This window comes from Methylorubrum sp. B1-46 (assembly GCF_021117295.1).
GTDB lineage: Bacteria > Pseudomonadota > Alphaproteobacteria > Rhizobiales > Beijerinckiaceae > Methylobacterium.
In genome coordinates this window covers 2,574,090-2,631,760 of record NZ_CP088247.1, presented here as the reverse complement: position 1 = coordinate 2,631,760, position 57,671 = coordinate 2,574,090, and the positions used below count along the sequence as shown (strand labels likewise).

Below are 57,671 nucleotides of genomic sequence, written 5' to 3'. Positions count from 1 at the left end.
GTCGCCCGCGCCGGTCGTGATCGTGATCGCGCCGGTCGGGACCCTGTAGCCGCCCGAGAGCTGCAGTCTGTTGTTGCCACCGCCCAGGTTGATCGAGAGCGAGCCGGCCGCGACACTGGCCCGGCTCGTCACGCCGCCGACCGTGCGGGAATCCAGCAGGACATCGTTGCCGGACCCGCTGCTGATCGTGAAGGCGTTCGTGATCCCGTAGCTGCCGGTCAGGGTGATCTCGTTCTCGCCGTCGCCCGCATCGATCGCCATCGAACCGGCGGCGTAGCTGCCCTGCAGATCGAGGATGTCGTCGCCCGAGCCGGTCGTGATCGTGATCGCGCCGGTCGGGATGGTGTAGCCGCCCGAGAGGTGCAGGCTGTTGTTGCCGCCGCCCAGGTCGATCGAGAGCGAGCCGGCCGCGACACTGGCCCGGCTCGTCACGCCGCCGACAGTGCGGGAATCCCGCAGGGTGTCGACGCCCGCTCTTGCCCGAATCGTGAAGGCGTTCGTGATCCCGTAGATGCCGGTCAGGGTGATGTCATTCTTGCCCTCGCCCGCATCGATCGCCATCGAACCGGCGGTGTAGCTGCCCTGCAGGTCGAGGATGTCGTCGCCCGCGCCGCCGGTGATGCTCATCGCACCCGTGGACACGGTGATCGCGTCGGTGAACGTGATCGTATTGTTGCCGTTGCCGGCGAGCAGGCCGATGGAGCCGCCGCGCGTGAGCGCGCCTTCCGAGATCCGGCCGAGCGTGATGACCTCGTTGGGATCGTTCGGGTTGCTTCCGCTGACGGTGATGGTGCGCTCGCCGGTCATGAACGTGCCGTCGAGAAGGTAGGTGCCGCCCAGGCCGCTGCCCTGGATCGTGATGGTGCGGCCCACGAAGAGACCGAACAGTCTGACGGTGGCAGCGGCCTCGTTGGACGCCACGACCATATCGTTGCCGTCGGTGTCCTTCACCACCTTGAAGTCGGCCTTCAGGACGATGTCGCCCTTGGCCTTCACCACCGCGCCCGCCTCGACGGTGAGGTCGTCGCCGGCGGCAAGGGTGACGGAGCCCTCGGTCGAGAAGATCGTGACGCCGGATTGGACCAGCAGGAGGTCGTCGCCCCGGGTCGTGTCCTCGCCCGAGAACACGTTGATGGACTTCTTCGAGATCAGGTCGGTGCTGATCGTGACGGGGCTCGACGTGCGCACGTTGATCGCGCCGCCGGCCTGGATGCCGGTCTTGGCCCCCACGGTGACGCCGCCCACACGCAGGCCGCCGACGTTCCACAGCCAGACATCATTGCCGGCCGTGGCTTCGATGCCGCCATAGGTGTCGCCGGTCGCGGTCTTCAGCTTGGCGATGATGCGCTTCGTTGCCGTGCCGATGCTGCCCGAGGCGATGAGCTTGGCTTGGCCGGAGACGAGGTTCGAGCTGCCGCCGTTGCTGTCGTTGTAATCGGTCGATCCGTTGAGAATGCTGCCCGTCGCGGCCGTGAGGATGGCGACGCGGTTATCGGCGGCCGCGATGCTGGCAAGGTAGACGTCGCCGCTGGTCTCGACGACGTCGATGTTGCCGCGCGTGGCCGAAAGCGTGACGCGGCCGGTCGTGGTGCCGCCGACATTGCTGTCGAACTCGAAGGCGTCGGCGCCGGAGCCGATGCCGTCGCGCGCCGTGAGGACGATGGAGCGGCCGCTGACATTGGCCCGTCCGCTGCCGACGAGATCGGGCGCCGAGTCGATGTCGCGCGGGTTCGTCAGATCGCCGCCGTCGAGGATCGAGGCCTGCGCGCTCAGGATCACGTCGCCCGTCGTGGTGATTGCCACCACCCGAAGGTCGGTCGCCGTCTCCGTCAGAGCGATGGTCCCCGTGGCGCTCGCCCGGACGGTTCCGGTCAGCTTCACCTCGATGGCGTCGGCGCCCACATGGGGAGTGCTGGCGTTCGGACCGGCTTGGCCGATCGCGCCCGCCGCCCTCAGGGTAAGGTTGCGTGCCGAGATCTTGGTGTTGTCGTTCCCGACGCCGTCGAGGATGCTGCCCCGGTCGGCGGCGAGGAAGATGTCCTTCTCGGTGAAGGCGGATTCCAGCTTCAGATCGCCCGCGCGGGCGGTGATGTAGATGTTCTCGGCACTGCGGACCGCCAGCGTGCCCGTCAGTTCGACGCCGATTGCCTTCTCAGCACTGCCGACGGCACCCCGGCCGCCTTCGAGGATGGTGTCACCGCCACGGACATTCGTGTCGGCGGCGCCGCGGCCGTTGACGAGGCCGTTGTCGCCTTTGAGGCGGATTTCCTTGCCCGCCGTGGAGGTGACCAGGCCCACCGTGGCCGATGACGGCGTGGTGATGAAGATCTGACCGCCCGCGCTCACGTCGAGCGTCCCCGCGGTCTCCAGCACCACCGCCTTGCGCTTCTGGATCAGGAGCTGGGTGACGAGATTGAACGGATTCCCGGCGTCCTTGGCCGATTGGAACACGACGAGGTTGCGGCCGGTCTCGGCGGTCGGCGCGAGCTTGTTCGCGTCGAGATTGCCCGTGTCGAGGACGAGGGTCGCTTTGCCCGCCTTCGCGATCTCGTAATAGGTCGCGGCCCCGGTCGCGTTGGCGGTCGTCACGCCGAACGCGCCGGCAAGGCCGATCCGCAGGCCCTGCTTGAACCCGTCCGCCAGGAAGCTGGCGTCCGGGTCGGACAGGGCACGGTTGACGACGGTGACGCCGCCGGTGGCCGCCGTCGCCCGCACGCCGACCTCGACGCTGGCCGCGAGCCGGCCGTTCAGGCCGCCCGTGGTGTCGAAGAGCTGGCCGGCCTCGAGGCGGATCACCCCGCCCGCGATCGCCGCGATCCTGAACACATTGGTGGCGATTGCCGTGGTGTTCGTGGTGTTCCCGGCGATGAAGAGCGTGTCGCCGACGGTGTAGAGCGAGGTATCCCAGGTGCCGCTCGCGAGCGTCAGCACACCCTGGTTCGTCAAAGCGTCGTTGCTGAAGCTCAGCGCGACTTCGCTCGGAGCGGCCTTGAGGCGATCGACGGACATCGTCGCCGCAGCACGCGGGGCCTCGCCGCTCACCGCGACGCTGGCGCCGAAGGTGACGTTGCGAGCGATCCCTTCCTGGAAGGTCTTGCTGCCGGAGAAGGCGACGGTGATCACCGTGTCCGTGACGGACACGATCTTGAAGTAGGCCCGGGTTTCGGCGGTGGCGTTCTGCGTCAGACCGCCGATGAACAGCGTGGCATCGATGACGTTTCCGTCCTTGATGAAGGCGGTGAGGTCCCAGCGGTCGCCATCCACACGGGTGACGGTTCCGGTCGTGCCATTGTTGGCGAAGATGACGCTGGCGGTGATCGGCGCCTTCGTGAGGAACACGAGGTCGCTGCGCTCGGCGGCGGCCAGATCGACCTGCTGGTCGGTCGTCATCCGCGGCGCGTTCGGGCCGACCGCGATCAGGGTCGTGCCGCTGGTCGAGCCGACATTGTCGGCCGTGACGAGCTTGATCGAGCGGCCCTTGATGATCGGGCTCTGGATGTCGACGACGGTGCTGGGCACCTCCTTCAGCAGGCCCTGGCCGACCGCGCTCAGCAGTTCCTCTTCCGTCCAGCGCTTGATGCTGTCGTTGATCTCCTTGGCGGTCGCCCGATCGACGAAGAAGGCCGGATTGTCCTGCTTCTGGGCCGTCAGGGCATTCTCGCCGTAGGATCCCGGCAGGCTGTTGAAGAAGGCGTGGAGCGCCCGGTACTGCGCCGTGAGCGCCGCTCCGCGCGCATCCTGGGCCGCTTGGCGGGCGGAGGCGATGGCGGGCGAAGCGGTGGCCTGAGTTTCGACCGCAGCCTGGGCGCGGGCCGTGGCCGCCGCATCGATCAGAGCCTGCCCGGTGAGGCGCGGCGCGAAGGAAGTGTCGTAGATGCTCGAATCGAGCTGCTGGTTGCGGTAGCTCCAATAGGTTTCGTAGCGGGCCTTGTCCTGGTCGGACCGCGCTTCCACCCGCGATGCATCATAGGCGTTGCCGAGGCTGCCGAATTCGGCGTGAAGCCGCGCGTACTCCGCCTTGAGCGCGACCTCGGCCGCCACGACCTTCTTGGCGGTTTCCGCCTGCAGGAACATCTCGCCCAGCGTCTGGAACTTGGCCTGGTCGGCGAACTGCACCGCCAGGGCGATCCGCTCGGCGCCGGTGATCCGCACGATGCCGTCCGCGTCGGCACTCGCCTTGTAGCCGCTGTAGATCTGGTAGGCCGTGCCGAGCTTCGGCAGGTAACGGTCACCGAAGCCGGAATAGACCGCATGCAGCTGCGCGTACTCGGCCGCGCGGGCATCGCGCGTCGCCTGGATCTTGGCCTCGACGTAGTTGTCCTTGGCCGCGCCGCTCAGCGTCGCGCCTGTGGCATCGGTGCCGAACGTGCGAGTCAGATCGGCGATCTCGGCATTCGTCAGCTTGAGCACGCCGTTCACCAGCGAGCCACGCAGCTTCCAGTACAGATCGTACTGTGCCGCGAAGCTGCTCTGGTCACCGCCGACGGTGCCGGGGAAGCTGCCGAAGGTCAGAGCGAGGTTGCGGTAGTCGGTCGTCCGAGACGCCTCGACCTGCTGGATCTGATCGATGACATAGGCGGTGAGCGCGGTGCTTGCGAAGATGGCGTTCAGCCGGGCGGAATCGGTCGGCGCGGCGCTGGCGAAGATCGCGTTCAGCTTGGTGTACTCGGCCCCGCGTGCGGCCAGCGTTATCTGGATCTTGGCCGCGACATAGTCGTCCTTGGCCGTGCCGCTCAGCGCCGTGCCGGTGGCATCGGTGCCGTAGAGGCTGGTCAAGTCGGCGATCTCGGCGCTCGTCAGCGCGGGCACGCCGTTCACCAGCGAGCCGCGCAGCGTCAGGTAGAGCTTGTACTGGGCCGTGAAAGTGCCCTGGTCACCCTTGGCAACGCCGGAGAACAGAGCCGAGAGCCTCGCGAACTCGTCCGCGCGGGCCTCCTGCACCACCTTGATCTGAGCGTCGATGTAGCTGTCCTTGGCGGCTCCGGAGAGGCCGCTTCCGGTCGCGTCGCTGCTGAACTGCGCGCGCAACGCGTCGCGCTCGGCACTCGTCAGCGTCATCGCGCCGTTGACACGGCTCGCCTGCAGCACCTCGTAGCGGGCGTAGGCGGTCTCGTAGCTGGCGAGCGTCCTAAACGCCTCGTCCGCCAACCGCGCGCCGCGCGCCTCCGCCTCAATCGCGGTCTCGTAGAGCGCCCGGATCTCGGCCTCGCTCAGACGCGTGTTGCCGCGCTCGCTCTCGAGCTGGGCGATCTGGGCGGTGACGCGGGCGATCATCGCGTCGCCGGAGATCGGCGCCGCATGGGTCGCCGCCTGGATCTTGGCCAGGGAGGCCGCCGTCGCCGTGACGGTGGTGCTCGGGTCGAAGGCGCTGCCGCTCGGCTGCGTCCCGCGGATGGCCCAGTAGGTCCCGTAATCGCCGGCGAGATCGGCGTGATAGACGTCGCCGTATTGACCGTATTGCAGGTGAAGCGCGCGGTACTGCGCGGTGCGCCCCTGCTCGATCGTCGCGACGGCCTTGCTGACGTAGGTGGTCAGGGCGCTGCCGGTGAGCCCCTTACCCGTCGCCTCTTTCCCGTAGAGGTCTTGGTAGTACTGTAGCTCGCCAGTCTTGGCGCTGAGCTTCACTTCGAAATTCGCATCGTAGACGGCGGGAGTCGTCTGCTGGCTCCGGTAGGACCAATAGGCGTTGTAGTCGCGCTGCCGGCCGCCCTCGAAGGCGCTGAGCGTCTCCTTGAACTTACGGTTCGCGTCCTCGGTCGTGAGGGCGAGATCCTTCCAGACGCCGCCGATCAGGTCGGCCGCCTTGCGCTCGTCGCGCACGACCACGTTGTTCACGTTGAGCAGGCTGCCGCCGCGGACCTCCACGACGACGTCTCCGCCGGCGGTGAGGCTGTTGAGGCGCAGGTTGCCCGCGGTCTGGCGCACCGACACGTTGCCGCCGGCTAGGATATCGACCCGGTCGCGCTGCGTCTGACCGCCGGTGAGGTTCAGCGTTGCGCTGCCGGTCACGTCGCCGAAACCGATATCGCCGGAGGTGGCGACCAGCGTGATCACGCCGCCCCTGATCGCGCCTGCCTTGCCGCTCGCCACGACGATGCCGGGGGCGGAGACGAGCGTGACGTCGCCGCTGGCGGAGACGGTATCGATCTGCAGGGCCGGGAGGCCGGCGTTCTCGATGTAGACCGACCCCGCCGCCGAAGCGGTCAGGACGACCGGTGCGGAGTAGATCCGCTTGCCGTCCTTGTCCGTGGTGAACACGCCGTCGACCAGCAGCGCCTGGGCACCGGCCGTCGGGACGGCACCCGGACCTTTGGCATCACTTCCAAGGAGGGCGGTGCCGGTCCCGATGTTGCCCGACCGTGAGGTGAGGCTGACCGTGGCGGCCGAGATCGAAGCCGTCGCGTTCATCTGCTCGATCGAGCCGACGGCGTCGATCGTCACCTTACCCGAGGCGTTGACGATGCCGCCCTTGATCAGAACCTTGCCGGCACCCGTCGAGGTGATGCTGATGTCACCGCGGTCGGCGCCGTAGAACGAGATCTGGATCGGGCGGTCGGCCTTGACGTTAGCCGTGGCCGTCGTCTCACGGAGCTGCTCCCGCGACCACTCAGTGTAGTACGTCTTCTTTCCGTACCACGTGCTCTCTTGCCAGGAATCCGTGATCTTCGCAGCGCTGTAGTCGCCGAGAGCGATGGGCGATGGGTTCTTGATCGAGGGATCCGACGGATTGGGAATCGTCGGGAAGGTATAGGCGGCGTTGTTGTTGATATCGAGGTAGTAGAACGTCCCCGACTCGAGCATCCGCACGTCGCCGTTGGCAACCTCCTTGAAGCCCTGGATCTTGGCCGGATCCTTCGCAAGAGCATCGATGCCTGCCCAGGACGAGGTGCCCGTCACGGTCGTCTCGTACTTGGTCGAGCTCTGGCCGACCGCGTAGGCGTAGCGCCATCCCTCCTTGGGCGTGTAGGTCGCGATACGGCCGTCATCGGTCCGATCCGGCCGATCCGCGTCCGTCGAGGGGTCCCTCTTCTCATCGTTGTAGACCGTGCGGACTTTGGTCGAGACGGCGTTCTGCCCGGCGCTGTTCTTCGTCGATTCATAGATCGTGCTGCGATAGCGAACGGTGTCACTCGCGTAGGACAGGTCGTTCAGGACCACGCTGCCGGCGCCGCGGCTGCTGTTGTCGAGCTTCTCGATGACGACGTCGTACTTCGATTGGTTCTCGACGGTGATGTTCGAATAGCCGGCAAGGGCCTCGATCCGGCCGGTGTCGATGCCGGTGTTGAGGATGTTGCCGGTGATGGAAACGGACCCGCCGTAGGTCACGAGCTCGTGGACGATGAGCTGCTCGTTGATCGTATCGAGCTCGACCGAGAACAGTCCCTCCTTCGAGAGGCTGGCGATCGTCATGTACGGCCCGGTCTTGTTCGCCAGGGCCTTCTCGATCTCGCGGATCGCCGCCTGATCGACAACGATTTTGTACTCCGAAACACCGCTACGGATCAGGCCGTTGACGTTGACGAATTGTGCGTTGATCGAAATCTGGTTCGCCTGAAGATTCGGATCGCTGGATTTTACCGATAGCTTCGCGACAATGGCGTCGACGCTCGATGGCTTGAAGCCATTGTCCACGAAGGCACCCTTCACCTGCGAATAGGGCGTGCCTCCGACTTCATAGACGGACTTGTCGCTGACCGAGCCCGGTCCGCCGATCGTTGCCGAACCGCTGGCCTTGGACAGATTTTGCTTGACGATGATGCGCGCGCCCGGATCGACGAAGAGGTCGCCTTTGCTGATCGCGGTGAGAATGGCATTTGGCGCGCTGATTGCGCCGGCGATGATCAGTGAACCGGCCGGGATCTTGTGGCCGTTCAGGCCGGTCTCGACCCCCTTGTTGTTGGTGATGTTGATGACGCTGTCGGGCGCGTTGCTGAAGCTGCCGCCCGAAGCGATCCTTGAGAATGCGACAATGCTCGCCGTGTAGCCGTCCTTCGCCGCACTCTGGGCATTGATCTCGTTGATCTTAGCCCTCGGGTCGGTCGCGAGGGAGACCTTGATGCCGTTATAGGTCAGGCCACCCGAGGATTCCGGCATGGTGATGCCGCCGATCCGCAGTGAGGCGGTCGAGTTGTTCTCGATCTCGACCTTGCCCGACTCCTTCGCCTCGAAGGCGCCGCTGCCGCTGAGGTCGTCCGCGAAGACGGCGATGCGCCCGGCGCCCGCCGTGAAGGCGCCGACGGTGATGACCTGGACCTGCTGGCGCACGGCGCCGACGCCAGCAATGGTCTTGCCGTCGCTTTCAAAGAAGATCTCGGCAAGCCCCTGAGCCTTCAGAATGCCCGCGATGCGCAGGATCTCGCTGTTGTAGAAGGCCTGCAGGGCGGTATCACGCTGGTAGTCCCGCTTCTTGGCCATCGCATCGTTCAGGGCCTCGATCAGGCCCGAGCGGAGCAGCTCGGTGCCCATCGCGATGGTGATCGGCAGCCTGGGCGCCGTGAGGAGCGCCGTCGCGCCTCCCGTGTCCTGGCTCAGGGTGAAGGTCTTCGGCGTCGTGCCGTCCGTCACGAAGTTGCCGTCCGCGCCGATGGCCTGGCCGCCGAGATAGATCGTGCCGGTGAGGATGGTTTTGCCGGGGGTGCCGCCGGTGACGTAGGTATGGCCGTTCGCGGTGTAGGTGGTGGGCGTACCGGCCTGGTTGCGCAGCCCATCCAGAACGATCTTGATGTCGCTGATGATGCCGGTGCGGACCGTGCCGTCCATGACGACGCGGCCGATCGACGATGTTTTGGCGTCACCCGCCTGCACCGATTGCGGGTTGCCGCCCAGCAGGCTGTCGACGGCTCCGGCAAGCGCCGTGGTCCAGCTCGTCCCCTTCGCCTTGGCGTCGGCGCCGGCCATGCCGAACCAATTGGTGTTGAACACGGCGTCGCCGCCGGTCTCCAGCAGCGTGCCGGACCGGACCGTGATGGTGTTGGCCTGCTTGAGGTTGATGTTGGCGCTGATCGACTGGATCGGGATCGCGCTGCCGGCGAAGGTATCCGTACGCGCGGAGAGATCGTAGGGGTCGTCGCGCAGGTCCGCCTGCTTGCCGGCGGCCAGGGTCAGGTTGCCGTAGACCTTGGCTTTGACGTCCGCGCCGATCGTGACCGCATTGTTCGGCCGCAGCGTGATGTCGGTGCCGCCGGTGGCGACGGTGGCGCCGCCGTTGGTCTCGGTGTTGGCGCTGATCGCCGCCGCCACCCGCGTGTTGGCGTTGGCGGTGAGATTGCCGAGCGTCAGAATCTGAGCCTTGTCGCCGACGGTGATCGTGGCCTCCAATCCGGCGCCGTTCCGGCCGGAGAGCGTGGCCGTCGCCCCCGCGCCCGAGAGCGCGCCGCCGGTCTTCAGCACGACCTTGTCGGTGACGTTGACGTCGTTGAGCGCCGAGAGCGTGACGTTGCCGTAGGCGCTGACGAAACCCGTGGTCTCGAGCTTGGCTTCGTTGCCGATCGTCACGGCCGTGGACAGGCCGAGTTCGGTCCGGCTGAGCGCACCGGCGCCGGTGATGAAGCCGCCCGTGCTGCCGTCGATATTCGCGCTCGACAGGAGCGGCTTCAGCACGGCGTTCCGCGCATTGGCCGTGATGTCGTAGGCGAGGATCTCGGCCTTTTCACCGATCGCAGCCGTCGCGTCATGGGTGACGGTGTTGGTGGACAGGGCGCCGCTACCGGCAAGAGCACCGTAGCTGTTGGTGATGATCTGCCCGTTGGTCGTGGTGGTGTGGTCGGCGTTCAGAAAGAACAGGCCGCTGCCCGAGCGGCCGGTGATCAGATCGACCTTGGCCCCTTCGCCCAGCGTCGCGGTGGTGCTGCCGCCCGTGACCGTGGTGGTGACGGCGGCAGTGCCCGAGGCGAAACCGTAGGAGCCGGCGGTGGCGGCCGCCAGGTTGTCGTCGGTCCCCGTGGCCGTGAGCGAGAGCGATCCAGCGCGGATCGTGTTCACGGTGGTGACATTCGCAGCGGTCTGCGTAGCGGATTCCGCGAGCGAGACCGTCGCACCCGCCGCGACGAGACCGGCGCTGGCGCTGTTGGCGTTCGCGCGTTGCTGCGTCGCGCTCGTTGCGGCGAGCGACACTGCCCGCGCCACGTTCAGCACCGTTCCAGTGCCGAAGGTGGCGGTGATCTTGCTGGAATTGGTCGCCTTGGTCACCGTCGATTCGATGCCGATCAACCCGCCGACCGCGCCGGTCGCCTCGGCTTGCGCCGTCGGGCTCGTGCCGCGGGCAAGGCTTGCCAGCACCGTCACCGTGTTGGCGGTCAGCCCGGTCTTCTCGGTCGAGGCCGAGACGGTCGCGGCCACGTTGGTGAGCGCGGTCGAGGCACCGACCGCGGCGGTGCCGGCATTGATGCCGGTCGCCTTGGCATAGGCGGACGGCGTCGCGGTCGCCGTGACGACGACATCGTCGGCCGCGATCGTGCTGTTCTCGAGTTTGGCCTCGACCGTCGGTTTCACATCGACCTTGGCGACGGAGCCGCCGGCCGCGAGCGCCAGCAAGCCGCCGGCCACGGAGATCCCGAGCACCTGCGAATCGACCGAGGTCGTATCGCTGGCCTGAACGGAGACGTCGCCCGCGGCGGTGACCTTGCTGTCGAAGATGCCGGCGCTTGTCTTGCTGGTGACGGTGTCGCCGGTGCCGGCGCCGCCGCCGGCGATGGCCACGCCGAAGGGCGAGGCGTTCGCGGCCATGGCCCCCGCGCGGGAGCGGCTCGTCAGGCTCGCATTCTCGCTCGCGGTGACGTTGACCGCGCCGCTGACCGCGAGGCCGTTCGCGCCGCCGAGATTCCGGATGGCGGCCGTGACGCTGTTGGCGATCACGTTGTCCGCCGCCGCGACGGCGAGGGAGAAGGACGCGCCGCCGAAGAAGCCGAAGGCGGCCGCGACCGACGCCGCGCCGGTCTCGACGGAGAGGGCGGAGCTGTCGCGCGCGGCGACCGTCACGGCACCCGCCTTGATCTTGTCGCCCGCTCCGTCACCGTCGATCGAGGCGGTGATCGTTGCGCCGATCCGGTTATGGGCACCGGCGCCCGCGCCGGCAGCGCTGAGGGCGATGGCACCACCGGAGAGGGCGACCGAGCCGGCCGCGACGTTGGCCCGGATCGTTTGGCCGGAATCGGCCGTGACGGAGAGTGGGCCGCCCGCCTCGATCGTGGTGTCCTTAGACAGGGCCTCGACGACCATATCGGCCGACTTGGTCGTCTTGTCCCGGCCGTCGACCTTCTGCGTGATCGCGCTGCCGATGAGGTTGACGGCCACACCGGTGCCGATGCTGGCCCCGACCGCGGTGCCGCCGATGCTGGCGCCGGCCGCAAGCGCCGCGACCTCGGCCTCGATCCGGCTGTTGTTGGCGGCCGTGACCGCGACCGCGCCGGCCGGGTTTTCGACCGTCTTCAGTCGGGCATTGGTGACCTGCGCGCGGGTCGTGCCGCCGATCATGTTGGTCGCGACGGCACCGCCGCCTGCCACCGAGACGGCCACGCCACCGCCGGAGAGCGCCACGGCGGCCGCGGCGACGCGGGCGCGGATGCTCGCGCCTTCAACGGCGCTCGTGGCGGGGTCGTCGGCCGGGACCTGTGCCGAGACCCGGATCGCGCCCGTGCGCGTCGTCACGGAGGCACCGTCGATCCCGGCGGTGACGGCGTTGTTGATCACGTTCAGGGCCGTGGCGACACTGATCGAGGGCGCGACGCCGACAGCGCCGCCGGCGGCCGCGACGGCGGCTGCGCCGACATCGACGCTGATGGCGGACCGATTGGTGGCGAGCACGGTCACGTCGGCGGCGCTCACGCTCGTCGCGGCGCCGGTGATCGCCGCGTTCGTGGCGAAGCTGATCGCGTTGCCCGAATAGCTGCCGGAGCCGGCGACGCCCACGGCCACCGCGGCCCCCGTGACCACGACCGAGGCGGCCGCGACGGTCGCGTCGACGGTGCCGGCCGAGGTCGCCGTCACCGAGACGGTGCCCTGCGCGTCCGCCACCGTGTCGGCGATGAGCGCCTCCACCTTGGCGCCGCCATCGGAAACGAGGGACGGCTGGTCGAGCCGCTTTCCGTCGGCATCGACGGTCTTCCACTTGCCGATGATGTTCTGCGCGCCGGAGAGACCGATCGCCACCGGAACGCTGGCGATCCCCGCGCCGCCGCCACCGGCAGACAGGGCGACCACCGTGGCCTTGATATCCTGACGGCTCGTCGCGGCCACGCGCAGGCCCGCGCCGCTCGTCACCTTGTTGAGCGCCGTCTGCTCCTTGGCCTTCTCGATCGCCGCGCGGGTGCTCGTGGTGATGATGTTGAGTGCGCCGGCGCCGCCGCCGGCGACCTGCACATTGGCGATGCCGGCCCCGCCGACGCTGACGGAGGCCGCGGTCGCGATCGCCTCGATCGTGCCGCCGCTCTCGGCCTCGACCGAGAGGTCGCCGGAGGTCGTGGTGATGCCGGTATCCGCGTTGCGGATCGCTGCCTCGATCACGTTGCCGATGATGTTGTTGGCCTGCGAGACCGAGACGGTGACCCCGACGCTCGCCACGCCCGCGCCGCTGCCGGCGATGCCGGACGAACCGACGACGGCCGTGATCGCGGAGGTATCCTTCGCCGAGAGCGCGATCTGCGACGCGCGGACACCGGAAGCGCCGTCACCGTCGATGAAGGCACGGGTCGCGACACCGATGAGGTTGGTCGAGCCGACACCGGCCCCCGCGACGCTGACGCCCGCCGCGCCGCCGCCCTGGATCGACGCCGAGACCGCCGCGACGGCCGACCGGATCGTCTGGTTCGAGGTGGCGGTCACGTCGAGCGCGCTGTCCGAATCGACGCTCGAATTTCTGAGATAGGCCTGGATCGGCGCAGTGCTCTGGAGCGCGACATCGCGCTTGTCGCCCGTGCGCGTGATGTCCCAGTTGCCGATCCGGTTCTCGGCACCGCCGACGCCGACCGAGACGCCGACACCGGCCGCACCGCCGCCACCGGCCGCCGCCGCCGCCGCGGTGATCAGGGCCTGGATGTCGGAGGTGGATTCCGCCGTGACCGCCGACTGGCCGCCGCGCACCGTCAGTTTGCTGTCGGCGACGAAGGCGTCGGTCCCCATCGTGATGACGTTCAGCGCGCCCGCGCCGCCGCCGCTCACCGAAACGCCCGCCGCGCCGCCGCCGCCGATCGAGACGGCCGCCGCTGCCGAAGCCGCCCGGATGCGCGCGGCATTGCGCGCGCCGACCGCGACACCACCGTTGCGCGTGGTCAGTCCGCTATCGACATTCGCGATCGAGGCCTGGACTCCGCCCGCGATGCTGTTGATCGCCAGGGCGAAGCCGACCGCCACGCCGACGCCGGCCGCACCGCCGCCCGCGCCGGAGAGCGAGGCGGCTCCCGTGACCGCCGAGATCTCGGCCGTGTTCGCGGCGGAGACCGTGACGCTGCCGGCCTTGATGCCGGCGCCCGTGCCGGTTCCGTCGCCATCGATCGTGGCCGAGGTCACGACGCCGATCGCATTGGCCGTGACCGAGCCGGCCGCGCTTCCCGAGACGCCGGCGGCACCGCCACCCTGGATCGCGGCAGCAGCCGCGATCACCGTCGCGGAGATCTTCTGGCTCGCCGTCGCCTGAACCGTGAGCGCAGCGGCGATGTCGAGGATCGCGTTCTTCACCGCAGCCTGGACGGCCACGGCGCCATGGTCGTTGAGCGTGTCGGTTCGGTCCGCATTCGCGCCCGTGCTCAGCCACTCGCCGATCCGGTTCTCGGCACCGCTGACGCCCAGCGCAACACCGACGCCGGCCGCGCCGCCGCCGCCGCCGGAGGCGGAAAGCGACGAGATGATCGCCGTGATCTCGGAGGATCCGGTCGCGATCACCGTGAGGCCACCGCTGCCCGCGGTGGTGATCCGGCTGGCATCCACCGTGGCGTTCACCGAGCCGAGGATGCGGTTCGAGGCGAAGGCACCGCCGCCGGAGACACCGACGCCGGCCGCGCCGCCGCCCGCGAGGCTGATCGCCGCCGCCGCCGCCGCGGCGGAGATGCGGCCCGCCCGCGTGGCGCTCACCGCGACGCCGGCCGCGCCGGTCGTGCGCAGGAGGGTATCGGCGTTGACGATCTTCGCCTCGACGCTGCCGGCGATGCTGTTGAGCGCCAGTGTGAAGCCGACCGCCACCGAGACGCCGGCGGACCCGCCGCCGGATCCGGCGAGAGACGCGGAGCCGGCAAAAGCCTCGATCGCGGAATTGTCCGCCGCGCGCACCGTGACGCTGCCGGCCTCGATGCCCGTCGCCCCGTCACCATCGATGACGGCGCGGGTCGCGATCGCGATCGCGTTGGTGACCGTGACGCCAGCCGCCGAGACGCCAACGCCGGCCGAGCCGCCGCCGCCGATCGAGGCCGCCGCAGCGGCGACCTGGGCCTTGATGGTCTGCGCGGAGGTCGCACCGACGGTGAGCGCGCCGCCGGTCTTGACGCTGCTGCCGCTCAGCACGGCCTCGACGACGGAGGTCTGGTCGGCCGCCGCCGTATCGACGCGGTCGCGCCCCCTGCCGGACGAGGTCCAGTCGCCGATCCGGTTCGCCGCCACCGAGACGCCGATGGCGACGCCGACACCGGCCGAGCCACCTCCGGCGGCGGCCACCGACGCCGCCGCCACGAGGGCGGAGATGGTCGAGTTGGCGGCGGCGGTGACGGTGACGCTGCCGCTTTGGCTGATCTGGCTCGAGGTCACGGCGGCGCGGGTGACCGGCCGGATCGAATTGAAGGCGAGCGCGCCGCCGCCCGCGACGGCGACGCCGGCGGTACCGCCGCCACCGATGCTGACGGCCGCAGCCGCCGTGACGGTCTCGATCTCGGCCTTGCTGAGGGCATCGACCAGAACCGCGCCGAGGCCGGTATTGATGCCGTCCCCGACGTTGCCGATGCCGGCCTTGACGGCGGCGTCGATGGTGTTGAGCGCCAGCGCGAAGCCGATCGACACCGCGACGCCGTTCGTGCCGCCGAAAGCGGCGCTGACGGCGGCGGAGAGGGCGGCGGCCTTGATCTTCGAGGTATCGGCGGCCTTCACCGAGACGGCGCCGGCCTGGATCGCATTGCTCCCGACGGCGCTGTTGGCGACACCGTTGCCCTCGATGAAGGCCTGGGTGGTCACACCGATGGCGTTGACGACGGTGGTGGCGCCGCCGCTGACGCCGACGGCGTTCGAACCGGCCCCGGCAAGGCCGGCCGACAGAGCGACGATGATGGCGTTGATCTCGTTCGCCGACGTCGCCTCGACGCTCAGCGCGCCCTTCGCGTTGACGCCGACGCGGGTCAGAGACGCCTCGACCACGGTGCCGCCCTTGTCGTTCAGGGCGTAGCTGGTCGTGTCCTCGCTGCCGGACTGGGACCAGAGACCGATGCGGTTCTCGGCAATGGCCGCGCCGATGCCGACGGCGACGGCGTTGTTGCCGCCGACGCCCATGGCCAGGGAGGCCGCCGCGATCGCGGCGTTGATCCGAGCGGAAGCTTCGGCCCGGACGCTCACGGCGCCCCCGGTGCCGGTGGTGACGAGACGGCTCTCGGCAGCCTGCGCCCGCGTGCTCGTGGTGATGACGTTGCGGGCGTAGGTCACCGCCGCGCTGATGGGAACGGCATTCGAGCCGGACCCGGCCACGGCGATCGCGGCCGAAGCCGCATTCGCCGTGATCACGCCCGCCGATTTCGCCGAGATCACGATCGCGTCGACGGTCTGAAGGCCGTGATCGACCCCGGTCACGGTGGCCGAGATGTCGTTGGCGATGGTGTTGAGCGCGATGCTGCCGCCGACGGCGATCGAGACGGCGTTGTCCGAGGCAGCGGCGAGCGCGAGGCTGGCCGACAGGGCCCGAACCGTCACCTCCGAGATGTCCTGCGCCGCGATCGTGGCGCTCGCAGCCTGGATTCCGGGCGTGGCGCCGGTTCCGTCGCCGTTGATCGACGCAAGCGTCGCCAGGCCGATGCTGTTCATGGCGAACGTGCCGCCGATGCTCACCGCAACGGACTTGCCGGCGGACCCCGTGGCACCGGCCGCGATCGCGGCGATGTTCGCCGTGATCGTGTTGTCGCTCGTGGCGGTCACGGACAGCGCACCGGTCGCCTTGACCGTGGTGTTCGTGAGGGAGGCCAAGACCCCGGCGCGTCCGCCGAGGACCGGCGCCTGGTTCAGGGTGTGATGATCGGCATCGTACGCATTCCAGCGCCCGATCTCGTTGTAGGCGATGGCAACGCCCAGTGCGCCCGCGCCGCCGCTGTCGGAGCCGCCGCCCACCGCGAGCGCGGCGCTGAGGATGTTCGACGTGATCGTGGCCGTGCTTCCAGCCTCGACGGCAACGGCGCCCTGCGCATCGATCGCGGCATTCGTGGCCGAGGCCGTGGTGGTGCTGTCGATCTGGTTCACCGCCGCGACGCCGGCTCCGGTGACGCCGAGGCCCTTCTCGCCGCCGACGCCGACCGCGATGCTGGCCGCCGCGGCCTTGGTGCTGATCGTCCCCGTGCGCGTGGCCGCAATCGTGACGCCGCCCGTAAGCGTTCTCACCGTGGCATCCGAGATGCCAGCGCTGACACTGCCCGAGATCGCGTTGAGGGCAAGGCTCGCCGCGAGGGCGACGGTGAACGACTCCTTCGAACCGAATGCGGCGGCGATCGAAGCCGCCCCCACGGCCGCGGAGATGGTCGAGCTGTTGTCGGCCCGCACCGTGACAGCGCCGGCCTCGATCGCGACGGCACCGAGGATCTGCGCCGTGGTGGCGATGTCGATGACGTTGCGGGCGACGGAGCCGCCCAGATTCACCGATGTGGCCGAATCGGATCCGCTCGCGCTGACGCCGACGGAGACGGCGACCGTGGTGGCGTCGATCGTCTGGTTGGACGTTGCGGCAACCCGGACGGCCCCCACCGCCCGGACGGGCGTGCCGGAGATCGTGGCGCGCACGGCAGCGCCGGCGGCGATCACGTTGTTCGAAACAGAGGCGCCGACGCCGATACCGGCCGCCGCGCCCTGCGCCGAGCCATTGGCGGCGATCGACAGAGCGCCGGTCAGCGCCGCGATCTTGGCCGTGTCGCTTGCCAGGACTTCGAGGCTGCCCGCCTTGGAGGCGGCATCCGTCCCATCCCCGACCTTCGAATCGGCGAGTTCGGCAACGGTCGAGCCGCCGACCGTGTTGAGCGCGACGGCACCGCCGCCGGAAACGCCAAAGCCCTTGCCCTGACCGGACAAAGCCGCATCGACCGAGGCCGCAAACGTCTGCGCGAAGATCTCCGCGCTGCGGCTCGCCGAAAGCTTCACCGCACCAGGGGTCGAGAGATCGGCGACCTGGACGATCCGAGCCGTGACGTCGCTGCTGATCTCGTTATTCGCCAGCGCCGCACCGATGGCGACGCTCGGCTTCGCGTCCGAGCCGCTGGACTTGCCGCTCAGGTTCGCCGACACGGCGAGGGCGACGGAGGTCGCCTTGATGCTCGAGCTGTCGGTCGCCGAGACCGTGATGCCCTCCGCACCCGACTTCACCGCATCGTTCGTGCCGGTGCTGCCGTCGATCACGGCGGTCGTGGCCGTGATGATCTTGTTGCCGACGTAGAGCCCGCCGCCGGCGCCGACGACGTTGCCGCCGGCACCTGTTGACGTATCTCCGCCCGTAGAGGCTCCGACGGCCACGGCCGCTGCCACGGTCCTCGCCGTGATGGAAGCCTGGGAGGTCGCCTCGACCAGAACCCTGCGGCCCGCTGTCAGGCGCGTGCCCGTCACGCCGGCCCGGACGTCCGAGGACCGGGCGATGCCCTCCTTGAAGTTCGCGCCGACCGGCAGGCCTGTGCCGTAGAAGCCGATCATGTTGAAGGCGAGCGTCACGCCGATGGCGACCGCGTCCGACTTGCCCTTGCCGATGGCCACAGCCACCGCGGCAGCCTGGACTTCCGCCTCGATCTTGGAGGCGCTGTCGGCCGAGACGGTGATGTTGCCCTGTCCGCCCTCGCCATTCGCATCGGGAGCGCGGTTGCCGTTCGCACTGATCGTGGCGGTCTTGGTGCTGGCGATGCGGGCCTGGGCGCCCCCGAGGATGGTGTTCAAGCCGAGCGCGCCGCCGCCGGCGAAGCTGAAATTCTTCCCCCCCTCGGTGCTGATCAGCACCGCGATCGCCGTGGCCGTCGCCTTGGCATTGATCTCCGCGCCGCTCCTGGCGATCACGCGCACGTCGCCCGCGCTCGCGGTCACCTCGCCGACCTCGTCGATACCGGCGAGCAAGGTCTCGTCGACGATGGTGTTGCGGGCGATATTGAGAGCAACCGAGACGCTGTGGGCCGTCTGCGCCGGTGTCTGGCCGCCGGACGAGCCTCCTCCGGTGGAGCCGCCTCCGGTCGAGTCGGGCGTTGCCGGCTGCGTCGACGGCATCCGGTAGGCCACCGAGGTCACGGGTGCCGTGACGACGGCGTCGATCTTCGACGTGCTGAGGGCGCTGACCGTGACGCCGGCCGCCTTGACGCTGTCCATGTTCGACAGGGTCGCCGAGGTGGACAGGCGCGCGAAGTTCAGGCCGACCACGGCCCCGACGCTGGTGACGTTCGACCCGACCGTGGTGACGGCGTTCTTGATCTCGGCCTTGATCTTCGCATCCGACTGCGCGGCGACCTTGACTTGGCCGGTCGCGTTGATCGGCTTGCCCGAAATCGAGGCCGTGGCCGAGAAGGCGTTGACACCCTGGATGATGCTGCCGAGATCGGTGCCGGTGATCGCGTCGGAGAGATCGAACAGGACGTTCTGGCTCGGCGTGCCGATCTTGTTGAAGGCCGCGGTGACGCCGACGGCAACTTCCGCGGATTCCACGATGCTGCTGACCGTCGCGGTAATCGTGCCGGTATTCGCGGCCTCGACCGTGACGTTGCCCACGGTCCCGCCGCTCCCGGCATCCCCGAGCCTGGAGCCGACAACGGTGGCGGTGCTGGAACCGGTGACGACGTTGGCCGCGATCACCGCGCCGACGGCGATGGCTCCCTTCTCTCCTGGCTTGGTACCAGGCTTCAGCTTGGACTCGACCTTGCTCGTGACCGAAGCCTCGATCGTGCCCGTCTGCCCTGCGGCGACGGTCACGTCACCGGCGCGCGTCACGGTCATGTTCTTGAGGCTGGCCTCGGCCGTCGAGCGCACGTCGTTCGAGACGAGGATGCCGCTGACGGCGACCGCGTAGGGCTTCGCCGCCGCGGTGTCCGAGGCCGAGGGTGCGCCTTCCGCCGGCTTGGTGCTGGACGGGCTGGCATCCTTGCTGTCGGCGAGGTTCAGGACACCCGGGGGCAGGAACTTGAGGAACTCGCGGGCATTGTTGAGCCGCCACTTGGTTCCGTCGGTAAACACAGCGTCTGCGAGCTGAATTTTCGCGCTGTCACCGATATAAACGTAGACCTTATCGTCGCCATTTTCCTTGTTGTAGACGAGATCGCCGAACTTGAGATTCTGCTCGCCCGACTTCTTCGTGTAGTCGTAATTCGCGAGGATTTTTTCGGCAAAATCTTCCAAGACGCTCGGCTTCGTCAGGCTCGCGAGGGCGGAAAGCCTGTTCGCCGAGGTGATCGAGCCCGCGCTGTCCGCCCGGATGGTGAGCGCGCCGCCCGCATCGATGGATTTGCCGGAAGCGGAGTCGATCGTCGCGAGCGCGCGGGTGTTCACCATGTTGCCGGTGAGCACGAAGCCGAGTGCGACGGCGCTGGCATCCTTCAGGACGTTGCCGGACGCGCTCGACTTGTTGCTGACGACGGCGTTGATTCCGGCATTCGCCGTCGCCTCGACCAGAACCGCACCGGTCCCGGCCGTGGTCACGTCGGTGTTCAGGATCTGTGCACGGGCGCCGGCCGGAGTGGCGTCGTTTTGAAAGGCTCCGCCGATCAGCGGCTGACCGGTGATCGTGTCCACGGCGCGGAACAGGACGTTCTGGTCCTTCCAGCCAACGGTGTTGAAGGCGAGCGTGAGCGCCACCGCGGCAACGTCGCTCGTAGAACTGGTCTTGTTGGTGGCGTCGATCGTCGCGGTGTTCGAGGCGGTGACGGACACGCCGCCGGCCTTCGTCGTGACCGTGCTGTCGACGATCCTGGCGTCGGCCGAGCCGAGCACGCTGTTGGTGGCGATGATGCCGCCCAATGCGACGCTCTTCGTCTGCGTCTGCGTCCCCGCTGCGGGCGTGCCTGTTGCAGGCGGTGTCCCGGTTCCGGTGCTGGCCGGCGCCGTCTTCTTGTAGGAATCGGCAGACTTGACCGTCGCGGCGCTGTCGGCGGTCGCGGTGATCGTGGCCGTCTCCTGTGCCGCCACCGTGACGGCACCCGTCCCTGTCTTGACCGTCGCCGCCGTGATCGTCGCGGTGGCGCCCCCGTGGACGCTGTTGACCACCACGAGTCCGCCGATGGCGAGCGCAGCCGCGTTCTGCGGCATGGCCGTGGGCTGGGGGTTGTTCGCGGACGGATCGCCGACAGGCAGCGGCGTCGTCGGATCCGTTGTCGCCGGCGCCGGCTGGGTCGGTGTCGCCGTGGTGCCGGGGATGACGAAGCCGTCGGGAATGAAGTTCGAGTCGAGAGCGCGCTTCCAAAGCGTCTTGTCGCTGTAGTCCTGCGCGGCGAGGTCGAGTTTAGCCGCCTCACCCATGTAGATGTAGATTTCGTTCGCGGCGTAAGCACTCGGCTTGGAGGAGATTTTGACCCAGTCCGGCTTGCCGTCCGTCTGGCTGTCGAACCTGATCTTGCTCGGCTGCTGCTTCAGGAGCGTTGCCTGGCCGACATACTTATAGACTGCGCCGCCGGGAACGGCGTTGTTGCCGTTGTCCCAGACCGTGTCGCCGGTCTTGACCGAGATTTCCTTGCCATCGGTCGTCTTGGAGGGCGCCTTGTTGGCACCGTCGGCGTAGTCCTGAGCGATGCGGACACGCGCGCCGAAGGTGACGTCCTGCGGGTTTGCCGTCTTCTTCACCTGACCGAACGCGGTCAGGTCGAGAATGCCGATCACGTCGGTGCTGAGACCGAACGGCGCGAGAAAGGCGTTGAGCTTGTCCCGCAGTTCCTCGATCTGGGCCACGGCCTCGCGGTTGGCGCGCATGATGCTGACCTGGCGGCCGATCATCTCGCCGACGGTCTGCTTCGCTTCGTCGGTGCTCGCGCGCAGGGCGGCATCGTCGATCAGCCCGAGGAACGCGGCCTCCGCCGCGTACGTGTAGGCCGTGTCGCGGGCGGCGTCGGCGACCGCGTTGTTGAGGACAGTGCCCTTCGTCTCGTTGCGCAGCTTCAGCGCCGCGTCGATGAGGTTCTTCTTGAGGTCGGTCCGGTTGTCGGCCGGCACGTTCTTGGCGGCCGCATCCATCGCATCCGCGAGCGTGGTGTAGACGCTCGTGAGATACGCGCTCGCCTCCGGGCGGCTCTTGAGCATGAGCTGCGCGCTCTCGAGCTGCTGAGCGATCTGGTTCGGCCGAGCCTGCAGATCGAGCACGAGTTGCTTCACCCGCGCGACCTCGGCCCACATCTCGGCTTCGAGCTTGTTGATCTCGGCCGGCAGAAGATCCGCGCGATTCTTGATCAGATTCGACTGAATCGTCGCCGACTGCACCTCGTTCGGGTTGGTCGAGAAGTCGGATGGCAGGAACTTGTTGAGCTTGGCCTGATTCGTCAGCGTACCGCCATCCGTCTTCACGACGGTGGAGCTCGTCACAAGCTGCGCGTTGGAGGCGATCGAAGCGGCATCCGTCGCCGAGACGATCACGGCATCGCCCGCGGTGATATCCCCGGGGGTGCCGCTGTTGACGACGTCGGGGGTGTTGTCGATGCGCGCGGTCGCGCGTCCGCTCACCTTGTTCGACGCGAGGACCACGCCGAAGCCGGTGCCGCCGGATCCCTTCATCGAGTCGGTGGAGGATTGGGCGGCATTGCTGACGGTGGCGTTGATCTTGGTGGTCGAGACGGCCGTGACGGCGATGTCGCCGCCCGCCGTGGCCGTGGATCTGACGATGGTCGCGGTCGCGCCCGAGCCGGTCTCTTTGCCGAAGGCGTCGGAGATCGTCGGCGAGCCGATCAGCGCGTCGACGGTGTTGAACAGCAGGTTCAGGGTCTCGTAGCCCACCGAGTTGAAGGCGAGGGTGACGGCCGCAGACAGGCCGCCCTGGTTGCCGCCCGAGGTCGTCGAGGAGGCCCGCAGGCGCGCATCGATGCCGGCCGTGTTCTCGGCCCGGACCGCGAGATCGCCGCGCACCGCCTCGACCTCGGCGTTCAACACCGAGGCCGTGGCACCGCCGCGCACGACGTTGGTCGCGGCCAGACCGTTGGTGGCGATGACGGCACCGTCGCCGGGCACGGTTCCGGCGGTCCCCGTAGCGGGCTTCGAGGTGAACGAGGCGCCGCCGGAGGCCGTCACCGTGCTGACGAGGGTGGCGGCGATGTTGGCCGCGTCCTTGGCCGAGACCGTGATGTCCGCGTTGGCCGTGACGTCGGCCCGTGTGATGCGGGCAGTGGCCCCACCATTCACCTCGTTGAAGACGATCAGACCGCCGATGGAGGCGGCGGACGAGGCAGGCGTCCGCGCCGTCGTGGGCGGGGTGACGGTAGCGTTTCCTGTCCCGGAGCCGGGCGCCGTCTTCGCCGGAGTCTTGACGTCGGAGACCTTGTCAAGCGCCGGCATCACGGTCTTGGCCGGCGCCGGAATCCAGTTGTCGCTGGTGTAGTCCTCGCCGTGGAGCGTGACGCGGGTGTTGTCCGCCCCGCGCCAGATGTAGATCGTTCCCTTCTCACCCTTCGACAGAGTGTCGTTGCGCGAGAGCAGCACGCCCTGGCCGACCATCATGTCCTGATAGCCGTCCTTGGACGAGTAACGCGCCGCAGGGGCTTTCATGCGGGTGATCGTCACGGTGCCTTCCGGGGTCGTGACGGTCTTCGACTCTAGGTCGTCAGCCGCACCGGGCTGTGTGCCGGACGGGGTGCTCGCGGTGCCGGCTACTGAACTCTTCGACACGGTTGCGCCGTCATCGAGCGCGAACCAGTTGGCCGCGTCGGTATAGTCCTGAGCGGAAAGATCCATCGACCGGCTGGCTGCACCGACGAAGATGAAGACGCGACCGTCGAGGACAGGCTCCTCACCCCTGTTCGTGTCGGTGCTGGTATCATTCGTAACTTTGAAGTTCGATTCGGTCCGGACCCGGTCTCCGGCCTTGATCGTCTTGGTGCCCGACTTCGTCGTGTAGTCGTAGATGTTGCGTGCGATCGAGGCAGCCTTGCTGGCCAGTTGGGCGACGCTGCCCGACACGGCCGAGGACGAGATGATCGTGCTCGACGCGTCGATGCCGGCCAGGTTCGTCGCGGTGACGAAGACGCTGCCTCCGGTCGAGATCACTTTCGAGCGCTGGGGGATGTCCGTATTGACCGGATACGTGTCCGTTTCCTCCGGTCCACCGATATAGGCTTCCGCCCGGGCGCTGACCTTGTTGGAAGCGAGCACGGCACCGGCCGAAATGCCTTGCGCCCCGGTCTGCGCCTTGTGGACGGTCGAGTCGCTGTCGGCTTGCGCCACCTCGCTGCCGGCCACGGCCTTGATCTGCGCACGGCTGTCGGCCGCGACCGTCACATCACGCCTGGCCGTCAAACCCTTGCTCGTGCCGGTGATGAAGGCCGTCGCGCCGGCGGATTGCTCGGCGCCGGTCGCGGTCGCGATCAGAGGATCGCCGACGATCGTATCGACGGCATCGAACAGGACGTTCTGCGTCTTGAAGCCGATGGTGTTGAACGCGAGGGTGAAGCCGAGCGCGACGCTGCCGTCGCCGGCCGTCTTGCCGCGGGCGCTGGCATCGATGTCGGAGGCATTGGTGGCCGTGACGGTGACGGCGCCGCCCGTCAGCTTCGTATCCTTGATGAAGGCGGTGGCGCCGTTGAGCACGGCGTTGGTGACGAGCACGCCGTTGCCCGCATTCCCGCCGCTGATCACGCTCACGTCGAGCGCCTTGATGGCACCGGTCGACTTCGCGGTGACCGAGACGTCGCCCCTGGCCGTGAGCTCGCCGTTCACGATCGATGCCTCGGCTTTGCCCGAGACGTAGTTGCGCGCGATGAGGCCGCCGAGGCCGAGGGAGGAGGTGCCGCCCGGCTCGGGGCGGAGTTTGGCGGCGATCTTGCCCTTCAGCGATTGAGGCCCGACCGGGCTGGGCGTCACATTGGTGGCGTCGAGCTTCTTCCAATAGGCAAAGTTGCTGAAATCGAGCCGTTCGTCGATAGAAGGCACGCCGAGGTCGACGACGAGTTTGAAGTCTTCGCCCATGTACTGGTACACGGCGCCCTTCTCACCCTTGCCGGTCCAGTTGTCGCTGAGGCGAATCTTCTCTCCGAACTTGACGGCCCTCTTTCCCGACGCGGTCGTGTATTTGTACTCGCCAAGCAGGGCTTCCGCGCTCTTGTCGACGCCGCTGATGGAGCCGGTGCTCACGGCCGAAGCGGACGCGCCCACGGTCGTGGTGCTCGCGATCTTGACCGAGTCGGTCGCCGAGACGGTTACGTCGGTTCCGGATACGGAAGTTCCTGTCAGATCGATCGTGGCACGGGCGGCACCGCTCACCCGGTTCGTCGCAACGATACCGGAGACGGCGAGGGCGTTGGCGCTGGCCGCGCGGGCCGCGGCCGTCACCTTGTTGCCGAGCGTGGCGTCGATCACGCCGCTGGATTCGGCGGTGACACGAACCGCCCCCGCCGCTGTCACCGAGGATTTCGTGATCTCGGCAATCGCCTGCTGCGGCGCTCCCTGACCGAGGCTCACGCCGATGAGGGCGTCCAGCGTCGCAAAGGCGAGGTTTTTCAGGTCGAATCCGATGGCGTTGAACGCGAGCTGCACGCCCGCCGCCCGCGCCGTGGTCGTCGGGGGTAGCGCGGTGCCGACCGTCGGGGATTCGTCGCCGGAGGTGGCGGGACCGCTCGACAGGGCCGTCACCTGCGCATCGACGCTGGACGTGATCGCGCCCCCGGTGGTTGCACTCACCGAGACCGCTCCGTCGCCGGCCGTCGTCGTCCTGATCACCGAGCTGTCGATGCGGGCCGTCGCCGTCGAGAGGATGACGTTGGTGGAGATGACGCCGTTGACGGCCAGCGCGCTCGAAGCGGAGGTCTGCGTCCCCTCGGCCTTGCCGCGGTCGAACAGCGAGGTCTGGCCTGGGATCGGACTCGCGGTGCCGGCGCCCGGCTGGCCGTCGGCCTTGCTGCCCTGCTGCTCACGGATAGTGGCGACCGCCTCGACGGTGGCGTCGGCCCGCGCCGTGATCACCGCATTGCGCTCGGCCGTGACGGCGACGCTGCCGGTGATGATCTGCGCGTCACCGGCGATGATGGCCGTGGCACCGCCGCGAATGTCGTTGTGCGAGACGATGCCGCCCATGGCCGTGGCGCCGGAACCCGTCGTCTTGCCGGGCTGGGTCTCGCCGTCCCCGACCCGACGCCAGAAGTCGCGGTCGCTGTAGTTCTCTTTCTTGAGTTCGCGCTCGATGCTGTCAGGGACCTTGTGGTCCGGCCCCATCCACTCGTAGACGGCGCCGCGCTGGCCGATCTTCTGCCACGTCGTCGTGTCGGTGAAATCGACCTTGGTGAGGTCCAGCGACGACGAAGTAGTGAGCGGCTTGTAGCGGTAGTACGTGTTCACCTCGCCCTTGCCGGACGGATGACCGGGACCGACGAGCACGACTTCGTCCGTCGCGACCACCTGCATCTTGGACGGGGTGACCGGCAGCCGGCTGTTGAGCGCATCGCCGAGGCCGAGCGGGACGGCGTTCAGCGTCCGTGCCGCGATCGGCGCGGAGTTGAACGCCTCGGGGAAGTCGAGAAGGATGCGCTTGCCGAGTTTCAGGGTTACTTTTTTGTTCGCCTGATCCGGCTTGGTGTCCACCTGCTTCGCGCGCTGCTTGATGGACGAGAACGTGTTGCTGGCCCCTTCCCGGATGGCGTCGAGCGCGCCGTTGCCGGCTCTGGCGTCGGAGGGGGTCCGCATCAGGTTCGGATCGAGACCGCCATCGCTCGCGGCCTGGCTGGAGGCCACGAGCTTGACGTTGGCATTGATCGTCGCCCGGTCCGTCGCGAGAACTTCGAGCGCGCCGGTGCCGGTCACCTTGGCTGCGGTGGTGTCGTTCCCTACCTTCAGCGCGACGATCTCCGCCGAGGCCGCCCGCGCGACCCGGTTCGTCGAGATGATGCCGCCGAAGCTGGCGGTCGCGGCCTTGGCGACGCCGTTCTGCGTGGCGGCGGAGGCTGGCTTCCTCAGCACGCTCTTCACTTGGTTGATGGCGACGCGCTTGCCCTCGGCGGTAATGTCCTGCAGCAGGGTCTGCTCGGGCGTCTTGTTGGCGATGGTGTTGCTGACGGTCGAATTGATGAGGCCCGCGCTCGTCGCGGTGACCTGCACGCGCCCGCCGGCCTCGACGGTCGCGCCCTCGATCCGGGCCCGGATCGTCTGGGTGGCCGCAGCCGTCAGCAGACCGGTGCCGAGGATGGTATCGATCGAGGCGCTGAGAATCTTCGGGATGATGCTCGACGAGCCCATCCCGTTGAGCGCGTAGCCGATGATGTTGAAGGCCGCGGCGGCTCCCAGGGACGGAACCGTGACACCGAGCTGTCCATCGCGGGAAGCGGTGTCGACGGTGGTGCGGGCCCGTGCATCAATGGTGGAGGTATCGGCGGCGTTGACCACGACGTCGCCGGTCGTGGCCTTCACGTTGCCGCCGGTGATCGTGGCGTCCGTGCTGCCAAGGACGATGTTGACGGCGATGGAGCCCGCCGCACCGAGGATGCTGGCGACTCCGGTCGCTTGCGCCTCGGCCACGAGTTCCAGGCTGTTCTGGGCGACGAGCGTGACGTCGGCGGCGATCGTCTCGCTGTCGATGAGCCTCGCCGTCACATCGCGTTCGGCGAAATTGATGGCCGATCCGCGCCCGATGCCGAGGAACTCGCGGGCCGCCTTCTCTGCCTTCGCCTGCTCCTCCTGCGCCGCTTCCGTCTTCGTCGCGTCGGTGGTGTCCTGCAGCGTGTCCGTGTCCACCGGCTCGGCGATGGCCATGGCGCTGGCGGCATCGATCGCCGTGAGCGACAGGGCGCCCCCGCCGATCGACAGCCGCGAGAGCGTGGCGAGAGCGACGGTGCTGCCCTTCAGGGTGTTCTGCGCCTGGATCGCGCGCGCCTCGACCGTGGTCACGTTGGCGGCGGACGCCCGAAGCGCCGCGGCGGCAATGGAAACCCCGCGCAGCTCGACACGCACGGTGTCATCGACGGTGTTGTTGGCGTAGCCGGTCTTGATCGGCGCAGGCAGCGAGTTGTCGGTCTCCTCGCCGTCCCAACCCTCGCCACCGTCGCCGGCGGACGTCTTTTTGGGGTCTTTGACGTCGTCGACGGACAGCGTCGCGGCGCGGATGCGGGCGATCACCGTTCCGGAATTTCCGGCCTGCAGCGCCACCGCCCCGGCCGCGTCGATGATCTTGGCAGCGTCAGCGGCCGGTTTCGCGAAAGCGGACCCGAGATCGACTCGGGTGACGCGCTTGACATCCTGCTCGGACCAGAGCGCGAAGGGGTTGAGAACGCCCGGCACGTTATCGAGCATGCGGCCGATCACCGGCACCGACACGCCGTCGGTGGCCACCAGCATCGTCCGGGCCTTCGTGTCGTCGGTCGCCTTGAGCAGGACGGCGGTGTCGCTCTCGGCCAACGTGCCGGTGCCGATCTGCTTGACCTGCGCACCGCCATCGAGCGTGACGCGCGTCTCGTTCTCGATCAAGGTCTTCGACTTCTTCATGAAGCCCGATACGAACAGATCCTCGATTGATTTGCCGTCGGTGGATGCGGCCGCGCCGAGAACCTCCCCGAGATCCTGCTCGCCTTTCACGATCGCCGTCAGTGACTCGGCGGTCAGCGTGGCGTCATTTTTGACCTTCTCGAGCCCCGACAGCACGAGACCGATCGCCTTGATGGTGACGTTCGCCTTCGTGTCGGCGGCGAGCTTCACGGTGCCACCATTGATCGCGCCCGTGGCGCCGACGTCGATCGTGGACGTATTCTTCTGCTTCGCCGAGACGCGGTGCAGCTGCGAGGCGAGCGTTGAGGTGAGGGTCGCGGAATTGGTGACGTTCGTGACCAGGGCGGCCTCGCCCGCGGTGTCGATCCGGCCGGCCAGGCGGATCGTCGCGGCCGTGTCCGCCTCGACCGACAGCCTCGCCGTGCCGATGCTCGTCTCGCCGCGGGTGACGGTCGTCGAACTCTCGACCTTGATCGCCACCGACGAGCCGCCGATCACCGCGTCCTCGCTGACGACGACGCCCATCTTGGCGGTGCTTTTGACGGTCGGGTCGCTGCCGGTGAGCGGCAGATCCGGCGTCACCACCGCTCCGAGCGTGAAGGCGACGCTGTCCCTCGCCTTGATCTGAACGCCGTTTGCGACGGTGAGGCTGTTCTCGCCCGCACCGCCATTGAACGTCACCGCGAGCGATCCGGCGAGGGCTTCGAGGTTCTTGTTCAGGTTGATCTTGTCGTCGCCGTCGCCGCCGTCGAAAGTCAAACCGATGTTGCCGGTCCCTGCCTGCAGCGCGGTGTCGAAGACGATGCTGTCGGCGCCCGCTCCGCCCGAGACGGTGAAGGACGGCCCCGACGGCAGCGTCTCCAGACGCAGCGTGTCGTCCCCTTGGCCGAGCAGGACGCCCAGCTTCGTCGAGGGCGCGGTGAAGGCAATCGGCGCGAAGGTCGCCGCCGTGCCATTCGCCGCGCTCGACCGCTCTAGGACGTACCTGTCCGAGTTCGGAGCCGACCGCTTCAACGTTGCGTCGATGCTTGTCGTCAGCGCCGAGAAATCAATCTTGAGGCTGCCCTTGCCGCCCTCGAAGGTACCGTCGAGGATGCCGGTCGATGATCCGGCGATCAGGGTGTCATCGGCTCCCGCCGCACCGATCAGGTTGCCGATGCCGGCGAAGTTGCCCTCGAACTTGCCGGCGTTGATCGAGCCGGTGTTCTTGTTTCCGAGAGTGAAGGTCGCGCCGGCACTGCCTTTGTCGTTGGCGCGGTTGAGAAGCTCGATCGTGTCGCCGTTATCGATCGGGCCGCCATCGTTCGCGGGATCGTTGATGAGCAGCGTCGGCTTTGTGCTGCCGGTCAGCCGCTCGAACGACGCGACGTCGACGACGATGTGATCCTTCTTGTTCGTCCCGGTGATCGTGAAGGCATGGTTCGTCGAGCTGACATCGCCGAAGGTGTGAAGCTGAGCGCCCTTCTTGCCGTCGGTATAGGCGAAGACCTGAACCTGCTGGACCGGGTTCGCCCCCGCCGTCGCAGTGGCACTCGTGTCGATCAGCTCGACGAGCACCTTGTGCTCGGCCGCCTGCGCGTCGAACGATTTGGTGATTTCGTAAGTCGCGGTGCCGTCGAGCAGGACGCGCGGCTCGAGCGGGTCGAAGATCAGCCGGTCGCGGTTGAACAGGCGGTCGGCCTTCGCCTTGAGGTGCAGCACGAGCTGCCGCTTCGACGGTCGCGGCGCGCGCGGCGTCTCCGCGACGGCCAGTCGGGCACGATCGCGGCGGCGGAACAGGGGGCCCCAGAAGCCTTCCGACTTGAACGGAAAAGCCATTGCCGCTCTCTCCAAAACCCGGACGCCGGCGCCCTCGGCGGACGCGCAGCAGACAGCATTGCCCGGCACACGGTGAGGCGGCTGGGGTTGCAAAAGCCGTCATTGAAATCTGGAGCGGCACCCGAAAGGGCGCCGCCCGGACATGCGCGATCGCGCCAGCCCTTTGGAGAGGCCGGTGCGGGCCCTCGGATCAGGCGTTGCCCGACGTCTCGAAGTCCGTCGGCGAGGACGGAGCGGTCTCCGCGGCCTGAGCGGCATCGGCCGGACCGCCGATCCGCTCGGCGATCGGTGTCAGGTTCCGCAGCGAAGTGAGGTGCAGATAGACGAGCTCCATCTCGTCCGCCTGCATCAGCTCGGCGAGCTGCTCGGGCGCGAGGGCCTTGAGGCGCTCGCGGTTGACCACGCTGAAGCCCGACAGGGTCGAGCGCTGGCCGCTGCGCAGCGTGAACTGCGCCTGCATCGGCTCCAGCAGGCCGAACTCCTGCAGGCGCTTCACGAACAGCTTGGTGCGCTGGAACTGCACTTGGTAGGCCTGGAGGAAGCCCAGGACGTTCTGCAGGTACTGCGTGCGCTCGCCGTCGGCATCGAACAGACGCTCGCCCCGACCCTCGTCGTTGCAGCCGGAGAATTCCTCATCGACGCAGAGCGTGAAGGTCGCGTCGGCGTCGTTCGCGTTATCGCTGGAGAACACGAAGGGATAGCGGCGCAGGAAGGCCGGAACGTAGGCGCCGGCCCAGGTGCCGGAATCGGAGACGTAGAGATTCTCGTTGTCGCGGATCCCGAGCAGCGCCACCGGGATAATCTCGTCTTCCGCGCCGCCGAAGACGATGGTGTACTCGGCCGCGGCGTTCGGAAACTCGGCCACCATCAGCGGCACGGAGTTGACGCTGCGCGCGAACTCGAACGATGCCCCCGCCTTGACTGACCACGCCCCATGACGCTGACGCGTCACCGGCACGGCACGCTCGTAGATGAGAAGCTGCTTGCTCATTCCGACCCCACATTGCGGCGCTTGTGCGATTCCCGCATCTTCGCCTTCTGATCCATATCAGTACCGCCCCTCGGTTGAGAGGGTTGGTTCCATTTTTCGATTGATCCAGCGTCTCAGAACCTGACTTCGCCGGACAGGCACGGAGGCCCGGCTCACGTTGATCAATCCTGCCGCTCCTGTTTCGAACCCGCAGCCATCGCAAGCAATCGCGAAAACGGTCGTCGCAAAAATTGTCATACGGCTTTGTTCGGGTTCGATCCGGGGGCGAAGCCGAGATCCGTGTGCCGGGAGACGAAAGTTTCTGCCCAGCGATGCCCGCTCTCAACCCTGGCCGAGCACAAGATCGCGACGCCCGTCACGTAAAACCCGCCATATCCATAGGATACCCCAAAACATCCGACGCATCGTCGTCGCCTCCGAAGCCCCTAAATTGACGATAACCTTCGTCAGTTTTTTAGAATCGACCTAGATCGAATGAATAATCTTGCAATTGGCGCATTGATGCGACATCGCGCAACAATCATGAGCCTATTATGATTGGCATTCCGTCTGCGCTGAACGCTCACGTGACCGCCCGTGCAACTTTTGCGGTGGAACTTCGCACTTGAAAAGCCGCCCGCCGGATTTAGCTGTGCCGAAGCATCGGACGAAGCCTGCCAAGCCGGGTCGCCCTTCATGACAGGACGAGAAATACCTCGCTTATAATGAATCATTCACTTTCTATACTGCCAGAAATCTCATCAAAGAAGCTCATCATGCACTAACGCGACCACGGTTCTCGTCCCTGCTTCACCGGTGTCGGCACCCATGGGCGGAAGCGAACAAGCCTGCCGATCGTGTTCTTGGAAGTCGTTTGTCTCGTGGCCTCTCTCCAGCGACTGGATTACCTCACGACCGGACTGCCCCACGAGAGCGCGGCAGAGATCTGGCGGGGCGTCGTCGGCCCCCTGTTCGAGCCGCGGGCTTTCCATCCCGATCAACGCAGCCCGACCGGCTCGGCCAGCGGTGCCGTAATCGGCGACATCATGGTGGCACGGGTCGTGTTCGGGGCGCAGAGCTACCGCCGCGACCGGGATCTCATCGCCCGCACACCGGATCACATCCTCTTCCATCTCTACAATGTCGGTGGTTTCAACGGCCTCATCAGCGGGCAGCAGTCCACGATCTGGTCGTCGCAGGTCGCAATCATCGACCTCGCCCAGGAGGTCGACACGCTCGCGGCCTCGTCGGACACGATCGCGCTGATCGTTCCGCGCGTCTTGCTGCCGGGCCTTGCCGACCGCACGCTGCCGCCGCGGCTCGATCCGGCGCGCAACCGCTTGCTCGCCGCGCATCTGATCGCCCTGCGCGAACGCAGTACGCTCCTTGAGGAACCGGATGTCGCGGAGGTCGTGACGCAAACGCTGGATTTTCTGCGCGTGTTGCTCGACCCCGCGCGCGCCGAGGAGATCACCGAGACACCGGCCCTCGCCGCCAGTCATCTCGCGCTCGCCGAGCAGACGATCCGCACCCATCTTGCTTCGCCGGAACTGTCACCGGAGATGATCGCCAACGAGATCGGCGTGTCGCGCGCGACCCTCTACCGGATGTTCGCTCCCTACGGCGGCATCATGCGCTCGGTTCAGGAGCGGCGGCTGCTGGCAGTCCGGGCCGCCCTCAGCGATCCACTGGAAACGCGCCGCCTCTCCCGGCTCGCGGCCGATTTCGGGTTTCGCGGCAAGGTCCATTTCAGCCGCAGCTTCCGCGCCCAGTTCGGCATCACCGCGAGTGAGTTCCGGGCCGAGCAGGTCGCCCTCGCCCAGAAGGACACGCGGACCGACCTCGACGTCCTTCACGATTGGTGGCCCCGGCTTGGGAACCGCTGACGCGTCGCACCGACAGGAGGCGGCCAGCCTGAAAACACAAGGCGGCGCGTCGGAACGGCGGCATCGCCGCCTCAGGCCGGAGCTCGGCTCCAGGCCCGACGCCGGGGTGCGCGCAACGGCTGCACGCTGTCGGCTTCGAGGCCGAACTTTTCGATGTAGGCCGTGTTGAGGCCCAGGCATTCGCGGGAGGAGCAGACCTCCCGGTGGACGCATTGATAGAAGCCGTTGCGCCCGAACTCCCGCCAGAAATCCGGATCGATGTGCAGTTCGGGCTGGCCGTTGACGAGCGCGTCGCCGAGATCGCCGAGCAGGCATTCCGGAAAGTTCTTCACCTCGACGGCGCGACCGAGCGCGCGGGCCCGAAGGACCGCCTCGCGCAGGTAGGGCAGGACGTCGGCGTGACGCGCGACAAGGCCTTTCTCGTCACGCTCGGACATCGGGAAGTAGACCCAGAACTCCATCTGAGTCAGGCGCTTGAGGTGGGCGAGCCGATCGACCAGTGCGGGCAGCAGGCGGTAGCTGCGTTCGGTCACCACGGTGTTGGTGAGGGTCTCGACGCCCTCCATCGCGTCGAGGGTTTCCAGGCCCCGCAGGGCGCGTTCGAACGAGCCCGGCACCAGGGTGAGGGCATCGTGGCTGGCGGCATCGCTGCCGGCGATCGAGACGAAGAACTCGTCGATTCCAGCCTCCACCAGCCGATGGCAGAAGCTCGGCTGGCCGAGATGCATGCCGTGGGTCTGGATGCGGACATGGTCGAAGCCGCTCGCCCGCGCCCGCCGCGCGAGATCGGGCAGGTCGCGCCGCAGGGTGATCTCGGAACCGGTCAGGATCAGGCCGGTCCAGCGCCGCTCACGGGCGTTGCGGGCGAGGATCTCCTCGAACTGCGCGTCGGATTCCGGCGCGAGCCGGTCCATCGTGCCCTCGATCATGCAGTGGATGCATTTGAGATTGCAGCGGAACTCCATCGTCAGGGAGACGTAAGCCGCGTGGTCGTAGCGTCCCATGGCGTCCCACTGCTTCACAGAAGACCGTAATACGCGCTCTTCGTCACCGTCAGCCGGCCGTCGATGATCGCGTAGTCGATCCCGACATCGAACAGCAGGTGCGACAGGCGCCGCCGCTCGCCACGGACGAAGTCGCGGAGCGCAGGCGGGTAGGCGAGCCGGTCGAGGAAGGCGATCAGTCCGTCGATGCCCACGCGCGAGAAATAGACGCCGTCGCACAGGCGCTTGTTGGCCACGACCACCACGCCGCAGCGCATCAGTTCGGGCCACAGAATCGCGTCGAGATCGAGGCCGGGCAGATCGAGATGGGCCGAGCAGGCGGCCTTGGCCCGGATCGCCTCGCCTTCGCGGGCGGCGTCGAAGAAGCTGTAGAGGTTGTCGAAGACGAGGCCGTCGGCGGTGAGTCCGTAGCTGAGGCCGGACGAGACGCTGCTGCCGGGGTTGCCGACATAGATGTTGAGGCACTCGAGGCTCCGCTCGCCCCGAGCCAGGGCGTCGTCGAGATCGAGCGAGAACATGAAGTAGGGCCGTGCCCCGGCGTAGCGCAGGCCACAGGATGCGAAGGGTGCCAGGATCGCCAGTACGCGCTCGATCGAGACGGTGCGGTCGAGCCGGGCGTAGTCGTAGAAGTAGAACTCCCAGGTCGTGACCCCGTCCCGGAGCTTGGCGCCCCAGACACTGCGGCCGGGGCCGAGACCGTCGCGCAGCGCGTCGCAGAGTGCGAAGAGCCGGGGATCCGCTCCCGCGCAGGCGAGCGAGTGCCAGAGCAGGCTGGCCTGCCGCAGGCGTCCCGCCGTCGGCCCGACCGGCTCATAGTCCCACAGACAGTAATCGGCGTAGCGGTCGCCCGGCGTGGACAGTTCCAGCCGGGCGGGGTCGAGGCCGGTCACGCGCCCGCCTTGCCGGAATAGACGGTGAGGAACGGGTGTCCGTCACGCCCGACGCCGCCGGCGACGTGCCCCAGGGTCTCCTGAAGCCGCTCAACCAGCACCGCCGCCGCGGCCTGCGGCGGGATGCCGAGATCCACGAAGGCTTGGCCGAGCAGAGGTTCCGCCTCGGCCACGCTCAGGCCGCAGGCATAGAGGTTGAGGTCGTAGGACAGGCGCTGACCCGGCTCCTCGCGGGCTTCGAGATAGTGGACGGCACCGCGCCCCCTCTCCCGCGCCAGCCGCAGGATCGCGCGGGCGGTGTCGAGCACCGGGGGGCCGGCCGCGCCCCACGCGCCGGCGATCCGGCTCAGCCGCGCTTCGATCTCCTCGGGACCGCGCACCCATGGCCAGTGGTAGAGGGTGACGACGGGGTGAGGACCGCCCTCGGGCCTCCACTTGTAGGCGCGGTGGACCAGCATCGGTTCCGCTCCGGCCTCGTCCGCGCCGCTCCAGGCCGCATCCGTGCGCGACGACCACTCGACGTAGAGCTTGTAGAGGGCGCCCGACGGGCCGTCCTCGTATCCGAGATGAAGGATGTCCGCATCCGCGATCAGGTCGGCAGCCTCGGCGCGCGCCCGCTCCGGCATTCCGAGCCTCGCGGCGAGGTCGCCGAGGGTCTTGCCCGGCGCCAGGCCGAGGCTGGTGCGGTGCAGGCTGACCAGGAAGCGCTCGGTCTGCATGCCCGCCGGGGTCGCCTTCACCGAGCGCTCGTAGCCGAAGGGCTGGCCGAGACCGGCAACCAGATCGGCGAGGCGCGCGCCCGCGGGCGTCCCGCGCAGGCTCGCCAGGCCAGCGGGCGCTTCCGCCGCCGCGACGCGGATCGCGGCCGCCGCGGCGGGTGCCGGACCGTGCAGTGCCTCGATCAGGCGGGCATGCGGCGCCATGGCCTGCGCGACCCGACCCGATTGCGCGCGGATGCTCGCCAGAAGCCGCGCGACCTCGCGGCCATCGGCGACATCGACCGGGGCGAAGGGCCGGCGGGGCAGGAACTCGGCCCCGGAGAACAGCAGGTAGTGGTCCCCCTCGCCGAACAGCGCCTCTTCGCCCACGGTGACGTGACCGGCCAATTCGTAGAGGTCGAGGCGGTCGGCGAGCCGGTCGGGGATCGTCACGGCACGGGCATTCGCCCAGAACCGATCCGGCCGCCGGCCGAGGACGTAATGCGCGGCCACCGCCTCGGCGGCATCGTCGTGGAAGCGGTTCGCCCGCGCATTGTAGGCCCGGCGGAGGACGTCGCCTCCCTCCGCCTGCCGCGGCAGGTAAGCAAGAATGGCTTCGAGACCGGCCAGGACGAGATCGAGATCGAAGCCGACGAGCGGCTCGACGGCTCCGGCCGCAGCGCCGAGGGCGACGACGTTGCGCTGCCACGGCACGGCGCGACGACCGTAACGCAGCTCCGTATGGGCGAGATCCCCTTCGCCGTCGAAGGCGCGGTGCAGGATCTCCGCCGCGGCATCCGGCGGCGTGGTCCGGCTGTCGTAGACGAAGTGGTGCTCCGTGCGGTCGGCCAGCGGCAGCGACGCCGTCCATCCCTCCGCCCGGCCACGATAGGCGGTGAAGGGCGGCGCCTCGGGCGAGCGCGGCCGGGACAGGCGGACAAGACGGTCGCCGGGGCCGCTGCCGGCATTCCAGGCTTCGCCGAGGGCGGTGCCGATCAGCTGCGAGGCCATGCCGGTACAGTCGAGGAAGAGGTCGCCCTCGACCGTCTGCCCTTCGTCGAGGACGAGGGCGGTGACATCGCCGTAAAGGTCGCGCTCGATCCCGTGGACGCGACCGGTCACCGCGCGCACGCCCTCGGCAAGCGCCAGATCGCGCAGGAAGCGGACGAGGGCGGTCCGGTCGAGGTGATAGCCGTACTCGCCGGACTCGGTGAGCGAGGATCGCTCCGCCTCCGAGCGGGGGCCGCGTCCGGCGGCCGCCATCAGCGCCTGAGGCGCGTAGTCCGAATAGCGTCCGGCTTCCTCGGCGCCCGCGCCGCGAAGCTTCATCCAGTAATGGAACAGGTCGCGGCCGGCGATCCTCGGGCCACAGGCACCGAAGGGGTGCCAGTGCCCCTCTCCTTCGGCGAACCAGTCGTCGTAGCGGCTGGCGAGCCGGTAGGTCGCCGCGCAGCGGCGCATGAAGATCGCCTCGTCGATGTCGAACCCGTTGAGGAAGCGGGTGAAGGACGGGCGCGTCGCCAGGGCGACGGGCGGGCCCGCTGCCGGGGCGGCCCCGACGAGGGTCACGCTCCAGCCGGCCCGGCGCAGGACGCGCTTGAGATAGAAAGCGGCCATCCAGCCGGCGGGGCCACCGCCGGCGACGACCAGGCGCGGTGGCGCGGAGCGTTCGGACCTGAACATCGGGTTGTCGGCTCCGCAGGCGTCGCCCCTCACGCCGTCGGCGCGGCCGCGAGGGTGACGTGGAGGTGGGGTTGGAGGTTGGATTCGATGGCCGCGAGATGCTCGGCGAGCGTGCCGGCCCCGAGGATCAAGTCGGCCGCCGGCCTCACCCGCTCGCGCTGCAGCGCGTAGGTCGGGTGAAGCAGGGTATCGTAGCGACCGAGATAGGCATCGAGCGCGGCGAGGAATCTGGGGGTAGCCGAGGGGTCGCGCTGCGCCTCGCCGGTGAAGCTGCGCAGCTTGCGCGCCAGCGCGCGATCCAGCGGCAGGTCGAGCCAGACCAGATGGTCGATCTGCGTCCCCGTGCCGGGATGGTCCCGGCCGAGAAGGGTGTCGAGAACGATGGCCGGGCGCGCCCCGCGCCGGGCCAGGCGCAGCGTGCCGCCGCGCTCCCGGTCCGGCACCGGCTCGCCGCGCCGCAGTCGCGCCAGGTCCTCGGCAAGTCCCGGAACGGGCACCGCATCAAGGGGCGCACCATCCGCGAGCCACGCCGCCACCTGCTCCGGCGGCCAGCCGGTGATGGTTTCGTAGGCATCGTAGGACAGGACGGGTGCACCGCCGAGCCGCTCCGCCAGGGCGCGGGACAGGGTTGTCTTCCCGCTGCCTGGCGGGCCGGTCACCGCGACGACGAAGGGCGCGATCACGGCGCACCGCCGGGCTTGCGTGCCTCGATGAGGTGGAACGGCGTCTCCAGCGCGAGGCTGCGGATGCGGCACGCGACGAAGCCGAGGGCCGCCAGCGCCTCGGCATAGAAGTCGGCCTCGCGGAAGAAGGGTTGGAACACGAGGTCGGCCGATTGGACATATCCGGGCGCGCGCGCGTGCAGACGCATCGGCGCCCGCTCGTAGATCACGAGGCGACCGCCCGGTGTCAGGGCATGACCGGCGCGCGCGAGCAGGGCGCGAGCTTCCTCTGCCGGCCAATCGTGCAGGACCGACTTGAAGGTGACGAGGTCGTGGCCTTCCGGCAGCGGATCGCGCCGCATGTCGCCGGCCTGGAACGTGACGCGAGCACCCTCCGGCCGGCCCGCGAGGTTCTCGCGGCCGAGCGCGCAGACGACGGGCAGGTCGAACACCGTCGCGGTCAGGGCCGGGGCGCGGCGGCAGGCCTGGGCGGCAAACTCGCCGCTATTGCCGCCGAGATCGAGCAGGCGCCGATGGCGTCCGGGCTCGATCCGGTCGAGGCAGGGACCGGCCTCGTAGCGGGTGAGGCAGGTGGTGTAGGTGACCCAGCGCCGGGTGGCGTCGAGGTTCTCGGGCGTGACCTCGAAGCAGCGGTCGTACCGGAACAGCTCGAAGGTGCGCGAGGCCGCCATGAAGGCCGGCAGATCCGCGACGAAGGCGGGGAAGTGCCGGCGCAGATCCTCGGACGCGGCGGCGGCGAAGGCGAGCTTCGCCTCGATCAGGTCGCGGCAGGGCAGCACGGCACGGAACGCCGCGCTCAGGGCGATCCGGCCCGCTGCCGGCTCCGCCGCGATGCCGGCACCGACGAGGAGACCGAAAAGGCAGGCGGAGCGCGGCGGATCGAGGCGGAACGCGTCGGCGAGTTCCGCCGCCGCCATGTCCGAGCGGCGAGCGAGACGGTCGATCAGACCGGAGGCGAGGGCGAAGGTGAGAGCCTGTGCGGCGGCCTCGCTTTCGAGGAAGCGGTCCACGAACGGAAAATCCGGATCCGGCACCTCGAACGCCTGCCGTCCTTCGATCGGCATCAGCATGAAGCCGGATGCGCGCAGCCGAGAGACGCCCGATGACAGCTCGGCCGTGAAGGAAGCCTTGAATTGAGACGCTGGGTCAACTCAATCTTCTTCGTGGCCATTGCCGCCGCCACATTCCATTCGTGATCGAATCGCACAAACCGTGCAATAGCTCCTATCGCCCTGTGTGCCATAAATGCAAGGCGACTTGGTTTCGCTCAGCTCATAAGGCAAGCCGCCGTTCAAGGGCGGCTTTATTCGTGCAATGTCTTGACGAGGACTTAGACGCCGCGATCGGCCTCGGCATGGTAGCGATGCGGAACGGTCCAGGGTGACGTCGCGCGGTGATGCGCGCAGATGAGGGGACAGTCGTGAGCGAGAGCAGCAAGCCCGAGGCCGCCGATCAGGTGCGTGCGATCGAGTGGCGTGAGGACAGCATGTCGACGCAGTTCGCCAATGTCGTGAACGTGCAGGGCACCCGCGAGCAGGTGGATCTGTTCTTCGGCACCAACCGGACCTGGAATCTCGCCGCGACCGACAACGTGGTGGTCGATCTCTCGAACCGCGTGATCCTCACGCCGCTCGCGGCCAAGCGCCTCCACTCCGTCCTCGGCGGCGTCCTGGCCGAGTACGAGAACCGGCACGGGCGCCTCGACCTCGACGCTTGATCGTCCTGTCCCGCCGCCGCGTCCGACAGCACGGCGGCGAGACCCTTCCCAAGCAAGACCCTGAGCGCCATCAGTCAAGGAATCCGGGGGCCATGAGCGAGCCTTTGGCGGTGGAGAACGCCTCCACGTCGGGCCTGTCCGCAGCGGGCTCGACCGCGCGCCTGTCCCTGCTGGAGCCGGCCCTGTGGCAGGTGCTCCGAACCGCCCAGACGCTTCAGGCGGCGGCGGAGGCGTGGCTCACGCTCCAGGCGCCGATGCTCGGCGCGCCACGGGCCTGCGTCCTGCTTCCGGGCACCTCGGTCGGACTCGCCCCGCTCGCCGTGTTCCCGGCCCAGTCCGAGTGCGAGGCCGGCCTGCGCGAGACGGCCGAGGCCGCCTTGCGCGAGAACCGCCCGGTCGTGCAGGCGATGGCGGAGACCGGCCCCCTCCCCGGCGCACCGCCGCAGGTCTCCGGCGCGTGGATCGCGCTGCCGCTGGCCCTCGACGAGGCCTGCTTCGCCGTCGCCGCCTTCGCCCTCGACAGCCTCGACAAGGACGATCTGCGCGCCGCCATCCGTCAGGTGCAGTGGGGCAGCGCATGGCTCGTCGCCAAGCAGGCCGAGCTGATCGGGCGAGGCGAGCGCCGGACGCTGGCCCGCTCGCGCTCCGTCCTCGATCTGCTTGCCGGGGTGCTGGAGCAATCGCGCTACTCCGCCGCCTGCACCGCCGCGGTGACGGATCTCGCCATCGCCTTTTCCTGCCAGCGGGCGGCGATCGGCTTCGTGCGGCGCGGAAGCACCCGGATCACCGCGATCTCGCACTCGGCCCAGTTCGGCCGCGAGATGAACCTCGTGCGCCGCCTCGGCGCCTGCATGAACGAGGCGATCGACCAGCGCAGCCTGATCCTGTTCCCGCCGCCGGAGAACGAGGCCACCGTCACGACGGCGCATGCCGATCTCGCCCGCCTGCAATATGGCGGCCGGGTGTTGACCGTGCCGATGCTGGTTGACGACCGCTTCGTCGGCGCGATCACCCTCGAGCGCCCCGCCGACCAGCCGTTCAGCCTGGAGACGGTCGAGCAGGTGAGCGCCTGCGCCGCGGCCATCGGCCCGGTGCTGGAAGACAAGCGGCAGAACGACCGCTGGCTCGTGCTGAAGGCCACCGACGCGGTGATGAACGGCGCGCGGCTGGTCTTCGGCCCGAACAAGACCGGGCTCAAGCTCGGCCTCGCCGCCGCGCTCTCCGCGGTCCTGGCGCTGTCGGTGATCCAGACCGATTACCGCGTGACCGCCGATGCCCGCGTCGAGGGCCTCGTGCGCCGCTCCGTGGTCGCCTCCTACGACGGCTACCTCAAGATCGCCGGGCATCGCGCCGGCGACACGGTGCGCAAGGGCGACCTCCTCGCCGCCCTGGAGGACCGCGACCTCGCCCTGGAGCGCCTGCGCTGGGTCACCGAGCGTCAGCAGCGTACCTACGAATACGACAAGGCGCTGGCCACGCGGCAGCCGGCCACGATCAACGTGGTGAAGAGCCAGATCGATCAGGCCGACGCGCAGATCCGCCTGCTCGACGAGCAGATCGCCCGCTCGAAGTTCACCGCGCCCTTCGACGGGCTGATCGTCTCCGGCGACCTCTCGCAATCCATCGGCGGCGCCGTCAGCCGGGGGCAGGTGTTGTTCGAGATCGCGCCGCTCGACAGCTACCGCGTCGTGCTCAGCGTGGACGAGCGGGTGATCGCCGACCTGCACGAGGGGCAGACCGGGCACATGCTCGCGACCTCCCTGCCCGATCAGCCCCAGGCGCTCACGATCCAGACCATCACCCCGGTGGCGGAGGCCAGGAACGGCCGCAACCTGTTCCGCGTCGAGGGCCGGATCGCCGACGGCGCCACCCGGCTGCGGCCGGGCATGGAGGGCATCGCCAAGGTCGATGTCGATCGGCGGCTGCTCGCCTGGATCTGGGCCCGGCCGGTCGTCGACTGGCTGCGCCTAGCGGTCTGGCACTGGTGGCCGTGAGGGGATCGAGGCGTGTCCCAATCCCTGTTCAGCCAATCCTGGTACCGGGTCGCGAATTTGCGCCCGCGGCTGCGCCGCCACGCCGAGATCCACCGGCAGAGCTTCCGCGGCGAAGTCTGGTACGTCCTGCAGGATCACCAGACCGGGCGCTTCCACCGCCTCTCGCCCGCCGCCAACCTGATCCTTTGCATGATGGACGGGCGCCGCACCCTGCAGGAGGTGTGGGAGGCCGCCGCCCGCCGCAACGAGGATGACCCGCCGACACAGGACGACACGATCCGCCTGATCTCGCAGCTCCACGGCTCGGACCTGCTCCAGGGCGATCTGCCGCCGGATCTCGCCGAACTGGCCGAGCGCTCGGAATCGACCGCGCGCCGCACCCTGATCGCCCGGGTCAAGAACCCGCTCGCCGTGCGCTTCCCGCTGTTCGACCCCGACCCGCTGCTCGACCGGCTGGCGCCGTTCTTCCGGCCACTCTTCTCGGTCTGGGGGTTCGCGGTCTGGCTCGCGGTGGTGATCGCCGGCCTCGTCGTGGCCGCCCTGCACGCGGGCGAGCTGACAGGCGACGTCGCGGGCCAGATGCTCTCGGCGCAGAACGTCGCGCTGATGATGTGCCTCTACCCCATCATCAAGGCCCTGCACGAGGCCGGGCACGCCTGCGCCGCCAAGGCCTGGGGCGGCGAGGTGCACGAGGTCGGCGTCATGCTGCTCGTGCTGTTCCCGGCGCCCTACGTCGATGCCTCGACCTCGGCCGCCTTCCCGAGCAAGTGGCAGCGGATGATGGTGGCGGCCGCCGGCATCTTCGTCGAGCTGTTCCTGGCGGGGCTGGCCGCCATCGTGTGGGCCACGGCCGAGCCGGGGCTGGTGCGAGCGGCCGCCTTCAACGTGATGGTGATCGGCAGCGTCTCGACGCTGCTGTTCAACGGCAACCCGCTCTTGCGCTTCGACGGCTACTACATCTTCGCCGACCTGATCGAGATTCCCAACCTCGGCTCGCGCGCCAACCGCTACGTCTTCTACCTCGTCGAGCGCTACCTGCTGAAAATCGAGGACGCGAAGAGCCCGGTCACCGCGGCGGGCGAGCGGCCCTGGCTCCTCGTCTACGCGGTCGCCGCCTTCATCTACCGGACCATCGTCTCGATCGGCATCGCGGCCTTTATCGCCACCCAGTACTTCGTGTTCGGCGTGCTGCTGGCCGGGCTCGCGCTGTTCGGCACGATCGTCGCGCCCCTGATGAAGGGGCTGAAATTCGTCCTGACGGACCCGAAGCTGAGCCGGCGCCGGGGCCGGGCGATCACGCTCACGAGCGCCGCCGTCGGCGCGGCCTTCGCGCTGCTGTTTATCGTCCCCCTGCCCTACACCACGATGGCTCAGGGCGTCGTCTGGGCTCCCGATGACACCCAGATCCGGACCCAGACCGACGGCGTCCTCACCACGCTGCTAGTGGAGCCCGGCCGCGACGCCCAGGCCGGCGAGGCCCTGGCCACGCTGGAGGATCCGAGCCTCGACAGCCGCGTCGCGGTGCTGGAGGCGCAACTCGTCGAACTGCGCCTGCGCTACGACGCCGCCCGGCTCGGCGACCGGGTCCAGGCGCAGATCCTTCAGGAGCAGATCGCGAGCACGCAGGAGATCCTGCGGGTCTACCGCGAGCGGCAGGCCGGCCTCGTCGTGCGGGCGGCCCAGGCCGGGCGTCTGATCGTGCCCGGCGCCGTCGACCTGCCGGGGCGCTACCTGCGCCGGGGCGAGCGCATCGGCTACGTGCTCACCGCCGACGACCCCGTGGTGCGGGTGGTGGTGCCGCAGACCGACGTGGACCTGATCCGCAGCCGGACGCAGGGCGTCGCCGCGCGGCTCGCCGAGCGGCCCGAGGAGGTGCGCGACGGCGCGATCCTGCGGGAGGTGCCGGGGGCGCAGCAGGAGATCCCGAGCCTCGCCCTCGCGACACAGGGCGGCGGCACCATCGCGGTCGATGCCAGCAACCCGCAGAAGCCGGTGGCGCTCCAGAGCATCTTCGTCTTCGACGTTCAGCTCGCCGGCGGCATCCCCTTCAACGTGCTCGGCGAGCGGGTCTATGTCCGGTTCGATCACGGGGCGGAGCCGATCGCGTGGCGCGTGCTGCGCAGCCTGCGTCAGGTCTTCCTGAGCCAGTTCCGTGTCTGATCCCCTCGCCCTCCCCGCGGGCCCGCTCCCCGCCGGTCCGGCCTTCCGCCTGCCGTCGGCGCGGGCCTATTCCGAGCACAAGCCGCTCAAGGCGACACGCCTCGATCAGGCTGCGGCGAAGGTCATCGGGCTGGCTCGGGTGGGCCTCGCAGGCTGGGCGAGCCGCCGCTACGCGCGCATCGCTCGCAACGCCCTGGCGCAGGCCGAGACGGTGGCGGAGTTGTCCGAGGAAGCGCTGCAGTTCCGAATCCGGGCGGTCACGTCGACCCTGCGCGCCCAAAAAACCTTTCGCGATCCCGACATCACCGAAGCCTTCGCCCTGATCCGCGAAATGTCGGGCCGGGTGAAGGGGCAGCGCCATTACGGCGTGCAGATGATGGGCGCCGCCGCCCTCCTCGACGGGCGCATCGCCCAGATGGCCACCGGCGAGGGCAAGACCCTGACGGCGACGCTCGCCGCCGGCGCGGCGGCCCTGGCCGGCCTGCCCGTCCATGTCGTCACGGTCAACGACTACCTCGCCGAGCGCGATGCCGAGGAGATGCGGCCGCTCTATGCGGCGCTCGGCCTCACCGTCGGCGTCATCAAGGAGAAGCAGGAGCAGCCGGAGCGGGCGTTAGCCTACGGCTGCAACATCACCTACTGCACCAACAAGGACCTCGCCTTCGATTACCTGCGCGACCGCATCGCGCTCGGCCAGCGCGCCAGCGACGTGCGGCTCAAGCTCGAAAACATGCATGCAGGCGCAAGCCGGCTCGCACAACTGCGCCTGCGCGGCCTGCACTTCGCCATCGTCGACGAGGCCGACAGCGTGCTGATCGACGAGGCGCGCACGCCGCTCATCATCTCGGCCCCGGCCGGCTCGCAATTCGGCACCGAAGTTCTCGCCCGCGCCATGGAGATCGCCGGAGAACTGTCGAGCCCGCAGCACTACGCGATCGAGGCGGCGGAGCACCGGATCGTCCTTACCGAGCCCGGCCGCGAACGGATCGCCGCGCTCGCCAAGAGCGATGCGCGGAGCGAGGACTCCGCCTGGCGCGGGCGCGTCACCCGCGAAGGGCTGGTGCGGCAGGCGCTCTCGGCCCTGCACCTGTTCCACCGCGACGAGAACTACATCCTGCGCGATGGCAAGGTGGTGATCGTGGACGCCAATACCGGCCGGGTGATGCCGGACCGGAGCTGGAGCGACGGCCTGCACCAGATGGTCGAGCACAAGGAAGGCTGCGCGCTCTCCGGCGCCCGCGCGACGCTGGCGCGCATGACCTATCAGCGCTTCTTCCGCCGCTATCCGCGCCTCGCCGGCATGACCGGCACCACCCGCGGCGTCGCCGCCGAGTTCTGGACGGTCTACCGTCTGCCGGTGGCGCGTATCCCGACGCACCGGCCGGTGCAGCGGCGCCACCTCCCCGACGAGGTGCTACCCGACGAGGGGGCGAAGTGGCGGCGGGTGACCGAGCGCATCGCCGAGCTGCACGCGCGCGGCTGCCCGGTTCTGGTGGGTACGCGCTCAGTGGCGGCCTCGGCGCGGGCCAGCGCCTATCTCACGGAGGCCGGACTGCCGCACACGGTGCTGTCCGCCGCCCAGGACGGTCAGGAGGCGGCCATCGTAGCGCAAGCCGGGCAGCGCGGCCGCATCACCGTCGCGACGAACATGGCCGGGCGCGGCACCGACATCAAGCTCGGCCCCGGCATCGCTGAACTCGGCGGCCTGCACGTCATCATGGTCGAGCGCCAGGACGCGCGGCGCATCGACGATCAGCTCGCCGGCCGCAGCGGGCGCCAGGGCGAGCCGGGCTGCTTCCAGGCGATCCTCTCCCTCGACGATCCGCTGATGGAAAGCGGCCCTATCGGACGCGGACCTGCCCGACGCATTATGGCGCTGCTCGGTCCGGCACGTGGCCGCGCCTTCGGCGCGCGTCTTCTGCGCCACGCGCAGTTGCGCACCGAGCGGCTGCACGGACGCATGCGCGCCGACCTGCTGCATTCGGACCAGATGCAGGACCGGATCCTGGCCTTTGCCGGCCACGCTGAATGAGGATTGTTTCGCGATGACCTTTCAGGCCGGAATGCGGCGAGCCCGGATCTGCGCGGCACTCGCGGCCCTTTGCCTCTGCGCCTCCGCGGCGCGGGCCGAGGCGACCCGCGTCGATTGCGTCGTGGAGCCGGCGCAGAAGCTCAAGATCGGCTCGGCCACGCTCGGCATCCTCAAGAGTGTGCCGGTCAATCGCGGCGCCACGGTGAAGGCCGGCGACATCATCGCCCGGCTCGATTCGAGCGTGGAGGAGGCCAATGTCGCCTTGTCGCGGGCGCAGTCGGAATCGACGGCGAGCATCGAGGCGCAGCAGACCCGCATCGAACTCTACAAGCGCCGCCTCGACCGCCAGAACCAGCTCTCGAAGGGCATCGTCACCCAGGAGAAGCTCGATCAGGTCGAGGCCGATTACGAGATCGGCCGGCGCGACCTTCAGACCGAGATCTTGAAGCACAAGCTCGCCGGGATCGAACTGCAGCGGGCCGAGGCGCAGCTCGAATTGCGAATGATCCGCAGCCCGATCCGCGGCATCGTCACCGAGCGGCTGATGTCGGCCGGCGAGTTCGTGCGTCAGGACAGCGCGATCTTCACCTTGGTCCAGCTCGATCCGCTCTACGTCGAGGCCTACCTGCCGGTCTCCCGCTGGAAGGAGGTCGCGCTCGGAATGCCGGCCACCGTCGAGCTCGACCAGCCGATCGGCGGCACCTACGTGGCCAAGGTCAGCGTGGTCGATCAAGTCTTCGACGCGGCGAGCGGCACCTTCGGCGTGCGCCTCGAACTGCCGAATCCCGACTTCAAGCTGCCCGGCGGCCAGCGCTGCAAGGTCGCCTTCCCTCTGGCGGCGGCCGGTCCGCTCGCCACCGCGCAGCCGTCTGAGGCTCGATAGGGCCATCTTCTCAGACAAGCCGGGAACCGCCTTACGGGGCGATCCTCGCGCGCAAGCCGGCTTCGAGGCGGGGACCCTCCGCCCGACGCGATGGACCTTTGCCCGTCGGCAACGTATTGCGCTGCACGATGGAGCGGACAGCGACACGGATGCTGACGGTGGGGCTCGCGGCGCTCGGCGCCACCGTGCCGCCCGCCGATGCGGGCAGCGCACGGGCGCAAGACGCGGGTGCTTCCGCGGGCAGTACAATCGCGTCGGGCCGGGAGGCGCAGGATGGGACCGAGGCGCGCGCCTTGATCGAGACACTGAGCGCCCGCCTGCTCGCCGCGCCGAGCGCCACCGCCGTCCTCGAAGCCTGGTGCGCCGAGCGTGGGCTCAGCCCCGATCCGCGGGTCATCGCCGTGCGCGTCCCCGGACCGGACAAGCCCGTCGGGGCGGCCCGGCGCGAGCGGCTCGCCGTCGGCCCGGACGAACCGGTGCGCTATCGCCGGGTGCGGCTCACCTGTGGCAGCCACGTGCTGTCGGAGGCCGACAACTGGTATGTGCCCTCACGCCTGACGCCTGACATGAACGCGGCCCTGGACGGCACGCAGGCCCCCTTCGGCCACGTGGTGCGCCCGCTCGGCCCGAGCCGGCGCAACCGGTCGCTGACAATGCTGTGGCGGCCCGAGACCGACGGCCTGCCGGGGCCCGGCGAGCCGCTGTTCTCCGTCGAGGCGGTGCTGACGGCCGGCGGCGTGCCGTTCTGCGAGGTCGCCGAGACCTATACCGGCGCGGTGCTCATCCAGGGCGAGCGCTGATCGGAACAGGCCGACAGCACGCTGTCCCACCCGTCGTCGCGAGGCGAAGCCGAAGCGATCCAGGGCGCGACCTTGCCGGAGAGATCGGCGCGCTGGACTGCTTCGGCTTCGCCTCGCAATGACGAGAGCGAGGCGTGTCGATCAAAAATCCTGATCGGGCCGCCGGCCCTCGCGGGCGAGCCGCAGCAGGTTCTGGCCGTACTTGGTCTTGGCGAACAATTCGCCCCGCGCCTGCAGCTGCTCGCGGCCGATGAAGCCCTGAAGGTAGGCGATCTCTTCGAGACAGGCGACCTGAAGTCCCTGCCGGTGCTGCAGCACCCGCACGAACTCGCCTGCCTCCAGCAGGTTGTCGTGCGTGCCGGTGTCGAGCCACGCGTAGCCGCGGCTCATCCGCTCGACATGAAGCTGACCGCGTTCGAGATAGGCCTGATTGACGGAGGTGATCTCGAGTTCGCCCCGCTCCGACGGCTTCACCTCGGCAGCGATGTCGAGCACCGCATTGTCGTAGAAGTATAGGCCCGTCACAGCCCAGGGGCTCTCCGGCGTCTTGGGCTTCTCCACCAGCCGGATCGGGCGACCGCTCTCGTCGAGGGTGACGACGCCGTAGGCCTCCGGTTGATCGACATGGTAGGCGAACACCGTCGCCCCGGTCTTGCGGGCGCGGGCCTTGGCCAGCAGGTCGCTCATGCCATTGCCGAAGAACAGGTTGTCGCCCAGCACCAGCGCCACATCATCCGAGCCGACGAAGTCGCGGCCGATGAGGAAGGCCTGGGCCAGACCCTCGGGCCGCGGCTGCACCGCGTAGGAGAAGGCCAGCCCAAACTGCTCGCCGGTGCCGAGCAGGCGCTGGTAGTTGCCGAGGTGCTCAGGGCTCGAGATGATCAGGATCTCGCGAATGCCGGCCAGCATCAGCACCGAGATCGGATAGTAGATCATCGGCTTGTCGTAGACCGGCAGCAGCTGCTTGTTGATCGCCAGCGTGGCCGGGTGGAGCCTTGTGCCGGAACCGCCGGCGAGCACGATGCCCTTCATACGAACACGTCCTGGTCAGTTGGAGCGAACCGGCCCGACCAGCCGGTCGAGGATGTCGTCGAGCGCCGCCTCCCAGGGCCGGGGCGCGAGGCCGTAGGCGTCGGTCAGGCTCTGGGTCGAGAGGCGGGAATTGGCCGGGCGCCGCGCTGGCGTCGGGTAGGCGGCGGTCGGGATGCCCTCGACCGGAACGCTGCGCCCGCCGCGCCGGGCCGAGCCCGCGACGATGGCGCGGGCGAAGTCACACCACGTGGTCGCGCCGTCGTTGACGCAGTGGAAGGTGCCGATGGGCGCGGCCTCGTCATCGGCCATCCGCAGTGCAATGGTGGCGAGCGCGCTCGCGAGGTCGGCGGCCGAGGTCGGGCAGCCGTGTTGGTCGTCCACGACGGTGAGCCGGTCCCGCTCGCCCGAGAGCCGCAGCATCGTCTTGACGAAGTTGCCCCGGTGCGGGCTCACCACCCAGGCGGTGCGCACGATCGCGTGGCGCGGGTTGACCGAGCGCACCGCCATCTCGCCGGCCGCCTTGCTGGCGCCGTAGACGCTTTGCGGGTTCACCGGCGCATCGGGCGCGTAGAAGCCCTCGCCTGAGCCGTCGAACACGTAGTCGGTCGAGACATGGACGAGCGGGATTGTCCGCCGCTTCGTCTCGGCGGCGAGGAGGGCCGGGGCGAGCGCGTTGAGGCGCCACGCGGCGGCGACCTCGCTCTCGGCCTTGTCCACCGCGGTGTAGGCCGCCGTGTTGATCACCGCCGCGTAGGCACGCGCGTCGAGCGCGGCCGCCACAGTTGCCTCGTCGGTGATGTCGAGGCTCGACCGGTCGGGGGCGTGGACCCGCACGCCCTCGGGCCAGGACAGGGCCTGAAGCTCCGTGCCGACCTGTCCGGCCCCGCCGAGGATCAGGATGTCCATCAGGCTCACGCGCTCTTGCCCGCTAGACCGAGGCGCTCGCCGGAATAGCGGCCCTCGCGGATCGGGCGCCACCACGCCTCGTTGTCGAGATACCAGCGCACGGTCTCTTCCAGCGCCTCCTCGAACACCTTGGTCGGCCGCCAGCCGACTTCACGCTCGGCCTTGGACGGGTCGATGGCGTAGCGCCGGTCGTGGCCGGGCCGGTCGGCCACGAAGGTGATCAGGCGCTCGTGCGGGCCGTTCTCGGGCCGGAGCCGGTCGAAGGCGGCGCAGAGCGCCTTTACCACCTCGAGGTTGTTGCGGACCGAGCGCCCGCCGAGCAGGTAGGTCTCGCCGATGCGCCCGCGCTCCAGCACCGCGACGAGGCCGCGGGCATGGTCCTCGACATGGATCCAGTCGCGCTCGTTCAGGCCGTCGCCGTAGACCGGCAGCTTCTTGCCCTCCAGCGCCGCCAGGATCATCAGCGGGATCAGTTTTTCCGGGAAGTGGCGCGGCCCGTAATTGTTCGAGCAGTTCGTCACCAGCACCGGCAGGCCGTAGGTCTCGTGCCAAGCGCGGGCGAGGTGGTCGGAGGCCGCTTTCGAGGCCGAGTAGGGCGAGCGCGGATCGTAGCGGCTCTCTTCGGTGAAGAACGCGTCCGGCGGCAGCGAGCCGTAGACCTCGTCGGTCGAGACGTGGAGGAAGCGGAAGTTTTGCTTCGCCTCGCCGGACAGGCTGTCCCAGTGGGTGCGGGCGCCGTCGAGCATCACCTGGGTGCCGATCACGTTGGTGCGCACGAAGGCGCCTGGATCGGTGATCGAGCGATCGACATGGCTCTCGGCGGCCAGGTGCATCACCGCATCGGGCTTGAACGCGGCGTAGAGCGCGTGGACGCGGGCCGGATCGCAGATGTCGGCCTGCTCCAGGCGGTGGCGCGGATCGTCCGCCAGCGGCTGCAGCGAGATCGGGTTGGCGGCATAGGTCAGGGCGTCGAGGGTGAGCACCTCGTGGCCGAGATCCTGCACCAGATGCAGCACGAGCGCCGAGCCGATGAAGCCGCAGCCGCCCGTCACCAGAATGCGCATCGATCCCCACTCCGTCCGATTCCCGTCCGCGAGACGGACAAGGGCCGCGCTCGATCGCGGCTCAGCCAACTTGAGGTCGAGCTCAATCTGCCCGACCCGATACTCACAAGACCTTGAATCAGAACATGCTTCCGAGATCGGCCAAGAGCGGCGCAGCCTTGTCCTTGCCCGAGAGGATCGCGTCGGCTTCCGCCACCGGCCACGCGATGCCGATGGCCGGGTCGTTCCAGCGCAGGCTCCGGTCGTCGGCCGGGCTGTAATAGGCGTCGACCTTGTAGGCGACCATGGTGTTCGCCTCCAGGGTGCAGAAGCCATGGGCGAAGCCGGCGGGCACGAAGAGCTGCTCCCCGCCCTCCGCGTCGAGCCGCACGGCGACGTGCCTGCCGTAGGTCGGGGAGTCGGAGCGGAGATCGACGGCGACGTCGAGGATCGCACCGGCCAGCACCCGGATCAGCTTGGCCTGGGCATTGGGCGCCACCTGGAAATGCAGGCCGCGGATCGTGCCGGCGGGTGCGGAGAAGGACTGGTTGTCCTGGACGAAGGCGTTGGCGATGCCGCGCTCAGCCAGCAGGTCGGCGCGGTAGACCTCCGAGAACCAGCCGCGCTCGTCGCCGTGGCGCTTCGGGATCACCCGCTTCACCGCTGGGATCTCGGTCTCGATCACCTGCATCCGCCGCTCCTGACTCGCCCGTGCCGACTCGCTCAGGGCGTAGGACGCGCGAAGGCGGCGAAGTCAAGACCGCGGCAACCAACCCCGCCCATCCCGCTTCTTGCGAAACCCCGGCCGCCTGACTACCGCTGTCGCGAGCCGGCGGCCACGGCCGGCAGGGAGGAAGCCTAAATGACGATGCCTCGTGCCGACCGGTCACGCCATCCGACGATGCGCATGGCCGCCTTCGGGCTCCTCCTCCTGACATCCGGCGGAAGCGCCCTGGCACAGAAGGCTCCCGACCTGTCCGGACTGTGGCAAACCGAGACGGCGGGTTCGACCGTGCGCATTGCTCGCTGCGGCAGCGGCTATTGCGGGACGATCGCGGCGACGGCCGGCACCGGCGTCGATGCGCAGAATCCCGATCCCGCGCTTCGCACGCGCAAGCTCGTCGGCGTGCAGATCATGCAGGCCGGCACGCCGAGCGGCGCGGGTTTCGAGGGCAGCCTCTATAATCCGAACGACGGCAAGACCTATGCGGGCAGCATCACCCCGAAGGGCCCCGACACGGTCGAGGTCGCGGGCTGCGTGCTCAGCGTTCTGTGCAAGCGGCAGACTTGGCGGCGGATCCGGTAGCCGGATCTGCCTTCACCGGCTCAGTGATCCGCGCTTCTCGGCGCGGATTCCGCCGCGACGTCGTCGAGGGCCGCCTTCTCGGCCGGCGGCTCGGCGCTGGCGACGGCCTTGGGCTCCAGCAGCGGCTGCAGGCGGGCGGCGAGTTGCTTGTCGAGGTGGCGGGCATAGGCGCCCTTGAAGTACCGGGCGCCGGTGCCTTGGCCGTAGATGCGGTCATGCGCCACCGCCATGCGATCGACCTCAGGGCGGCATAGGAAGCCGGTCACCCCGGCGGCCTCGTACCAGCGCCCGTCTCGAGCCAGCCGCATGGCCTTGGGATTGGCGATCACCGTCTCGGCAAAGCAGGCCGTCGCCGCCTCTTCGAGCGGCGCCAGAATCGCGTGCGGCGAGCCGGGAACATGCTGCCGGGCCGGGCGCGCTTCGGCCGCGGGACTGAGCAGGACGAAGGCGAGACCGAGAAACGGCAAAGCTCTCATCACAGCGGTCATGGGGGCGCCTCGAACGGGTGTCGAACGCCGCCAGTGTTCGCGGAAGATCGCGCCGGATCTAGGGCGAAAACAGCTCTGCCATGACGCAGCGCGGAACGAAAACGGCGTTGTCGCTTGGCCGCCACAGACCGAATGGCCTAGCTTCTCGGTAACCGCCCTGAGGCGCGATCAGCCGCGTCGCATGGCGCTCCAGCTTCCGCTGCAGCTGATCGGGCCGTCGCCGAGGGTCGACCAGCGGCCGGCTCCGGTGCCGTTGGCGGAGAGCCGCCCGGAGACCTGTGCCGCATTGCCGCTGCGGGAGATGGTGCCGCGCACGGCGCCGTTGGCCGCGACACGACCGCTGATATCGACCTCGCCACCGCCGTAGACGGCCTGCCCGCGCTGGATCTGGACACCGTAGCGGTAGGCGCGGTCACAGGGACCGTCGAGGGTGACCACTTCGATGCTCCAGCGGCCGTCGTAACGGTGCGGCACCGCGACCTTCCGCTTGGCCGCCTCCGCTGTCCCGACGCCCACCAGGGCGATGGCGAAAGTGGCGACGGCGAAAATCGGCAGGCGCATGGGTTTTCAATCCGGCTGTGGGTGTCGTCCCGTTTCAGGCGGAAGATTGTCTCGCCCCCCGCAGTGTCAAGGTTGCTCACGCCGCCTTGAGCCTCAGCCCTGCACCCGCTCGGCGGCCTCCTGCAGCAGCGCCAACAGTTCGCAGCCAGCGAACAGGAAGCCGTGAACGCCCGCTTGGCGCAGGGCTTCCGCCTCGGCCGGCTTGCCGGCAAGGTAGATCGTCCCGGCACCGGCCGCCGTCAGCGCTTCGGCCGCGGGCACGCCCTCGGCCTGGTAGACGGCGTCGGAGGAGCACAGGCAGGCGAGCCGTGCTCCCGACGCCTTGAAGGCCTCGGCCAGGGCTTGCGTGTCGGAGAAGCCGTCATTGCCGATGGCTTCGATGCCGCCCGCGGCGAAGGCGTTGGCGGCGAAGGTCGAGCGGGCGTTGTGAACCGCCACGGGGCCGAGATTGGCCAGGAATACCGCCGGGCGCCGGCCCGTCCGCGCCAGGATCGCGTCGGACGCGTCGCGTAGGGCCTCGTAGGGCTCGGCGAGGCGTCGCGAGGGCAAGGCCTTCTCCGGCCGGGCGGCCTCCCTCGGCGCCACATCGAGCACCGCCACCGGCTTCTCGGCGAGGAAGGGGAACTCGCTGGCGCCGGTCAGCGGCTCCTTGCGGGTCGCCACCGCTCTCGCCCGCGCCTGCGCCACCGCCGCGATCCGTCCCGCGAAAGCGCCGGATTCGAGGCTTTTCGCGATGCCGCCCTCGCGCTCGATCTCCTGGAACGCAGCCCAGGCTTTCTCGGTCAGTTCGGCGGTGAGCGCCTCGAAGCCGCCCGCGCCGGCCGCCGGATCGGAAACCTTAGCGAGGTTCGATTCCTCGATCAGCACGATCTGGCTGTTGCGCACCACGCGCCGGGCGAAGGCATCGGGCAGGCCGAGCGCCAGCGTATAGGGCAAAGCGGTGACCGAATCGGCCCCGCCGAGGCCGGCGGAGGCCGAGGCCATCGCCGTGCGCAGGATGTTCACGAAGGGGTCGCGGCGGGTCATCATCCGCCACGCGGTCTCGGCCAGCACCCGTAATGGCTTCGGCTCAAGACCACAGGCCTGTTCGACCCGGGCCCAGAGCCGGCGGATCGCGCGAAACTTGGCGATGGTCAGGAATTCGTCGGCATCCGCCACGAGGAGAACGGAGATCGCGTCGCGCGTGCGCTCAAGATCGTGGCCGCCGGCCTCCAGCGCCCGCAGATAGGCGACCGCGGTCGCGAGCACGGCGGCGAGTTCCTGCACCTCGCTCGCGCCGGCCTCGTGGTAGGGCCGGGCATCGGCGAGCGCCACGCGTCCGCGGTAACCGGCAAACGCGGTGACGGTCTCGGAAAGGCGCGCCGCCCAGCCCTGTTCGAGCCGGCCGGTGGCGGCGTAGGCGCCGAGGGGGTCCAGGCCGAGATCGAGGTCGAGGGTGGCGGGATCGTCGCCGCGGCGCTCGACCAATTGCTTGAGAAGCGCCGCCGTCTCGAAGCCGGCCGGGCCCGCGTCGAGCCTCAGAGCGATGAGCGGCAACATCACGCCCTTCAGCGCGGCATCGAGCGTATCGACGGAAGAAAGATCGAGGCCGAAGCCGCGGGCGGCCGGCGCGTCGCGACCGACGAGCACCAGCGCATCGGCGCCGCCTTCGAGGTCGGTGAGCGCCTGCGCCGCGGCCTTCTCGGCGTCGGGATGGTCGATGCGTTGCGCCAGCCGCCAGGGGCCGGGTGCCCGCACCGGCTGCGCCACCGAAGCGGCCGGCTCGTAGAGCGGCTCGATGCGCAGGCCGTCGGCGGTCTTCGAGACGAGGCGCTTCTCGAAATCGGCCCCCTTCAGCGCGGCCTCGACGGCCTGGCGCCAGCGCTCGCGGGTCGCGGGCTCGAACAACTCGGCGAGCGGACGATCTTCCATCTGGGACGAGACCTTAGACGTTCGGCGTTTCCCGACCGCTTCTTGAGAGAGCGGCGACTTGGCCGCAAGCCCTCGCACGGGGCGCGGGCAAACGACAACCGACTTTAGTCCGAGATGCCGTCGCCGCCTCGTTCAAAATCCTGCTGGCTCAGCCAAAAATAATCAGTCCGGCAAAGCCCAGCGAGCCGACGATGATGCGCCACCACGCGAACAGCCAGAAGCCGTGGCGGGAGACGTAATCGAGCACCGTGCGCACCACGATCAGGGCCGAGATGAAGGCCGCGACGAAGCCGATGACGATCAGCAGCGCGTCGTTGGAAGAGAGATTCTTGTAGTTGTCGAGCAGGTCCTTGGCGAAGGCGCCGGCCATGGTCGGCATGGCGAGGTAGAACGAGAACTCGGTGGCCGAGCGCTTGCTCGCGCCCATCAGCATCGCTCCGACGATGGTGGCGCCGGAGCGCGAGACGCCGGGGATCATCGCCACGCACTGGAACAGGCCGATCTTCAGCGCCATCGGCAGGCTGAAATCGAACACGTCGGTCTTGCGCGGATGCTCGGTCGGCCCGTCGCCAGACCCGCCATTCGTCGCCGTCTTCGGCTCGCCGACCGTGTCGTCGATGACGAGGAGCACGAGGCCGCCGGCCACCAGCGTGGCGCAGACGATCCACGGATTGAACAGGTAGAACTTGATGTATTTCGAGAACAGGCCGCCGACGATCGCCGCGGGCAGGAAGGCGATGAGGATGGCGAGCACGAAGCGGCGCGCTCGCGGATCCTGCGGCAGCGCCGTGGCGATGCTCCACAGCCGGCCGAAATAGACGAACAGGATCGCCAGGATCGCGCCCAATTGGATCAGCACCTCGAAGGTGTTGTTGGGCGAGTGGAAGCCGATGAAGTGGCCGATGAGAAGCTGGTGCCCGGTCGAGGAGACCGGGATGAACTCGGTGGCGCCCTCCACCACGGCGAGCACGAGCGCCTTCGCGATCAGGACGAGATCCATGAGCCTGCTTTTCCCCACGCCGGTGTCCCGGCACTGCGAGAGCGGGGCAGACGACGGCGATGCGGCAGCTTTGCGGCGGCAGGGTTGACGGGCGGTTACCGGGTCGCGGCGGGTTTGTTAATGAGGTGGCAACGATGGAGAAATAATCCTGGCGCGTCGCCCCACTTTCGCCGGTGCGGCACGGTCTGCCCAGGGCTCTGCCTTCTTCCCGCTGAACCACGGCCTCGATGGCGACGCTCTATCACTCTCCGTTCTGCCCGAATTCCCGCTTCATCCGCCTCGTCCTGGCCGAGATGGGCATGGAGCCGGTCCTCGTCGAGGAACGAGCCTGGGAGCGCCGCCGCGACTTCCTCATCGTCAACCCGGCCGGCACCACGCCGGTGCTGGTGGAGCAGACCGGGCTCGCCGTTCCCGGCGCGGGCGTGATCGCGGAATATCTCGACGAGACGCGAGGGCTGGGGCTCGCCGGCCGGCGACTCCTGCCCGACACGACCACGGCGCGGGTCGAGGTGCGGCGCCTGCTCGACTGGTTCCTCGTCAAGTTCAACAACGAGGTGACCGAGTATCTCGTTACCGAGAAGATCGACAAGCGCTTCATGTCGTCGGCGGCCGGGGGCGGCCCTCCAGACATGAACGCCATTCGTGCGGCGCGCACCAACGTGCGCTATCACCTCCAATATATCGGCTACCTGATCGGGCAGCGCCGCTGGCTCGCGGGCAACGACCTGACCTATGCCGATCTCGCGGCGGCGGCCCATCTCTCCTGCGTGGACTATCTCGGCGACGTGCCATGGGACGAGGACGAGATGGCGAAGGACTGGTACGCGCGGGTGAAATCCCGCCCGTCCTTCCGCGCGCTCCTGGCCGACCGGGCGCCGGGGATGCCGGCGGCGGCGCATTACGCGGATCTGGATTTCTGAAGCCCGAGAAGGCCGTCCTCACGGGCCGGGCCTTGCGCGAGACCGTCGAGGCGCGCGCACGCCGTCTCGGCTTCGAGGCGTTCCGCGTCACGCGGCCCGACGCCGTGCCCGCCTTGCGAGAGCGGCTGCCCGCATGGCTCGCGGCGGGCCATCACGGCACGATGGACTGGATGGAGGAGCGCGCCGACCAGCGCGCCGCGCCCGCCGCGCTGTGGGCCGAGACCCGCAGCATCGTCATGCTCGGCATGAATGCGGGTCCGCAAACCGATCCCCTCGAACTCACGCGCCTGAAAGATCGCGCCGCCATTGCGGCTTACGCGCAGCGACGCGACTATCACGACGTCATCAAGGGCAAGCTGAAGGAGCTCGGCGGCTTCCTCTCCGCCCGTTCCGGCCAGCCGGTGAAGGTCTTCGTCGATACGGCGCCCGTCATGGAGAAGCCGCTGGCCCAGGCCGCGGGACTCGGCTGGCAAGGCAAGCACACAGTGCTGATCTCGCGCGAGCACGGCAATTGGCTGATGCTCGGCGCGATCTTCGCCCGCGCCGAACTCGAACCCGACGCACCCGAGACCGACCATTGCGGCTCCTGCCGCCGATGCCTCGACATCTGCCCGACGGACGCCTTCCCGGCGCCCTACCGGCTCGATGCCCGCCGCTGCATCGCCTACCTGACGATCGAGCATCACGGCCCGATCCCGACAGAATATCGCGAAAAGATCGGCAACCGGGTGTTCGGCTGCGATGACTGCCTCGCGGTCTGCCCCTGGAACAAGTTCGCGGGCGCGGCGCGCGAGACGCGCCTGGCCGCCCGCGACGACCTCGCCGCGCCGCCGCTCGCAGACCTCGCCCGCCTCGACGATGCAGCTTTTCGCGCGCGCTTTGCCGGCACGCCGATCAAGCGCACGGGGCGCGACCGCTTCCTGCGCAACGTACTCATCGCCATCGGCAATTCGGGCGACGCGGCGCTCGCCGAGGAGGCGGTGGCGGGATTGCGGGAGCCGGATCCGGTGGTGCGGGGCGCCGCCGTCTGGGCCTGCGGACGGCTGCTCGCGCGGGAGCGGCTGCGCGATCTGTTCGACGCCCATGGACGGACCGAGCCCGAGGCGCATGTGAGGGAGGAGTGGCGTGAAGCCGCCGGCCTTCCTATGGAGGCGGACCGCCCACGGGAGACCTGACACCGCATGAATCTGTTCGTCTTCGGCCTCGGCTTCTCCGCCCGGCGTTTCGCCGAGCGCGAACGGACCCGCTTCGATACGGTGCGGGCGACGGTGACCGAGCCTGAGCGGGCCAGAAGCCTTGCCGCCGAGACCGGTTTCACCCTGCGCGCCTTCGGGCCGGAGACCGACGATCCCTGCATCGCCGACGACCTCGCCGACACCGACGTCCTGCTGATCTCCGCCCCGCCGGGCCAGGACGGCGACACGGTGCTCGCCCGCTACCGCGACGCGATCGCGAAGAGCCGCATCCGCTGGATCGGCTATCTCTCGACCATCGGCGTCTACG

Annotated in this window: 26 protein-coding genes (2 of these 26 cut by a window edge); 11 read left to right on the top strand and 15 right to left on the bottom strand. The window is 68.8% G+C overall.

Annotation, left to right across the window (positions count from 1 at the left end; genetic code table 11):
- Together LPC10_RS12185 and LPC10_RS12180 are read right to left on the bottom strand one after the other, a co-directional pair.
- On the bottom strand, nt 1–29,601 hold the 5' portion of the coding sequence (locus tag LPC10_RS12185) for an S-layer family protein (protein ID WP_231346899.1). 16,611 nt of this gene lie to the left of the window's left edge; the window shows 29,601 of its 46,212 coding nt (coding positions 1–29,601); the start codon lies at nt 29,599–29,601; the stop codon falls past the left edge of the window.
- Between the two features lie 190 nt (nt 29,602–29,791).
- Nucleotides 29,792–30,592, bottom strand: a complete 801-nt coding sequence (locus LPC10_RS12180; RefSeq protein WP_231346898.1) for a SapC family protein — start codon at nt 30,590–30,592, stop codon at nt 29,792–29,794.
- Nucleotides 30,593–31,452: 860 nt separating this feature from the next.
- On the opposite strand from LPC10_RS12180, the gene LPC10_RS12175 reads away from it, so the two are divergent.
- Nucleotides 31,453–32,457 (top strand): helix-turn-helix domain-containing protein, encoded by a 1,005-nt coding sequence (locus LPC10_RS12175; protein ID WP_231346897.1) that lies wholly within the window; start codon nt 31,453–31,455, stop codon nt 32,455–32,457.
- A 71-nt stretch (nt 32,458–32,528) separates the two neighbouring features.
- Here the strand turns inward: LPC10_RS12175 and LPC10_RS12170 are convergent, their stop codons facing one another.
- The 5 genes from LPC10_RS12170 to LPC10_RS12150 are packed head-to-tail and all read right to left on the bottom strand — an operon-like array spanning nt 32,529 to nt 38,479.
- Complete coding sequence (locus LPC10_RS12170) at nt 32,529–33,461, bottom strand: radical SAM protein (RefSeq protein ID WP_231346896.1); 933 nt, start codon at nt 33,459–33,461, stop codon at nt 32,529–32,531.
- Between the two features lie 14 nt (nt 33,462–33,475).
- The gene (locus LPC10_RS12165; protein ID WP_231346895.1) at nt 33,476–34,351 is read right to left on the bottom strand and encodes a hypothetical protein; all 876 of its coding nucleotides are present in this window, start codon (nt 34,349–34,351) and stop codon (nt 33,476–33,478) included.
- Nucleotides 34,348–36,732 carry a tryptophan 7-halogenase gene (locus LPC10_RS12160; RefSeq protein ID WP_231346894.1) on the bottom strand — a complete coding sequence of 795 codons (2,385 nt, stop codon included), beginning with the start codon at nt 36,730–36,732 and terminating at the stop codon, nt 34,348–34,350. Before LPC10_RS12160 ends, LPC10_RS12165 begins: the two co-directional genes overlap by 4 nt.
- A gap of 29 nt (nt 36,733–36,761) precedes the next feature.
- A complete protein-coding gene (locus tag LPC10_RS12155; RefSeq protein WP_231346893.1) occupies nt 36,762–37,415 on the bottom strand; it encodes an AAA family ATPase in 654 nt (217 codons plus the stop codon).
- Nucleotides 37,412–38,479: a methyltransferase gene (locus tag LPC10_RS12150; protein ID WP_231346892.1), complete on the bottom strand. Its 1,068-nt coding sequence runs from the start codon at nt 38,477–38,479 to the stop codon at nt 37,412–37,414. Before LPC10_RS12150 ends, LPC10_RS12155 begins: the two co-directional genes overlap by 4 nt.
- 356 nt (nt 38,480–38,835) lie before the next feature.
- Here LPC10_RS12150 and LPC10_RS12145 point away from each other — a divergent pair, with 356 nt between their 5' ends.
- The 6 genes from LPC10_RS12145 (at nt 38,836) to LPC10_RS12120 (ending at nt 47,001) form a co-directional block, all read left to right on the top strand.
- Nucleotides 38,836–39,132: a DUF3467 domain-containing protein gene (locus LPC10_RS12145; RefSeq protein WP_231346891.1), complete on the top strand. Its 297-nt coding sequence runs from the start codon at nt 38,836–38,838 to the stop codon at nt 39,130–39,132.
- Between the two features lie 92 nt (nt 39,133–39,224).
- Nucleotides 39,225–41,126: an HlyD family efflux transporter periplasmic adaptor subunit gene (locus LPC10_RS12140; RefSeq protein ID WP_231346890.1), complete on the top strand. Its 1,902-nt coding sequence runs from the start codon at nt 39,225–39,227 to the stop codon at nt 41,124–41,126.
- A 12-nt stretch (nt 41,127–41,138) separates the two neighbouring features.
- Complete coding sequence (locus LPC10_RS12135; RefSeq protein WP_231346889.1) at nt 41,139–43,286, top strand: PqqD family peptide modification chaperone; 2,148 nt, start codon at nt 41,139–41,141, stop codon at nt 43,284–43,286.
- Nucleotides 43,279–45,318 carry a preprotein translocase subunit SecA gene (locus LPC10_RS12130; protein ID WP_231346888.1) on the top strand — a complete coding sequence of 680 codons (2,040 nt, stop codon included), beginning with the start codon at nt 43,279–43,281 and terminating at the stop codon, nt 45,316–45,318. Before LPC10_RS12135 ends, LPC10_RS12130 begins: the two co-directional genes overlap by 8 nt.
- 13 nt (nt 45,319–45,331) lie before the next feature.
- Nucleotides 45,332–46,201, top strand: coding sequence for an efflux RND transporter periplasmic adaptor subunit (locus tag LPC10_RS12125; RefSeq protein ID WP_231346887.1), 870 nt, complete (start codon nt 45,332–45,334; stop codon nt 46,199–46,201).
- Between the two features lie 149 nt (nt 46,202–46,350).
- Nucleotides 46,351–47,001 carry a hypothetical protein gene (locus LPC10_RS12120; protein WP_231346886.1) on the top strand — a complete coding sequence of 217 codons (651 nt, stop codon included), beginning with the start codon at nt 46,351–46,353 and terminating at the stop codon, nt 46,999–47,001.
- Between the two features lie 141 nt (nt 47,002–47,142).
- On the opposite strand, the gene rfbA is transcribed toward LPC10_RS12120, so the two are convergent.
- The 4 genes from rfbA to rfbC all read right to left on the bottom strand — a co-directional run bounded on the left by rfbA (nt 47,143) and on the right by rfbC (nt 50,673).
- Complete coding sequence (gene rfbA / locus LPC10_RS12115; protein ID WP_231346885.1) at nt 47,143–48,033, bottom strand: glucose-1-phosphate thymidylyltransferase RfbA; 891 nt, start codon at nt 48,031–48,033, stop codon at nt 47,143–47,145.
- A gap of 15 nt (nt 48,034–48,048) precedes the next feature.
- Nucleotides 48,049–48,939, bottom strand: coding sequence for a dTDP-4-dehydrorhamnose reductase (gene rfbD, locus LPC10_RS12110; RefSeq protein ID WP_231346884.1), 891 nt, complete (start codon nt 48,937–48,939; stop codon nt 48,049–48,051).
- Between the two features lie 5 nt (nt 48,940–48,944).
- Nucleotides 48,945–50,003: a dTDP-glucose 4,6-dehydratase gene (gene rfbB / locus LPC10_RS12105; protein ID WP_231346883.1), complete on the bottom strand. Its 1,059-nt coding sequence runs from the start codon at nt 50,001–50,003 to the stop codon at nt 48,945–48,947.
- A gap of 118 nt (nt 50,004–50,121) precedes the next feature.
- Nucleotides 50,122–50,673 carry a dTDP-4-dehydrorhamnose 3,5-epimerase gene (gene rfbC / locus LPC10_RS12100; RefSeq protein WP_231346882.1) on the bottom strand — a complete coding sequence of 184 codons (552 nt, stop codon included), beginning with the start codon at nt 50,671–50,673 and terminating at the stop codon, nt 50,122–50,124.
- A gap of 171 nt (nt 50,674–50,844) precedes the next feature.
- Between rfbC and LPC10_RS12095 the strand changes: the two genes are divergently transcribed.
- Nucleotides 50,845–51,288 (top strand): DUF2147 domain-containing protein, encoded by a 444-nt coding sequence (locus LPC10_RS12095; protein ID WP_231346881.1) that lies wholly within the window; start codon nt 50,845–50,847, stop codon nt 51,286–51,288.
- A 20-nt stretch (nt 51,289–51,308) separates the two neighbouring features.
- Here the strand turns inward: LPC10_RS12095 and LPC10_RS12090 are convergent, their stop codons facing one another.
- The 4 genes from LPC10_RS12090 to LPC10_RS12075 form a co-directional block, all read right to left on the bottom strand.
- A complete protein-coding gene (locus tag LPC10_RS12090) occupies nt 51,309–51,776 on the bottom strand; it encodes a hypothetical protein (protein WP_231346880.1) in 468 nt (155 codons plus the stop codon).
- Between the two features lie 168 nt (nt 51,777–51,944).
- Nucleotides 51,945–52,337 (bottom strand): hypothetical protein, encoded by a 393-nt coding sequence (locus LPC10_RS12085; protein ID WP_231346879.1) that lies wholly within the window; start codon nt 52,335–52,337, stop codon nt 51,945–51,947.
- Nucleotides 52,338–52,430: 93 nt separating this feature from the next.
- On the bottom strand, nt 52,431–54,248 hold the full coding sequence (locus LPC10_RS12080; protein ID WP_231346878.1) for a methylmalonyl-CoA mutase subunit beta: 1,818 nt from the start codon (nt 54,246–54,248) through the stop codon (nt 52,431–52,433).
- Between the two features lie 148 nt (nt 54,249–54,396).
- Nucleotides 54,397–55,248 carry an undecaprenyl-diphosphate phosphatase gene (locus tag LPC10_RS12075; RefSeq protein WP_231346877.1) on the bottom strand — a complete coding sequence of 284 codons (852 nt, stop codon included), beginning with the start codon at nt 55,246–55,248 and terminating at the stop codon, nt 54,397–54,399.
- Between the two features lie 227 nt (nt 55,249–55,475).
- On the opposite strand from LPC10_RS12075, the gene LPC10_RS12070 reads away from it, so the two are divergent.
- The 3 genes from LPC10_RS12070 to LPC10_RS12060 form a co-directional block, all read left to right on the top strand.
- Nucleotides 55,476–56,168: a glutathione S-transferase family protein gene (locus tag LPC10_RS12070; protein WP_108940282.1), complete on the top strand. Its 693-nt coding sequence runs from the start codon at nt 55,476–55,478 to the stop codon at nt 56,166–56,168.
- A 104-nt stretch (nt 56,169–56,272) separates the two neighbouring features.
- Nucleotides 56,273–57,343, top strand: a complete 1,071-nt coding sequence (queG, locus tag LPC10_RS12065; protein ID WP_231347022.1) for a tRNA epoxyqueuosine(34) reductase QueG — start codon at nt 56,273–56,275, stop codon at nt 57,341–57,343.
- Between the two features lie 6 nt (nt 57,344–57,349).
- Nucleotides 57,350–57,671, top strand: the 5' end (the start) of a protein-coding gene (locus LPC10_RS12060; protein WP_231346876.1) for an SDR family oxidoreductase. 548 nt of this gene lie beyond the right edge of the window; 322 of the gene's 870 nt are visible here — the first part of the coding sequence; it begins with the start codon at nt 57,350–57,352; its stop codon lies beyond the right edge, outside the window.

Coding starts and splice junctions, on each gene's coding strand:
- LPC10_RS12180 (WP_231346898.1), bottom strand. CDS start 30,592: ATGAGCAAGCAGCTTCTCATCTACGAGCGTGCCGTGCCGGTGACGCGT.
- LPC10_RS12170 (WP_231346896.1), bottom strand. CDS start 33,461: ATGGGACGCTACGACCACGCGGCTTACGTCTCCCTGACGATGGAGTTC.
- LPC10_RS12160 (WP_231346894.1), bottom strand. CDS start 36,732: ATGTTCAGGTCCGAACGCTCCGCGCCACCGCGCCTGGTCGTCGCCGGC.
- LPC10_RS12150 (WP_231346892.1), bottom strand. CDS start 38,479: ATGCCGATCGAAGGACGGCAGGCGTTCGAGGTGCCGGATCCGGATTTT.
- LPC10_RS12140 (WP_231346890.1), top strand. CDS start 39,225: ATGAGCGAGCCTTTGGCGGTGGAGAACGCCTCCACGTCGGGCCTGTCC.
- LPC10_RS12125 (WP_231346887.1), top strand. CDS start 45,332: ATGACCTTTCAGGCCGGAATGCGGCGAGCCCGGATCTGCGCGGCACTC.
- LPC10_RS12120 (WP_231346886.1), top strand. CDS start 46,351: ATGCTGACGGTGGGGCTCGCGGCGCTCGGCGCCACCGTGCCGCCCGCC.
- rfbA (WP_231346885.1), bottom strand. CDS start 48,033: ATGAAGGGCATCGTGCTCGCCGGCGGTTCCGGCACAAGGCTCCACCCG.
- rfbD (WP_231346884.1), bottom strand. CDS start 48,939: ATGGACATCCTGATCCTCGGCGGGGCCGGACAGGTCGGCACGGAGCTT.
- rfbB (WP_231346883.1), bottom strand. CDS start 50,003: ATGCGCATTCTGGTGACGGGCGGCTGCGGCTTCATCGGCTCGGCGCTC.
- rfbC (WP_231346882.1), bottom strand. CDS start 50,673: ATGCAGGTGATCGAGACCGAGATCCCAGCGGTGAAGCGGGTGATCCCG.
- LPC10_RS12095 (WP_231346881.1), top strand. CDS start 50,845: ATGACGATGCCTCGTGCCGACCGGTCACGCCATCCGACGATGCGCATG.
- LPC10_RS12090 (WP_231346880.1), bottom strand. CDS start 51,776: ATGACCGCTGTGATGAGAGCTTTGCCGTTTCTCGGTCTCGCCTTCGTC.
- LPC10_RS12085 (WP_231346879.1), bottom strand. CDS start 52,337: ATGCGCCTGCCGATTTTCGCCGTCGCCACTTTCGCCATCGCCCTGGTG.
- LPC10_RS12080 (WP_231346878.1), bottom strand. CDS start 54,248: ATGGAAGATCGTCCGCTCGCCGAGTTGTTCGAGCCCGCGACCCGCGAG.
- LPC10_RS12075 (WP_231346877.1), bottom strand. CDS start 55,248: ATGGATCTCGTCCTGATCGCGAAGGCGCTCGTGCTCGCCGTGGTGGAG.
- LPC10_RS12070 (WP_108940282.1), top strand. CDS start 55,476: ATGGCGACGCTCTATCACTCTCCGTTCTGCCCGAATTCCCGCTTCATC.